This window comes from Corynebacterium tuberculostearicum, assembly GCF_046097255.1.
In the GTDB taxonomy this organism is placed as follows: Bacteria; Actinomycetota; Actinomycetes; order Mycobacteriales; family Mycobacteriaceae; genus Corynebacterium; species Corynebacterium tuberculostearicum_J.
Window position 1 is genome coordinate 618,291 of sequence record NZ_CP175770.1, and the last position, 56,867, is coordinate 675,157.

At 58.6% G+C, this 56,867-nt stretch carries 48 protein-coding genes and 3 rRNA genes (2 of these 51 cut by a window edge); 30 read left to right on the top strand and 21 right to left on the bottom strand.

Annotation, left to right across the window (positions count from 1 at the left end; translation table 11 throughout):
* The 4 genes from ACKFRY_RS03140 to rrf all read left to right on the top strand — a co-directional run.
* A protein-coding gene (locus ACKFRY_RS03140; RefSeq protein ID WP_408923167.1) for a beta-carotene 15,15'-monooxygenase crosses the window boundary here: on the top strand, positions 1–872 show its 3' portion. 100 nt of this gene lie to the left of the window's left edge; 872 of the gene's 972 nt are visible here — the last part of the coding sequence; its start codon lies off the left edge, out of view; its stop codon occupies positions 870–872.
* Between the two features lie 579 nt (positions 873–1,451).
* Positions 1,452–2,969: ribosomal RNA gene (locus tag ACKFRY_RS03145) — 16S ribosomal RNA — on the top strand.
* Between the two features lie 453 nt (positions 2,970–3,422).
* Positions 3,423–6,491: ribosomal RNA gene (locus ACKFRY_RS03150) — 23S ribosomal RNA — on the top strand.
* A 126-nt stretch (positions 6,492–6,617) separates the two neighbouring features.
* Positions 6,618–6,735: ribosomal RNA gene (gene rrf, locus ACKFRY_RS03155) — 5S ribosomal RNA — on the top strand.
* Together the 16S, 23S and 5S rRNA genes form the textbook arrangement of a ribosomal RNA operon.
* A gap of 349 nt (positions 6,736–7,084) precedes the next feature.
* Here rrf and ACKFRY_RS03160 read toward each other — a convergent pair.
* The gene (locus ACKFRY_RS03160; RefSeq protein ID WP_408923168.1) at positions 7,085–8,095 is read right to left on the bottom strand and encodes a pseudouridine synthase; all 1,011 of its coding nucleotides are present in this window, start codon (positions 8,093–8,095) and stop codon (positions 7,085–7,087) included.
* Between ACKFRY_RS03160 and ACKFRY_RS03165 the strand changes: the two genes are divergently transcribed.
* From ACKFRY_RS03165 to ACKFRY_RS03180, 4 genes are all read left to right on the top strand, one after another.
* The gene (locus tag ACKFRY_RS03165; protein WP_005325337.1) at positions 8,076–8,219 is read left to right on the top strand and encodes a hypothetical protein; all 144 of its coding nucleotides are present in this window, start codon (positions 8,076–8,078) and stop codon (positions 8,217–8,219) included. The two genes, ACKFRY_RS03160 and ACKFRY_RS03165, sit on opposite strands and share 20 nt — an antisense overlap.
* A gap of 41 nt (positions 8,220–8,260) precedes the next feature.
* The gene (locus ACKFRY_RS03170; protein ID WP_005325338.1) at positions 8,261–9,160 is read left to right on the top strand and encodes a universal stress protein; all 900 of its coding nucleotides are present in this window, start codon (positions 8,261–8,263) and stop codon (positions 9,158–9,160) included.
* A gap of 119 nt (positions 9,161–9,279) precedes the next feature.
* Entirely contained in the window at positions 9,280–9,528 is a 249-nt protein-coding gene (locus tag ACKFRY_RS03175; RefSeq protein WP_005327014.1) for a GlsB/YeaQ/YmgE family stress response membrane protein, read from the top strand.
* 78 nt (positions 9,529–9,606) lie between these two features.
* On the top strand, positions 9,607–10,215 hold the full coding sequence (locus tag ACKFRY_RS03180; protein WP_408923169.1) for a TetR/AcrR family transcriptional regulator: 609 nt from the start codon (positions 9,607–9,609) through the stop codon (positions 10,213–10,215).
* On the opposite strand, the gene yidC is transcribed toward ACKFRY_RS03180, so the two are convergent.
* Positions 10,172–11,116 carry a membrane protein insertase YidC gene (yidC, locus tag ACKFRY_RS03185; protein ID WP_408923170.1) on the bottom strand — a complete coding sequence of 315 codons (945 nt, stop codon included), beginning with the start codon at positions 11,114–11,116 and terminating at the stop codon, positions 10,172–10,174. The genes ACKFRY_RS03180 and yidC overlap by 44 nt on opposite strands.
* A 33-nt stretch (positions 11,117–11,149) precedes the next feature.
* Between yidC and ACKFRY_RS03190 the strand changes: the two genes are divergently transcribed.
* Both ACKFRY_RS03190 and ACKFRY_RS03195 read left to right on the top strand, forming a co-directional pair.
* Positions 11,150–11,812, top strand: coding sequence for a class E sortase (locus ACKFRY_RS03190; protein ID WP_239278640.1), 663 nt, complete (start codon positions 11,150–11,152; stop codon positions 11,810–11,812).
* On the top strand, positions 11,812–11,964 hold the full coding sequence (locus ACKFRY_RS03195; protein ID WP_005325347.1) for a hypothetical protein: 153 nt from the start codon (positions 11,812–11,814) through the stop codon (positions 11,962–11,964). Before ACKFRY_RS03190 ends, ACKFRY_RS03195 begins: the two co-directional genes overlap by 1 nt.
* Here ACKFRY_RS03195 and ACKFRY_RS03200 read toward each other — a convergent pair.
* Positions 11,961–12,497: a DUF2020 domain-containing protein gene (locus tag ACKFRY_RS03200; protein ID WP_040425365.1), complete on the bottom strand. Its 537-nt coding sequence runs from the start codon at positions 12,495–12,497 to the stop codon at positions 11,961–11,963. The two genes, ACKFRY_RS03195 and ACKFRY_RS03200, sit on opposite strands and share 4 nt — an antisense overlap.
* Between ACKFRY_RS03200 and ACKFRY_RS03205 the strand changes: the two genes are divergently transcribed.
* The gene (locus ACKFRY_RS03205; protein ID WP_239282353.1) at positions 12,496–13,659 is read left to right on the top strand and encodes a sensor histidine kinase; all 1,164 of its coding nucleotides are present in this window, start codon (positions 12,496–12,498) and stop codon (positions 13,657–13,659) included. The two genes, ACKFRY_RS03200 and ACKFRY_RS03205, sit on opposite strands and share 2 nt — an antisense overlap.
* Before the next feature lie 37 nt (positions 13,660–13,696).
* Entirely contained in the window at positions 13,697–14,335 is a 639-nt protein-coding gene (locus tag ACKFRY_RS03210) for a response regulator transcription factor (RefSeq protein WP_040425341.1), read from the top strand.
* On the opposite strand, the gene ACKFRY_RS03215 is transcribed toward ACKFRY_RS03210, so the two are convergent.
* Positions 14,332–14,643 carry an Lsr2 family protein gene (locus ACKFRY_RS03215; protein ID WP_408923171.1) on the bottom strand — a complete coding sequence of 104 codons (312 nt, stop codon included), beginning with the start codon at positions 14,641–14,643 and terminating at the stop codon, positions 14,332–14,334. The genes ACKFRY_RS03210 and ACKFRY_RS03215 overlap by 4 nt on opposite strands.
* A 189-nt stretch (positions 14,644–14,832) precedes the next feature.
* A complete protein-coding gene (locus ACKFRY_RS03220) occupies positions 14,833–15,465 on the bottom strand; it encodes a DUF6474 family protein (protein ID WP_005325356.1) in 633 nt (210 codons plus the stop codon).
* A gap of 69 nt (positions 15,466–15,534) precedes the next feature.
* On the opposite strand from ACKFRY_RS03220, the gene ACKFRY_RS03225 reads away from it, so the two are divergent.
* Positions 15,535–16,968 carry a TM0106 family RecB-like putative nuclease gene (locus ACKFRY_RS03225; protein WP_408923172.1) on the top strand — a complete coding sequence of 478 codons (1,434 nt, stop codon included), beginning with the start codon at positions 15,535–15,537 and terminating at the stop codon, positions 16,966–16,968.
* Here the strand turns inward: ACKFRY_RS03225 and ACKFRY_RS03230 are convergent.
* Both ACKFRY_RS03230 and ACKFRY_RS03235 read right to left on the bottom strand, forming a co-directional pair.
* Positions 16,955–18,253 carry a copper oxidase gene (locus ACKFRY_RS03230; RefSeq protein ID WP_408923173.1) on the bottom strand — a complete coding sequence of 433 codons (1,299 nt, stop codon included), beginning with the start codon at positions 18,251–18,253 and terminating at the stop codon, positions 16,955–16,957. The genes ACKFRY_RS03225 and ACKFRY_RS03230 overlap by 14 nt on opposite strands.
* Before the next feature lie 10 nt (positions 18,254–18,263).
* A complete protein-coding gene (locus tag ACKFRY_RS03235) occupies positions 18,264–19,415 on the bottom strand; it encodes an MFS transporter (RefSeq protein ID WP_408923174.1) in 1,152 nt (383 codons plus the stop codon).
* A gap of 71 nt (positions 19,416–19,486) precedes the next feature.
* Between ACKFRY_RS03235 and ACKFRY_RS03240 the strand changes: the two genes are divergently transcribed.
* A complete protein-coding gene (locus ACKFRY_RS03240; protein ID WP_408923175.1) occupies positions 19,487–20,341 on the top strand; it encodes a LysR family transcriptional regulator in 855 nt (284 codons plus the stop codon).
* Positions 20,342–20,382: 41 nt separating this feature from the next.
* Here the strand turns inward: ACKFRY_RS03240 and ACKFRY_RS03245 are convergent, their stop codons facing one another.
* Positions 20,383–20,985: a superoxide dismutase gene (locus tag ACKFRY_RS03245; protein ID WP_049359864.1), complete on the bottom strand. Its 603-nt coding sequence runs from the start codon at positions 20,983–20,985 to the stop codon at positions 20,383–20,385.
* A 164-nt stretch (positions 20,986–21,149) separates the two neighbouring features.
* Between ACKFRY_RS03245 and msrA the strand changes: the two genes are divergently transcribed.
* Positions 21,150–21,797, top strand: coding sequence for a peptide-methionine (S)-S-oxide reductase MsrA (gene msrA, locus ACKFRY_RS03250; RefSeq protein ID WP_408923176.1), 648 nt, complete (start codon positions 21,150–21,152; stop codon positions 21,795–21,797).
* On the opposite strand, the gene ACKFRY_RS03255 is transcribed toward msrA, so the two are convergent.
* Positions 21,794–23,536 carry an alpha/beta-hydrolase family protein gene (locus ACKFRY_RS03255; protein ID WP_200436301.1) on the bottom strand — a complete coding sequence of 581 codons (1,743 nt, stop codon included), beginning with the start codon at positions 23,534–23,536 and terminating at the stop codon, positions 21,794–21,796. The genes msrA and ACKFRY_RS03255 overlap by 4 nt on opposite strands.
* An 87-nt stretch (positions 23,537–23,623) precedes the next feature.
* On the opposite strand from ACKFRY_RS03255, the gene ACKFRY_RS03260 reads away from it, so the two are divergent.
* The 3 genes from ACKFRY_RS03260 to ACKFRY_RS03270 are packed head-to-tail and all read left to right on the top strand — an operon-like array spanning position 23,624 to position 26,216.
* Positions 23,624–24,571 (top strand): L-lactate dehydrogenase, encoded by a 948-nt coding sequence (locus ACKFRY_RS03260; protein WP_408923177.1) that lies wholly within the window; start codon positions 23,624–23,626, stop codon positions 24,569–24,571.
* A complete protein-coding gene (locus ACKFRY_RS03265) occupies positions 24,571–25,275 on the top strand; it encodes a glycerophosphodiester phosphodiesterase family protein (protein ID WP_200436303.1) in 705 nt (234 codons plus the stop codon). The genes ACKFRY_RS03260 and ACKFRY_RS03265 overlap by 1 nt, the downstream gene beginning before the upstream one ends.
* Before the next feature lie 20 nt (positions 25,276–25,295).
* A complete protein-coding gene (locus tag ACKFRY_RS03270; protein WP_302258757.1) occupies positions 25,296–26,216 on the top strand; it encodes a DUF5926 family protein in 921 nt (306 codons plus the stop codon).
* A gap of 50 nt (positions 26,217–26,266) precedes the next feature.
* Here ACKFRY_RS03270 and ACKFRY_RS03275 read toward each other — a convergent pair whose 3' ends face one another.
* The 3 genes from ACKFRY_RS03275 to ACKFRY_RS03285 all read right to left on the bottom strand — a co-directional run bounded on the left by ACKFRY_RS03275 (position 26,267) and on the right by ACKFRY_RS03285 (position 29,399).
* Complete coding sequence (locus ACKFRY_RS03275; RefSeq protein ID WP_408923178.1) at positions 26,267–27,505, bottom strand: LCP family protein; 1,239 nt, start codon at positions 27,503–27,505, stop codon at positions 26,267–26,269.
* A gap of 62 nt (positions 27,506–27,567) precedes the next feature.
* A complete protein-coding gene (locus ACKFRY_RS03280; RefSeq protein WP_005327036.1) occupies positions 27,568–28,266 on the bottom strand; it encodes a CPBP family intramembrane glutamic endopeptidase in 699 nt (232 codons plus the stop codon).
* On the bottom strand, positions 28,263–29,399 hold the full coding sequence (locus ACKFRY_RS03285) for an amidase (RefSeq protein ID WP_005327037.1): 1,137 nt from the start codon (positions 29,397–29,399) through the stop codon (positions 28,263–28,265). Before ACKFRY_RS03285 ends, ACKFRY_RS03280 begins: the two co-directional genes overlap by 4 nt.
* A gap of 33 nt (positions 29,400–29,432) precedes the next feature.
* On the opposite strand from ACKFRY_RS03285, the gene pheA reads away from it, so the two are divergent.
* Positions 29,433–30,329 (top strand): prephenate dehydratase, encoded by an 897-nt coding sequence (pheA, locus tag ACKFRY_RS03290; RefSeq protein ID WP_005327039.1) that lies wholly within the window; start codon positions 29,433–29,435, stop codon positions 30,327–30,329.
* Between the two features lie 9 nt (positions 30,330–30,338).
* Positions 30,339–30,992, top strand: coding sequence for a histidine phosphatase family protein (locus tag ACKFRY_RS03295; protein WP_408923179.1), 654 nt, complete (start codon positions 30,339–30,341; stop codon positions 30,990–30,992).
* Here the strand turns inward: ACKFRY_RS03295 and ACKFRY_RS03300 are convergent.
* Genes ACKFRY_RS03300 through ACKFRY_RS03310 form a run of 3 tightly spaced genes read right to left on the bottom strand, consistent with a single transcriptional unit; the run spans position 30,989 to position 33,195 of the window.
* Positions 30,989–31,336 carry a metallopeptidase family protein gene (locus tag ACKFRY_RS03300; protein WP_005325385.1) on the bottom strand — a complete coding sequence of 116 codons (348 nt, stop codon included), beginning with the start codon at positions 31,334–31,336 and terminating at the stop codon, positions 30,989–30,991. The genes ACKFRY_RS03295 and ACKFRY_RS03300 overlap by 4 nt on opposite strands.
* Positions 31,336–32,409, bottom strand: a complete 1,074-nt coding sequence (locus ACKFRY_RS03305; protein ID WP_408923180.1) for a septum formation family protein — start codon at positions 32,407–32,409, stop codon at positions 31,336–31,338. The genes ACKFRY_RS03300 and ACKFRY_RS03305 overlap by 1 nt, the downstream gene beginning before the upstream one ends.
* A 36-nt stretch (positions 32,410–32,445) precedes the next feature.
* Positions 32,446–33,195 (bottom strand): GntR family transcriptional regulator, encoded by a 750-nt coding sequence (locus ACKFRY_RS03310; protein ID WP_005325388.1) that lies wholly within the window; start codon positions 33,193–33,195, stop codon positions 32,446–32,448.
* A 65-nt stretch (positions 33,196–33,260) separates the two neighbouring features.
* On the opposite strand from ACKFRY_RS03310, the gene serS reads away from it, so the two are divergent.
* The 6 genes from serS (at position 33,261) to ACKFRY_RS03340 (ending at position 41,346) form a co-directional block, all read left to right on the top strand.
* Entirely contained in the window at positions 33,261–34,517 is a 1,257-nt protein-coding gene (serS, locus tag ACKFRY_RS03315) for a serine--tRNA ligase (protein ID WP_408923181.1), read from the top strand.
* Positions 34,518–34,618: 101 nt separating this feature from the next.
* Entirely contained in the window at positions 34,619–36,154 is a 1,536-nt protein-coding gene (locus ACKFRY_RS03320; RefSeq protein ID WP_408923182.1) for a lysophospholipid acyltransferase family protein, read from the top strand.
* 297 nt (positions 36,155–36,451) lie between these two features.
* On the top strand, positions 36,452–38,176 hold the full coding sequence (locus tag ACKFRY_RS03325; protein ID WP_408923183.1) for a glycerol-3-phosphate dehydrogenase/oxidase: 1,725 nt from the start codon (positions 36,452–36,454) through the stop codon (positions 38,174–38,176).
* A gap of 3 nt (positions 38,177–38,179) precedes the next feature.
* A complete protein-coding gene (locus ACKFRY_RS03330) occupies positions 38,180–38,917 on the top strand; it encodes an MIP/aquaporin family protein (protein WP_005325393.1) in 738 nt (245 codons plus the stop codon).
* 28 nt (positions 38,918–38,945) lie between these two features.
* Positions 38,946–40,493, top strand: coding sequence for a glycerol kinase GlpK (gene glpK / locus ACKFRY_RS03335; RefSeq protein WP_005325394.1), 1,548 nt, complete (start codon positions 38,946–38,948; stop codon positions 40,491–40,493).
* A gap of 22 nt (positions 40,494–40,515) precedes the next feature.
* Positions 40,516–41,346 (top strand): HAD family hydrolase, encoded by an 831-nt coding sequence (locus ACKFRY_RS03340; protein ID WP_408923184.1) that lies wholly within the window; start codon positions 40,516–40,518, stop codon positions 41,344–41,346.
* Here ACKFRY_RS03340 and ACKFRY_RS03345 read toward each other — a convergent pair.
* Complete coding sequence (locus tag ACKFRY_RS03345; protein ID WP_408923185.1) at positions 41,343–43,265, bottom strand: N-acetylmuramoyl-L-alanine amidase; 1,923 nt, start codon at positions 43,263–43,265, stop codon at positions 41,343–41,345. The two genes, ACKFRY_RS03340 and ACKFRY_RS03345, sit on opposite strands and share 4 nt — an antisense overlap.
* A 146-nt stretch (positions 43,266–43,411) precedes the next feature.
* Here ACKFRY_RS03345 and glf point away from each other — a divergent pair, with 146 nt between their 5' ends.
* Entirely contained in the window at positions 43,412–44,608 is a 1,197-nt protein-coding gene (glf, locus tag ACKFRY_RS03350) for a UDP-galactopyranose mutase (protein WP_200288536.1), read from the top strand.
* Between the two features lie 268 nt (positions 44,609–44,876).
* Entirely contained in the window at positions 44,877–46,367 is a 1,491-nt protein-coding gene (locus ACKFRY_RS03355; RefSeq protein WP_408923186.1) for an ATP-binding protein, read from the top strand.
* On the opposite strand, the gene ACKFRY_RS03360 is transcribed toward ACKFRY_RS03355, so the two are convergent.
* The 4 genes from ACKFRY_RS03360 to ACKFRY_RS03375 are packed head-to-tail and all read right to left on the bottom strand — an operon-like array spanning position 46,364 to position 54,511.
* Positions 46,364–49,582 carry a type I restriction endonuclease subunit R gene (locus tag ACKFRY_RS03360; protein ID WP_408923187.1) on the bottom strand — a complete coding sequence of 1,073 codons (3,219 nt, stop codon included), beginning with the start codon at positions 49,580–49,582 and terminating at the stop codon, positions 46,364–46,366. The genes ACKFRY_RS03355 and ACKFRY_RS03360 overlap by 4 nt on opposite strands.
* A 35-nt stretch (positions 49,583–49,617) precedes the next feature.
* A complete protein-coding gene (locus tag ACKFRY_RS03365) occupies positions 49,618–50,832 on the bottom strand; it encodes a restriction endonuclease subunit S (RefSeq protein ID WP_225746295.1) in 1,215 nt (404 codons plus the stop codon).
* Positions 50,832–52,463: a type I restriction-modification system subunit M gene (locus ACKFRY_RS03370; RefSeq protein ID WP_408923188.1), complete on the bottom strand. Its 1,632-nt coding sequence runs from the start codon at positions 52,461–52,463 to the stop codon at positions 50,832–50,834. Before ACKFRY_RS03370 ends, ACKFRY_RS03365 begins: the two co-directional genes overlap by 1 nt.
* Positions 52,464–52,516: 53 nt before the next feature.
* A complete protein-coding gene (locus ACKFRY_RS03375; RefSeq protein WP_408923189.1) occupies positions 52,517–54,511 on the bottom strand; it encodes a helix-turn-helix transcriptional regulator in 1,995 nt (664 codons plus the stop codon).
* A gap of 464 nt (positions 54,512–54,975) precedes the next feature.
* On the opposite strand from ACKFRY_RS03375, the gene ACKFRY_RS03380 reads away from it, so the two are divergent.
* Together ACKFRY_RS03380 and ACKFRY_RS03385 are read left to right on the top strand one after the other, a co-directional pair.
* The gene (locus ACKFRY_RS03380; protein ID WP_005325400.1) at positions 54,976–55,164 is read left to right on the top strand and encodes a hypothetical protein; all 189 of its coding nucleotides are present in this window, start codon (positions 54,976–54,978) and stop codon (positions 55,162–55,164) included.
* A 76-nt stretch (positions 55,165–55,240) separates the two neighbouring features.
* The gene (locus tag ACKFRY_RS03385; protein ID WP_408923190.1) at positions 55,241–55,828 is read left to right on the top strand and encodes a three-helix bundle dimerization domain-containing protein; all 588 of its coding nucleotides are present in this window, start codon (positions 55,241–55,243) and stop codon (positions 55,826–55,828) included.
* Here the strand turns inward: ACKFRY_RS03385 and ACKFRY_RS03390 are convergent.
* Positions 55,825–56,867: the 3' portion of a hypothetical protein gene (locus ACKFRY_RS03390; protein ID WP_408923191.1), read on the bottom strand. Its footprint extends 220 nt past the window's final position; only the last 1,043 of its 1,263 coding nucleotides appear in the window; its start codon lies beyond the right edge, outside the window; the stop codon is at positions 55,825–55,827. The two genes, ACKFRY_RS03385 and ACKFRY_RS03390, sit on opposite strands and share 4 nt — an antisense overlap.

Below are 56,867 nucleotides of genomic sequence, written 5' to 3' on the forward strand. Positions count from 1 at the left end.
TCCCCGTGATCTTTTCCTTGTCGCTAATACTTTCCCTGACACCAGACTTTAAGAAGTATCAGTTGGTGGGGCTTGGCTCGAAAATCTGGAATGAACATCGCCGCTGTCTCGTTGCCCTGTGCGCACTAGCGGCAGCTATCGGTGCCCTCACCGTGCAGTTGTGGTGGGCATTGCCCATTTATGCCGTCGCAGCGGCGTGGGCCATGTACCGCAGGGCTACTCCTAAACGGGTCGGGTACACCACGACCGGTTCCCAACCCTCAAACGGATTTGGATGGTTCCCTCGCACCTTGGCCGGGCAAACCATTTACCGCCGGCAGGTCAAGGCATGGAGTGCTGCGTGTCTGGCGCTAGCAATCGGGTTTGTGCTTAGCCGGTATAAGGAGGATATCCCGTTGCTTGGTTTCCTTGGCATCTTCATCTGGACACTTTCAATTGCGATGCTCGCCGCAGCTTTCCACAGCTTGCGAGTATCTCTGCGCGAATACACGGTACTTGGTGGAAGTCGTGCCGTTTGGTCCCGGCATACTGCCGTGCTCGGCCTGGTACCTGTCCTAGTCGCGACCACCTCTAGCGCAGTGCTGGCAAACGACGGTGAACTTGTAGCGGACATCGTGCTGCTTAGTGTCACCTGCGCCCCAGTAGTGGCCAGTCTGGAATTTCTGGGAAAGAAGAATTGGCACCTATTCGCCTTCTATGCGGTCCTCATCGCCGGGACGGCCCTTCTGTGCACTCAGGTGGCGGTTCCCGCGGTTGTCCAGCTTTTCTTGGCGGTGGCCTTCTATGCGGCCTGGGCATTGACGTTCCCCGCCTACATTCGCCGAGCGAACGCGCACCGAGGGGGAATGAGCGCTTGGATGGGCATAAACTAAACCGCTTAAAAGAAGGGTTGGCCTGGGGATTTGTGTTTGTTTAAGTCGCTGTGTAACTTAATACGAGTCAGCGCGACCGACAGCGCCCCACAGGAACAGAAAAGTTCCTGGCTGAAGCGGCGATAGGAAAACAGGCCCTGACAAAACAAAATTTTTTTGCTCACAACGAGCTACATGCCAAAGTGTGTGTGGTTGTTGTGTGGTGATGATGTTTGAGAACTCAATAGTGTGCCAATGTACTTTTTATTTTTTGTGTGCATGGTTGTGTGTTGATTGGTTTGTCTGCCAGCGGACTTAGTGGTTTGTTGGTTGGTGTGTGCCGGTTGGGTATGTGGAACACGTACCTTTTTTGAATGCTGTTTGGTGTTTCGGCTGCATTGAGATGGATTGGTTGGCATGTGATTGTGTTCAACTTTTTTGGTTTCCTTATTTTTGACCCCGTCGGGTTGAGGGAACTGTATTTTTTCTTTGTAGTAATTTTTTGGACGCCAGCACAGGCTTTTGTGGTTTGTGGTGGTTTGTTCTTTTGTTGGGTTTCGGGCTTTTCACGGCCTGTTTCGGATGTTGTTCTGAAATTTTTTTGTGGAGAGTTTGATCCTGGCTCAGGACGAACGCTGGCGGCGTGCTTAACACATGCAAGTCGAACGGAAAGGCCCTGCTTGCAGGGTACTCGAGTGGCGAACGGGTGAGTAACACGTGGGTGATCTGCCCTGCACTTCGGGATAAGCCTGGGAAACTGGGTCTAATACCGGATAGGAGCCATTTTTAGTGTGATGGTTGGAAAGTTTTTTCGGTGTAGGATGAGCTCGCGGCCTATCAGCTTGTTGGTGGGGTAATGGCCTACCAAGGCGGCGACGGGTAGCCGGCCTGAGAGGGTGGACGGCCACATTGGGACTGAGATACGGCCCAGACTCCTACGGGAGGCAGCAGTGGGGAATATTGCACAATGGGCGCAAGCCTGATGCAGCGACGCCGCGTGGGGGATGACGGCCTTCGGGTTGTAAACTCCTTTCGCTAGGGACGAAGCTTTTTGTGACGGTACCTAGATAAGAAGCACCGGCTAACTACGTGCCAGCAGCCGCGGTAATACGTAGGGTGCGAGCGTTGTCCGGAATTACTGGGCGTAAAGGGCTCGTAGGTGGTTTGTCGCGTCGTCTGTGAAATTCCGGGGCTTAACTCCGGGCGTGCAGGCGATACGGGCATAACTTGAGTACTGTAGGGGTAACTGGAATTCCTGGTGTAGCGGTGAAATGCGCAGATATCAGGAGGAACACCGATGGCGAAGGCAGGTTACTGGGCAGTTACTGACGCTGAGGAGCGAAAGCATGGGTAGCGAACAGGATTAGATACCCTGGTAGTCCATGCCGTAAACGGTGGGCGCTAGGTGTGAGGGTCTTTTCACGACTTTCGTGCCGTAGCTAACGCATTAAGCGCCCCGCCTGGGGAGTACGGCCGCAAGGCTAAAACTCAAAGGAATTGACGGGGGCCCGCACAAGCGGCGGAGCATGTGGATTAATTCGATGCAACGCGAAGAACCTTACCTGGGCTTGACATACACCGGATCGGGCTAGAGATAGTCTTTCCCTTTGTGGCTGGTGTACAGGTGGTGCATGGTTGTCGTCAGCTCGTGTCGTGAGATGTTGGGTTAAGTCCCGCAACGAGCGCAACCCTTGTCTTATGTTGCCAGCATTTGGTTGGGGACTCATGAGAGACTGCCGGGGTCAACTCGGAGGAAGGTGGGGATGACGTCAAATCATCATGCCCCTTATGTCCAGGGCTTCACACATGCTACAATGGTCGGTACAACGCGCAGCGACACTGTGAGGTGGAGCGAATCGCTGAAAGCCGGCCTTAGTTCGGATTGGGGTCTGCAACTCGACCCCATGAAGTCGGAGTCGCTAGTAATCGCAGATCAGCAATGCTGCGGTGAATACGTTCCCGGGCCTTGTACACACCGCCCGTCACGTCATGAAAGTTGGTAACACCCGAAGCCGGTGGCCCAAACTTGTTAGGGAGCCGTCGAAGGTGGGATCGGCGATTGGGACGAAGTCGTAACAAGGTACCCGTACCGGAAGGTGCGGGTGGATCACCTCCTTTCTAAGGAGCTTTTATTTTTCGGGTGCAGTTGCACCCTTGGTTGGTTGAGTATGCGAGTGTCATACTGCCGGCCTTTTTGAATTGAAAATTGTCCGGGTGAAACACACGCTCAAGAGACGAACTAAGTGTTTGAATGGCGCTTTGTGACACACGTTGTCCATGCACAGTTGAACAAGAAATAATGTTGTTTGTATGTTGGTGCATTGTTGGGTGTCTGGGGCATTATCCCCCTTTTTTGTGCCTGACCATGAGTCTTGTTGACACGGTTGGTGTTGGCAAGGTGTGGTTGGGGTGTTGTGTGAGAACTGTATAGTGGACGCGAGCATTAAACACACTAGATAGGCTGCTTTTGTGGTTTGTTTGTGTGTGTTTGTGTGATTTCTTTTTTCTTTAATCAATTTTTTGTCAAGTTCACTTGTGTGGCCACCCGCATGTTTGTGTGTGGTGGTTTGTGTGTTCGTTATTAAGGGCGCATGGTGGATGCCTTGGCATGCTGAGCCGATGAAGGACGTGAAAGGCTGCGTTAAGCCTCGGGGAGTTGTCAATTAAGCGTTGATCCGAGGATGTCCGAATGGGGAAACCTGGCCCTGGTTATGTGGGGTTACCCTTCAGTGAATTCATAGCTGTTGTGGGGGTTTACGCGGGGAAGTGAAACATCTCAGTACCCGTAGGAGGAGAAAATAATAATGATTCTGCTAGTAGTGGCGAACGAACGTGGATGAGGCTAAACCGTGTGCATGTGATACCTGGTAGGGGTTGTGTGTGCGGTGTTGTGGGCCCCAATGTGGACTAGCTACTGATGGTCCGCTCGTGTGTTGTTGTTAGGTGAAGTGGTTTGGAATGGCCTGCCGGAGAAGGTGAGAGTCCTGTAGTTGAAGACAATGGCATGTGGGTTGTTGGGTTGCCCGAGTAGCAGCGGGCTCGTGGAATCTGCTGTGAATCTGCCGGGACCACCCGGTAAGCCTAAATACTCAGTGTGACCGATAGTGTATGAGTACCGTGAGGGAATGGTGAAAAGTACCCCGGGAGGGGAGTGAAATAGTTCCTGAAACCATGTGCTTACAATCCGTCAGAGCACCGTTTGTGTGTGATGGCGTGCCTTTTGAAGAATGAGCCTGCGAGTCAGCGGCATGTCGCGAGGTTAACCCGTGTGGGGTAGCCGTAGGGAAACCGAATCCTAATGGGGTGTATAGTGGCATGTCCTGGACCCGAAGCGGGGTGATCTACCCATGGCCAGTGTGAAGCAGCTGTAAGAGGTTGTGGAGGCGCGAACCCACGTAGGTTGAAAACTGCGGGGATGAGCTGTGGGTAGGGGTGAAAGGCCAATCAAACTCCGTGATAGCTGGTTCTCCCCGAAATGCATTTAGGTGCAGCGTCGTATTATAGCTTGGTGGAGGTAGAGCGACTGGTTGGTTGAGCGGGACTACAATCTTAGCAATGTCAGCCAAACTCCGAATGCCACTAATTGTGTTGTACGGCAGTGAGACTGTGGGGGATAAGCTTCATAGTCGAGAGGGAAACAGCCCAGATCGCCGGTTAAGGCCCCTAAGGGTGTACTAAGTGGAAAAGGATGTGGGATCGCGAAGACAGCCAGGAGGTTGGCTTAGAAGCAGCCATCCTTGAAAGAGTGCGTAATAGCTCACTGGTCGAGTGGTTCTGCGCCGACAATGTAGTGGGGCTCAAGTACACCGCCGAAGCCGCGGCAAACAATTTTTGTTTGGGTAGGGGAGCGTCGTGCATGGGTTGAAGCGTTACCGTAAGGAGGCGTGGACTGTGTGCGAGTGAGAATGCAGGCATGAGTAACGAATTGATAGGTGAGAATCCTATCCGCCGGATGACTAAGGGTTCCTGGGTCAAGTTCGTCTTCCCAGGGTGAGTCGGGACCTAAGGCGAGGCCGACAGGCGTAGTCGATGGATAACCAGTTGATATTCTGGTACCCGTACATGCGCGCCCATGATAAAGCACTGATACTAACCACCGCGGATGCACTACTAAGACTCTTTGAGTGTTGGTGGTGTTGATGTCGTGGGGCCTGATGTGTGGTTCAAGTGATGGGGTGACGCAGTGAGGTAGCCACGCCACTTATTGGATTGGTGGTGTAAGCGTGTAGATCGTGTGGTAGGTAAATCCGCCGCACATTGTGGTTGAGACGTGATGCGTAGACCCATTGGGGTTGATGGTGGTGATCCTGTACTGTCGAGAAAAGCCTCTAGCGATGTGTGTGTATGGCCCGTACCCTAAACCGACACAGGTAGTCAGGTTGAAAATACTAAGGCGTTCGGGTGAACTGTGGTTAAGGAATTCGGCAAAATGCCCCCGTAACTTCGGGAGAAGGGGGGCCTTACGACGTGAAGGTCTTTACGGCTGGAAGCGTTGTGGGGTCGCAGAGAATAGAGGGAAGCGACTGTTTATCAAAAACACAGGTCCATGCGAAGACGTTAAGTTGATGTATATGGACTGACGCCTGCCCGGTGCTGGAAGGTTAAGAGGACCGGTTAGTAGTCTTTGACTGCGAAGCTGAGAATTTAAGCCCCAGTAAACGGCGGTGGTAACTATAACCATCCTAAGGTAGCGAAATTCCTTGTCGGGTAAGTTCCGACCTGCACGAATGGCGTAACGACTTCTCTGCTGTCTCAACCACAGGCCCGGTGAAATTGCACTACGAGTAAAGATGCTCGTTACGCGCGGCAGGACGAAAAGACCCCGGGACCTTCACTATAGCTTGGTATTGGTGTTTGGTTCGGTTTGTGTAGGATAGGTGGGAGACTTGGAAGCTATCACGCTAGTGGTGGTGGAGTCGTTGTTGAAATACCACTCTGATCGGATTGAGCATCTAACCTTGGCCCATGATCTGGGTTGGGGACAGTGCCTGGTGGGTAGTTTAACTGGGGCGGTTGCCTCCCAAAATGTAACGGAGGCGCCCAAAGGTTCCCTCAGCCTGGTTGGCAATCAGGTGGTGAGTGTAAGTGCACAAGGGAGCTTGACTGTGAGACAGACATGTCGAGCAGGGACGAAAGTCGGGACTAGTGATCCGGCACCTACTTGTGGATGTGGTGTCGCTCAACGGATAAAAGGTACCCCGGGGATAACAGGCTGATCTTCCCCAAGAGTCCATATCGACGGGATGGTTTGGCACCTCGATGTCGGCTCGTCGCATCCTGGGGCTGGAGTAGGTCCCAAGGGTTGGGCTGTTCGCCCATTAAAGCGGCACGCGAGCTGGGTTCAGAACGTCGTGAGACAGTTCGGTCTCTATCCGCCGCGCGCGTTGAAACTTGAAGAAAGCTGTCCCTAGTACGAGAGGACCGGGACGGACGTACCTCTAGTGTGCCAGTTATCCCGCCAGGGGTATCGCTGGTTGGCTACGTACGGAAGGGATAACCGCTGAAAGCATCTAAGCGGGAAGCCTGTTTTAAGATGAGGTTTCGTTAAGGTCCCCTAAAGACGATAGGGTAGATAGGCCAGACCTGGAAGCACTGTAAGGTGTGAAGGCTACTGGTACTAATTGACCACAACAAACACCAACACACTCGGTGTAACTCAACAAAAAGTAAGAAGAAGAAACAGTCACTGTCGTGACCGCGTCCACTATGCAGTATCTGACACAACACCCGAAAGCACACCTAAGGGTTGGAATGCTTCGTATGTTTGTCGGTGGTCAATAGCTGCAGGGAAACGCCCGGTCCCATTCCGAACCCGGAAGCTAAGCCTGCACACGCTGATGGTACTGCAACCGGGAGGTTGTGGGAGAGTAAGTCACCGCCGACACCAAACAACAAAAACAACTCAATAACCCAAGAAAGGGAAGAGGACGGAACACCCACCGTCCTCTTCCCTTCTTTCACGTTTTACGGGAGCAAGCATCACATGACGGAACACGTAGCGAGCTGCACACCGCCACCATTCGTCGTAGCTGAAGTTTATCGGCATTAGGCGCCCCAGGAGAACACTTCAGGACGAGCGATTGAGAGTCTTTCCGCACCCCACTGTGTTTGTTGCTGGGGATCTACGGACTAGGAATGGCTCGGTGATTTTCCCTTATCTACTCGTAAAGGGCGCCGGCTTTGGCTATACTTTTTCGCCACGTGACAGTTTCATGGACTACACAATGTGTCGGCTATGCCTGATCGATTAGGCGGTGCGTGTAGAGAGGAAGGGCGGACTCGAACTCCCGGTACTTCCCGCTGAGGGGGTCAGTAAATTCGATGTGGGCTGCGGTGAGATGCATTGGGATCCGCATATCCTCCGCGTCCTCGGGATAAATCTCTGGATAGACAGGATCACCCAGGATGGGTATTCCAGCTTGCCACATGTGGAGGCGCAATTGATGGGTCTTGCCCGTGGTGGGTGTAAGCGTGTATTTGCCTAATTGGGGCAGTTCACCGTGGATTTTTTCATATGGGGCCTTATCTATTAGTTCTACTGCGGCCAGAGTGGTAAATGCGTTGGGGCTTCCATCGCCTACGCGGCCTTGGATTTCGCCGGGGGTCTTGGTGAGGTGGGAGGCCCACTGGAGGGGCGTCGGCAAGCAGCGGTATTCGGCGATCGCCTGATAGGTCTTCTGTACCTTCTTTTCTGCAAATAAGGTTTGGTAGGCTCCCCGAACATCGCGATGTTTGGTGAATAACAAGATTCCAGACGTAAGTCTGTCGAGGCGGTGCGCCGGGGCAAGCTCGTTGTTACCTGTCATTCGTCGCAGCTGGACTGTAGCGGTCTGTACGATGTGGCGTGCACGTGGCATGGTTGCCATAAACGGTGGCTTATCGGCGACGAGTATATGTTCATCCTCGAAGAGAATGGGGACGTCGTAAGGCACCGGTGTTTCGGGTGCCGGAATGCGGTAGAAAAAGACGTCCTCGTCGTTGCCTAATATTGAGTCCGGCCGAAGCTTGGTCTGATTGCGTAGGACAACCTCGCCAGAGTCGAAGCGCGCCTGGAGCGCCGAGGCGTCGTCGTCGGGGTGTCGATGGCGTTGTGCCGAAATTACTGCACTAAGAAAATCCCAGGCCGTTATGCCTGCCTCGGGAGTGCGCACGCGGGTTGGATTCAGACCGTCTTTAATCGGCAAAGGCGTGAAACCTTTTCGGCGATGTATTAATGTTTTGTCCATGGATTTTAACTCTCTCATTGAACCGGTTGTTGCCTTTTTCTCTGAAGGTATTGGTGCCGTAATTCGCACCGTCCTGGAGTTTGTGTACACCGTTATGTTCCCGTCGAATTCCGAGGCTGCAACCGTCAACCCTCAAGCCTAATCCGTACTACAATTAAGGTATAACCACCGAAAGGACACATCATGGCTAAGGAAGACATTGTAGTCGTTGCCGTTGACGGTTCGGATGCATCGAAGAATGCAGTACGTTGGGCCGCAAATACGGCTATGAAGCGCGAGATTCCACTGCGGATCGCATCTAGCTACACCATGCCACAGTTCCTGTACGCAGAGGGCATGGTTCCGCCAAAGGAGCTTTTCGACGACTTGCAGGCCGAGACCCTCGAGAAGATCGAGGAAGCTCGCGCCATCGCTCATGAGGTAGCCCCAGAGCTGAAGATTGGTCACACTGTGGCCGAGGGCTCCCCGATCGACATGCTTCTAGAAATGTCGCATGATGTCACCATGATTGTCATGGGCTCCCGCGGCATGGGTGGCCTGTCCGGCATGGTGATGGGTTCCGTTTCTGCTTCGGTTGTATCCCACGCCTCTTGCCCAGTGGTCGTCGTTCGCGAAGATAATCATGTTACGGATTCCACCAAGTACGGCCCTGTCGTCGTTGGTGTGGATGGTTCCGAGGTATCGCAGAAGGCCACGGCTTACGCCTTCCGCGAGGCACAGGCCCGCGGTGCTGCTTTGATTGCCGTGCATACTTGGATGGATATGCAGGTGCAGGCTTCCTTGGCGGGTCTGTCGGCCGCCCAGTCCGAGTGGGCTGATATTGAAAAGGAGCAGAGCGAGCTTCTGACCGAGAATCTGAAGGAGCCGCGCGAGGAGTACCCAGAGGTTGAGGTAAAGAAGCTCATTACCCGTGACCGTCCGGTGAGTGCTTTGACCGAGGCTGCAGAAGGCGCGCAGCTATTGGTTGTTGGTTCGCACGGCCGCGGCGGCTTTAAAGGCATGCTCTTGGGCTCGACCTCTCGCGCACTGTTGCAGTCCGCACCGTGCCCGATGATGGTTGTCCGTCCGGATGAGGAAAGCTAGAGACTGCTATTCATAGAGCGCTTCGCCCACAAGGGCGGAGCGCTCTTGTTGTGCGGAGCTTCCTTAGGTAGTGTGCGCTCGTGTACGCTAAGGTATACCCGCTAATTTAGGAGGAATTTATGAACTTGGGTCTGGGGCTTATCAGCTCGATTGTCATTGGTATCATTGCCGGCTGGCTGGCAGAGAAGATTATGAAGCGCGACCACGGCCTGCTGACCAACCTTATTGTTGGTGTGCTGGGTGGCATCATCGGTGGCATGATTATCCACTTCCTGAACATTGAGGAAGGTGGATGGATCTTCTCCTTGATTGCCGCTACGGGTGGCGCTTGTATCCTGTTGTGGATCGTGGGGCTCATCAAGAAGTAGCCCAAATTTAATTCGCGTACAAACCGGTTTGTCTATAAAGTATAGATGAACCGGCTTTGTCGTTTTAGAGAGGAACCCATGGCAGAGAAGAAGTCGCGCCGTAATCGGCCCAGCCCGCGCAGCCGGCTGCTGGAATCAGCGACCAAGCTATTTACTACCGAAGGCATTCGTGTCATCGGAATCGACCGCATCCTGCGCGAGGCGGATGTGGCTAAAGCTTCTTTGTACTCTTTATTTGGTTCCAAAGACGCGCTCGTTATCGCTTATGTAGAAGCTTTGGACGAGAAGTTCCGCCAAGATTGGGAACAGCGTACCGCGGAGATGACGGATCCGGATCAGAAGATCCTGGCCTTTTTTGATAAGGCGATCGAGGAAGAACCCAAACAGGAATTCCGCGGGTCTCATTTCTTGAATGCGGCCGGAGAGTATCCGCGCCCCGAAACCGAGGCGGAACACGGTATCGTGGCTGCCTGCGTTGAACACCGCAAATGGGTGCATTCCACCCTGACGGCCTTGCTGACAGAGCGCAATGGTTACCCATCGTCCTCGCAGGCGAGCCAGCTGTTGATTTTCTTGGACGGCGGCCGTGCGGGTGCTCGCCTCACCAAGGAGATTGGGCCGCTGCAGACGGCCCGCGACCTGGCTACTCAGATGCTTTCTGCTCCCCCTGCTGATTATTCGATTTAAGGTACTTTCGGGCCTCCATACGTAGCTGGCTAACCCGCTTCTTCTCCTCCTTGGAGAGGGCGGGTTCTTTTTCGCGCTTGCGCCAGCGGCGAATGCTTTCGCGGCGCATAGCGTGGACATCCTCAGTAAGCGGGTAGTCGCGGTGCAAAATGATCTCAAAGATAGCGGTTTGGATCAGCATGAAGAGATAGGCGCAGCCCCAGTAAAGAATGATGGCCACCGGGATAGGTCCGGTTTGGGCCAGGTGCCATAGGAAGAAGGGGATCACCAGGAGCAAGAAGCCCATGAGAATGAAGACGCGGCGGTTGACCTTCTGATCAAATTGAGTGGTGCGGAAACTGCGCACCAAGGAGATGACGGAATTAGCCATGGTAAAGGCAATAGCGGCAATGAGGATGGGATTGATGAGGTCGCCGTGTTCGCGGGCGAAATCCGTCAGCGGAGCGCCGTAGAAGGTGGTTTCGCGGAAGGCCGAGACATCGGAGGCATTCAGCATGCCCACGGTGGTGGAGCCGCGCTCAATATTCGACATGCGCAGGAGCACTTGATAGAGGCCGATGAAGGCCGGAATCATGACGAGCGGGGGAACACAACCAGCTGCGGGGTTGTAGTTATAACTCTTCATGAGGTTCTTTTCCTCTTGCATGAGCTCCGCCATCTCCTCGGTGGTGGTGGCGTTATTCATCTGCTTTTTGATGCGGTTATTCTCCGGGCGGATGAGTGCGCCGATGCGGGCGGAGCGTACGGAAATCCAGTTCAGGGGAACAATGACGCCGCGCACGGTGATAACCAGCAGAATGATGGAAATCAGCCAGGCGGTAGATTCACCGACGAAGCTGCTGATGAGCCAGTGCCAGAATTTCATGATTCCAGAAACCGGGTACATGAAGACTTCGTACATGCTCAACCTTTCATGGGCAGTATGGTTTAAGGCATGACTAAAGTTCTTGGGGAACTCATGCTAACCATTGGCGTGGTTCTTTTACTCTTTGCATTCTATGAAGCCTATTGGACAAATGTAGAATCCGGTCAGCTGCAGGAGGAAGCGAGCGCCCACCTCGACGAGCAATGGCGCAATCCGCGGCAGAAGCTGGAGCCGGAGTTGGGTGAGGCTTTCGCGCAGCTCTACATACCCACGTTCGGTTCCGACTACCGCTTCGCCATTATTGAGGGCACCAATGAAGATGACCTGCTGCGCGGCCCAGGCCGCTACGTAGATTCCCAGATGCCGGGGGAGATGGGCAATTTTGCGGTTGCGGGCCACCGCGTGGGCAAGGGCGCTCCCTTTAATGACTTGGGCAAGCTAGAGACCTGCGATGACATCGTGGTGGAAACGCAGAAGGAGCGAATTACCTATCGTGTATTGCCCATCGATGGCGAGCAGGCGGACTGTTTCAATGGAATTCCGCCGGAGTATTCGCACGTAGCTGGCCGGCATATTACGACGCCTGGCGACGTCTCGGTGACCAACCCCGTGCCAGAGTCGGACGCCGAACCGAGCCGCGAGATCTTGACCTTGACCACGTGTCACCCGCAGTTTTCCAACGCGGAGCGCATGATTGTGCACGCTATGGAAGTAGAAAAAGAGGAGAAATAATGTATCGCGCTTTGTGGAATCTCTTGCCGGGGCCGACGCCGGTGAAGGCCATCTTGGCCATTGCTATTGCGGTGGGAGTCTTCTTCCTCCTAATGGAGGTTGTATTCCCGTGGCTGTCGCCGATGATGCCGTATAACGACGTCGCGGTTTAAAGGCCCAAGTTGGCGATCGCTTCGTGGGCGATTTGCTCTGACTTCACGGTTTGTTGCTGGTTGCTCCACACCAGCACCGCGTGCGTGTCCTTTTGCACCGCGTACACGGCGTGCTCATTGACTACGCCCCGGCCACCTTCCCAGCCGTCGAAGGAGGCGGGTTCGGTGGCGTCGATAGGCGCGGCCCAATCCACTGCGGCGCGGGCGTCCTCGACCGTGGGCATATCGCGCACGATGACGGTGGCCTGTGGCTCGTCCTGGTAGGACCAAAAGACGCAGGCAGGGGTGGGAAAGCGCGTGTCGATGCCCTGCTTGGTCAGGCGCTGGCCGTTGGTTTCTTCGAGCCAGCCGGGGCCGATGTAGGGGCAATCGCTCCAGTCATTGACTTCCGCGGTTTGGGCGACGTTAACCTCTGGTGCCTCCGAAGCCTCCGGAGTCACCGTGGTGGTGGGTGCAGGGGTGGGCGCGGATGAATCGCAGCCGGCGATCCCAAAGGTGGCTAGGGCGAGTAGGGGAAGTAGGCTTTTGCGCATGAGCTCCACAATAGACCGGGATACCGACGCGCTGCGCACCGGCATCCATATCCTGACCGCTGGCCTGCTGGTGGTGGGCATTTTTACCTCCGCGCGGATGCCGCTTTCGCAAGCGATCATCAACCTGTTGCTTTTGGTGGGCTTTGCGGCCGTGTATTTCGCTGGCTCGGTATACGGGGAATATTGGGCAAGGCCGGTGCGCTACCTGTGGCTGTGCATCCTCTCGGTGCTGTGGGTGGCGGATCTGTTCGTGGCCCCAGCGGCAATCTATTTGGTTTTCGCGATGTTCTTTTTGTACCTCACGGTGCTGGACATGGCGGCGGGCATCGCGTGCGTCATCGTTGCCTCGATCATCACCGTGGTGGTGCAGATTCCGCAGGGTCTGACCTTCGGCGGTGTCATGGGGCCGGCGGTCTCAGCGCTGGTGACGATAGCGATCACCTACGCCTTCCGGACGCTGTCGCGGATGAATAAAGAGTTGATTGAAACTCGCTCGCAGCTGGCAGCCACGGAGCGCGATGCCGGCATGGTGGCCGAGCGTCAGCGCATTGCGCACGAGATTCATGACACCCTTGCCCAGGGACTATCTTCCATTCAAATGCTCCTGCATTCGGCGGACCGTGATCTGGATAAGCAGGACGCGGACAAGGCGCGAGAGCGCATCGAGCTGGCCCGCAGGACGGCCGCGGATAATTTGCACGAGGCGCGGGCAATGATTGCCGCTTTGCAGCCGCCGACGCTCAATGAGGCATCTCTCGAGGCCGCGTTGACCCGTATGGCGGAAAATTTCGGCGCTACCGGAGATATTCACGTCGAGGTGGAATCCGAAGGAGAGGTACAGCAGCTGCCCATGAAGGTAGAGGCGGCGCTGCTGCGGATTGCGCAGGGCGCTGTGGGGAACGTCGTCAAGCATGCAGAGGCAAGCCGTGCCCGGATCACGGTGACCTATGAGGGTGACGAGGTGCGCCTGGATGTGGTGGATAACGGCAAGGGCTTTGATCCGGCCGCGGTGGAAAGCACCCCGGCTGGGCTCGGGCATATTGGGCTGGCCGCAATTAGGCGCCGCGCCCAGGAGCTAGGTGGGGAGGTCATTATTGAATCCGCGCCGGGGGAGGGCACTGCCGTGTCAGTTAGTATGCCCTTAGGCAACCGGGTAGATTAAACTTTTGGTTGACAATGACATCGATAGGAGGAATGTCGTGATTCGGGTCCTATTGGCAGATGACCACGAAATCGTCCGCCTGGGTCTGCGCTCCGTGCTTGAGGGCGCAGAGGATATCGACGTCGTAGGGGAGGTCGCTACGGCCGAAGCTGCGGTGTCGGCAGCGCAGGCGGGCGGCATCGATGTCATTTTGATGGACCTGCGCTTCGGCGCGGGTGTGGAAGGGACCCGTGTTATGGGCGGAGCGGAGGCAACCGCGCAGATTCGCTCCGCGATGGCCACCCCGCCCAAGGTCCTCGTGGTGACCAACTATGACACTGATGCGGATATCCTCGGCGCTATCGAAGCCGGTGCCGTGGGCTATTTGCTCAAGGATGCACCACCGCACGAGCTGCTGTCCGCAGTGCGCTCGACTGCGGAGGGTGATTCGGCGCTATCTCCCATCGTGGCCGACAGGCTGATGACCCGCGTGCGCACGCCGCGCACCTCGCTCACGCCGCGTGAGCTCGAGGTCTTGCAGCTGGTAGCAGCGGGGGCGTCGAACCGGCAGATTGGCCAAGACCTCATGCTGTCTGAGGCCACGGTGAAGTCCCACCTTGTGCACATTTATGACAAATTGGGCGTGCGCTCGCGCACCTCCGCTGTGGCGGCAGCACGCGAGCAGGGCGTGCTTTAATTAGCGGCGTTATACGCCTCGATAACGTCCTGCGGGATCTTTCCGCGGTGCGCCACTGGCAGGCCTTGGGTGCGGGCCCATTCGCGGATTTGGCTGGGGTTGGCCCGCTGGGCATCGAGGGCGGGGGCAATGCGGGCGGCGTCCACGTAGGGGGCGAGCAGATTATGGAAATGCCGCGCGTTATCCGTGGAGAGATCGATAAGGTAATTTTGACCGTTTACGCTGAAGCGGACGACTTCTAGCTGGTCTTCAGGGATTAGGGAGTGGTCCAAGTCGTCGTAAAAATGGGTTACTTCACGGCGGGACATATTTCCTCCAATTTTAAAAATTGCACACCAAGCACAGAGAGCATAAACGGTGTTAAAGGGGTAGGGCGGTTAGAAGATTATCAGCAACTTTTTCTGGCCGAAAATACTTTTCCCGAAAAATCCCGGATCTTTATAGAAAATAAATAAACGCCACCACCAAATAGGGGGCGGTGGCGGCGTGTAGCTCTTTTACTGGGCCAGGCGCTGCTGGATTTCCGCAGTAATGGAGTCAATTTCCGAGCTAATGGTCTTGTGAGCGCGGCGGCGCTGCTGCTCGGTCATGAACTCGGCATTATCGATGGCGGAGTCTACTTCTTGTAGGCGGTCACGCACATCGCGCTTGAAGCCGGCTGGAACGTCCGTGTTATCGAGGGAGTTGCGGATGCCGGCGGTGCGGGCCTTGAGCGGCGCACCGTAGCCGGAGAAGGAAGCCATCTGATCCGAGCTCACGCCCGCCTTAGCGGCCTTGCGCTTTTCGCCTTCGGTCTTCAGGCCCACGTAGCCGCGGTAGAGGAGCGGCAGCAGCAGGGGCGCGGCGGTGCGCAGCGCACCGGCATAGCGCTTGACGTTATCGGAGTTAAAGCGGCCGGCCTTGAGCTTGGCTAGCTCATTCTTGGCCATCTTCTCCTCGTGCTTGCGGCGCTTCTTGAGGCCCTTTTCCTCCGACTTAATGAGGTGCTTTTCCTGCTTGGCCAGGAGCTTTTGCTGGCGGCGGCGGTCCTTAGACTGGGCCTTTACCTCTGCCTTGGCGCGGGTCTTGGCGGCCTTTGCCTGTGCGCGTGCTTCTTGGCGGGCCTTTTTAACTTTCTTCAGAATGCTCATTAAATTTCCCTCACGTTTGATCGAGTCTGGATTCAACTTTACCTTGCCGTTCTATTAAGCTCACCCGGTGTGGAGGATGTGGTTGTTGCTTCGGACCTTGTGGGGTGCCGCTACCGCTTAGTACAGCGGCGCGCGCACCCCGAGATGCCGCGTACCCATGCCTCGATTGCCCGGGCGGAGCGCCACGCGGCTGCAGTGGAGGCCGTCATGGAGATGTTTCCCCGCAAGGGCTCTGGCAGGTTTCGCCGCATCGATCTGGAAGGCGATGAGTGGGAGCGCTCCATGCGCACCCTTGAGGCCTTAGCTTCTGGGTATACGCACATCACCAACGCGGTCTTCGCCACCGAGGAGTGGATGGTGCGCGTAGATTTGCTGCTGCGCGAGGGTGATAAGTACACCCCAATTATCGTGTCCAATCACCGTGTGGCCCGCAAGAACGACACTAAGACGACGCCGGCGGTGCCCACCCACCGCTTGGGCCTGAGTGAGCCGCTCGAGGCGCCGTATAAGCTGCGCCATCATGCGGTAGATGGTTACCGCTTAGCGTTTGCCGCCCGTGCTTTGCAGGATCTCGGACTCGATTCCGGCCGGGGCGGGGCCATCGGCCAGGACCGCACGCGGGCATTTTTTACGGAAACAGCCAAGTTTGATCTGGAACGCGCCTGGAATCAGCCGCTTCCTACCGCCCCGGTGCGGGTCAAGGAGTGTGCGAGCTGCCGCTTTTGGTCTTTGTGCGAGCAAGAGCTGGTGGCGGCGGATGATATTTCGCTTTTCCTATCCGGCGACCGCGCTAAGCCTTACCGCGAGCGCGGGATTACTACCGTGCAGGCGCTTATCGACGCCGATCTGGGCGAGCCCTCCCGCCTTGCTGCTGCTTGGCGCGCCGGGGAAGTGTTGCTGCGCCGCGGCGACGTGCGCGTTCCGCGCGCGGACGTCGAGGTAGACGTGGATATGGAAGCCTACCTGGACCAAGGCGCGTACCTATGGGGAGCCTGGCACGACGGCAACTACGTCCCGTTCGTTACGTGGGAGCCGTTGGGCGGGCGTGCCGAGGCGGAAAACTTTGCGGCTTTCTGGCGCTGGTTGATGGATGTGCGTGCTAAGGCCCATGCGGAGGGCAAAACCTTTGCTGCATATTGCTACTCGGCCCACGGCGAGAACCACTGGATGCGGATGTCCGCGCAGCGCTTCCGCGAGGTGGATGAGCAGGAAGTAGAAGAGTTTATCTCTTCACCGGAGTGGGTGGATATGTTCGTCCACGTCAAACGATCCTTCGCCGGCCCCTTTGGCCTAGGTTTGAAGGTAGTCGCCCCGGAAGCGGGGTTTACGTGGCCAGAAGAAGACTTCGACGGCGAGGAATCCGTGAACGCGCGCCGCGAGGCGCTAGCCGGTGACCTCGTGGCGCGGCAGCGCTTGCTGGACTATAACTCCGGCGACGTCCAGGCCACCCGCGCGGTCCGCGAGTGGATGGATGCCGGCGCGCCGGGTACTACAGCGCTGTAAATAGGGTGTAGATTACCGCGAGAATCGCTATGCCCGCGTAGACCTGGTTCCATTCTGGCCCCGGCTTTGGATCTGGGCCCTCGGCCTTCTTCATCAGGACCTGCTTTTGGGCCTTGACCGCCCGGGCGATGAGTACGGGGTAGGCCGCCAGGGGCAGGATGCACAAGAGGGAGGCGACCACCTTAAGTAGGGAAATATCGGTGCCGATCCAGATGAGCAGCCCACCGTTGACGAGGGTGGCGCGCAGGAGGCCGAGTTTGTCCAGTTGCTGCAAGCCCGCCCGGACGGCAGCGGGGCCGCCACCCATGGTGCTGGGCAAGAGGTAGCTCATCACGCCGATGAGCAGTTGACCGGCAAACCCCACCAGCAAGGCGAGGGTGGGCAGCGCCGGCTCGGGTATAAAGAAATGCTGCACCGTGTAGTACACCAAAGACAGCACCAGCCATAACGAGGCCATGAGCACGGAGACCGAGGCAAAGGTGATGCGATCGCGCGGGTCCTTAGCCACCGTCAGTACATTGGCGAGCCACTGCTGCAAGCTCAGCGCCCAACCGCAGCAGTAGGCGATAAGGCCCAACTCAGGGAAGCCGAGAAAAGCGCCCACGATGGTGGCAACCACACCGACTGCGAGCAGCGCAAAGGAGGATTGCATGTGGCGATTAATACCTTGGGTGCGCCAGATGGAGGGGAAAAGGATGGTGAGAGAACCGGCCGCGGCCAAGCCGATGAATCCGCCGATATTGGCGGCGATATGGGCGAGCAGCAGCGTGGGACGGCCGGGGTAGACGGCCAGCAGCCCGCCAAAGATGGCACCCACCGGCAGGCACAGAGCGGAAAGAACATAAGCGCCCACCACGGGGCGGAAGCGCTTATCTTTGGCACCGCGCCATTGCCGGAAGAGCGATGCCGCATGCCAGAGCATCATCAATCCAATGAGCGTGGCGCCCACCTGGGTGACGATCCAGTGTTGGGACCAGAACTCCATGAGGATTTGGCCGATTAACGCGAGGATGATTCCGGCATTGAGGCCATAGATGCGGGCCAATTGGGTAGGTCGAGTGGATTCGGGGAGGCGCTGTTGGGTGAATTTCTCCGTGAGGTGCTGGGACCACACGATGATGCTATTGCTCACCAGTCCGAGGGTGAATAGGTGGATGAGCACCCACCGGTAGTTCGGAACCAAGGTATGCGTTGCACCCACGAGGATGAAGACCATCATCCACAGGGATACGGGACGGGAGGCCTTGCGGTGCCATGTCCGCGCCGACCACTTATTCTCAGGCATAAAACCGATTTTAGTCGGTTTTAATCTTGGTCCAAGTCAGCGCAGTAAGCGTGAGGGCTACGGCAGTGAAGAAGGCGATGAAGAAGGGCCACGACAGGGCGTCGAAAAGCAGGCCGGCACACGCGCCCACCACAGAAGAGCCAAAGTAATAGCAGAACACGTACATCGAGGAAGCCTCTGCACGGTCGTGGGTGGCAATCTGGCCCACCCACCCGGAGGCGGTGGAGTGCACGGCGAAAAAGCCCACGGTGAAGGCGATCATGCCGAGAAGCGTCAGCGGAAGGTTACCGGCACACAACGCGATGCCCGCAGTAAAAAGTGCAGCCGAGCCGCACAGGGTTTTTCCGTGGCCGATTCGGGCCACCAGCGCTCCAGCCCGAGCCGAGGACCAAGTGCCAGAAAGGTAGAACAAGAAAGCCAAGCCGGCGAGCGAAGGCGCCAAGCCAAAATCATCGATGAGCCGGAAGGTTAGGAAGTTATACATGGAGACAAACGTGCCCATGGACAGGAATGCGGTGAGAAAGAGCAAGGCCAAATCCCGGTTGCCCCAATGGCCCAAGAGCGCCCGGCTTTCGGTCTTGAGATGGATGGATTTAGGCCGGAAATTGCGCTGGGCGGGAAGCAGCAGCCAAGCCGTAATCGCAAAGGCGAGTGAGACCAGCGCCGAGCCAAAGAGCGCCCAGCGCCACGTGGAAATCTCCACTAGTCCGGTGGGGATGAGGCGGCCGGTAAGGCCACCGACGGAGGTGCCTGCAATGTATAGGCCCATGGCTCGCGGCAGGGCTTTGTCATCGAGCTCTTCAGAAAGCCATGCCATTGCCGTGGCGGGGGCGCCGGACAGCAGCGCACCCTGCAGGCCGCGTACCACGATGAGCTGCCATCCCTCCTGGGCGAGGGGAACAATGAGTCCCACGCCGGTCGCGGCAACGGCCGAAATGAGCAGGATGCGTCCGCGGCCGAAACGTTCGGAGAGGATCGATGCGGGCACCACGCATAGTGCCAGCGCGCCCGTGGCGGCCGATACGGTCATGGCCGCCTCGGTGGAAGAAAGGCCCATGTTGTCTACCAGCGTGGGAAGGATGGCTTGGGTGGAATACAGGCTGGAGAATATAGCCAAGCCCACAAGGAGCATGGCCACCGTAGCGCGCCGCGTTCGAGTCATATCATTTAGCCTGCCCGGACACGCAGCATGTGTAAAATGTGGAAAATTACACTAATCGATGCGGAGTATGCATGAATGTGGAGGATGTCCGCGGCTTCCTCGCCGTGGTGGATCATGGCCGCGTGGGCGCTGCGGCCGATGAACTGGGGATCTCTCAATCCGCGCTGACCCGCCGCGTACAGCGCGTAGAAGCTAGTCTTGGCGCCCGCCTTTTCGAGCGCACTGGGCGCACCCTGCACGTGAACTCGCGCGGGAGGGCCTTCGCTGCGGCGGGGCGGGACATGCTCCGCGCCTACCAAGTAGGGCGGGATGATGTTGCCCGGCTCATGGATCCAGAACGCGGCACCGTGCGCCTAGATTTCATGCACTCGCTGGGCACCTGGCTGGTTCCGGACTTGCTCAAGAGCTATCGCGCGCAGCACCCGCACGTGGATATTCGCCTCCATCAAGGCGCGGCGCAGGAGCTGGTGAGCAGGGTGGAAAACGGCGAATCCGACCTTGCCCTCGTGGGCCCTCGGCCTGATGCAGCCCTGGGCTGGCACCGGATTAAGGTGCAGCGACTAGGCCTAGCGGTGCCGGAAGGCCACTGGGCAGCGAACCGGCGGGAGGTGAAACTAGCGGAATTCGCTGCAGAACCGTTTATCGGCATGCTCCCAGGCTATGGCACGCGCATGCTTCTCGATGCCCTCGCGGACGACGCTGGCTTTAGCCCCCACCTCGTCTTCGAATCGATGGAGCTTACTACCGTTGCGGGGCTGGTAGCGGCAGGACTCGGGGTGGCGCTTTTGCCGTTGGATGATCCCTATCTGCAGGTGGGGAGCCTGATCCCCCTTACGCCGCCGGCGTACCGCGAGCTCGGTTTGGTGTGGCGCGCCGGGGATGATGCTCCCCCAGTGCGGCAATTCCGGGAATTTATCCGGGCATAGAAAAAGCCGCCCCGGAGGGCGGCCGAAGTAACTACAAGGAGTTACTTGGTGGCTGCAGCGAAACGCTCAGCAACGTCATCCCAGTTGAAGACGTTCCATACGGCCTTAACGTAGTCAGCCTTAACGTTCTTGTACTGCAGGTAGAAAGCGTGCTCCCACATATCCAGCATCAGCAGCGGGGTGAAGTTGATGGAGGTATTACCCTGCTGGTCGGTCAGCTGCTCGATGATGAGGCGGCCAGCAATGTGGTCGTAGCCCAGAACTGCCCAGCCGGAGCCCTGCAGGGAGGTAGCAGCGGCGGAGAAGTGAGCCTTGAATTTCTCAAAGGAGCCGAAGTCGCGGTTGATAGCCTCTGCCAGCTCACCGGTTGGCTCGCCGCCACCGTTCGGGGACAGGTTCTTCCAGAAGATGGAGTGGTTGGTGTGGCCACCCAGGTTAAATGCCAAGTTCTTGGAGAGGGCGCGGATGCGATCCGGGTTAGCCTCACCGTTGCGCTCTTCCTCGAGTGCCTCGAGTGCAGCGTTAGCGCCAGCAACGTAGTTTGCGTGGTGCTTATCGTGGTGGAGTTCCATGATCTCTGCGGAGATGTGTGGCTCCAGTGCGTCGAATGCGTATGGGAGGTCAGGAAGTTCGTAAACAGCCATTTGTTAAATCCTTTCTTCGGGTACGTGTCCCGATGATAGGCACGGTGGAAAGATTTCGCCATGATTAATTCGAATTGTGGAACTAGCGCGAATATTAACTGGCCGCGGAATAGCTTTTCGCAGTACAACGTTGGGAAGAAGGAATAAGGAAGGAGCTATGCCTCATGTGGATGTTTAAGCCGGAGCCCAAACTTGTTGCTGCAGACGAGGCTCTGCCGGGTCGATCCGAGCCAATCCTAGACCCCGCCCCGCACGCCGTTTTAGGGACACCGATTACCGGACCGTGGAAGGACGGGCAGCGCTCCATTCTTATTGCGTTGGGATGTTTCTGGGGTGCGGAGAAGATGTTTTGGGAGACCGAAGGCGTGGAATCCACCTCGGTGGGCTATGCGGGCGGTACCACCCCGAATCCCACGTACTACGAGGTGTGCCGTGGGCTAACCAACCACGCCGAGGCGGTGGAGGTGGTCTATGACCCGCAGCGCGTCAGCCTGCGCGATCTTGTCGTACAAGCCCTAGAAGCGCACGATCCCACGCAGGGTTTCCGCCAGGGCAACGATGTAGGAACGCAATACCGCTCTGCTTTCTACCCACGCACGGAGGAAGAGCGCGCAGAAATCCAGGGCATCGTGGACTCCTATGCAGAGAAACTCAAGGAATTTGGATTTGGGGATACCACCACGGAGGTCAAACTCCTCTCTGAAACCGATTCTGGGGAGTACTACCTGGCTGAGGATGAGCATCAGCAGTACTTGCATAAGGTGCCCAATGGGTACTGCCCGCACCACAGTACTGGGGTGAAATGCGACTAAGCGTCGCGCCGGATAAAGCGAGCGATCTTTTTGGCCAACTTCGGCGTGAGCGATTGGCGGGATTGGGATCCTAAGACCTCATCCCAATACCAGAGCATTTCCTCAAAATAGTTGTGTCCGTGCCCGCCAGGGACGTTGAGGGAATTGATCTGGTCCAAGCCAATTTGCCACCAGGTAATAAAAGGCACCCAATGCAGCTGCCGGAAGGTATCCGCGTGCAAAGCTTCCGGCTGTGGTTCATGGATCCAGGTGGGCCTGCGCACGAGAAGGTTGAGATCCCACCACACGATGGCGTCGGAAGCATGCTGGGCAATGAGCATGCGGGGTCGGCGCCAGGTATGGGCGTAGTCATTGCCAAAGGCGTCGTGCAGCGTATGGTCAGGGGCCGCGGCGTAGCGCACATGCTTGCCGCCATCGATAACGGGCAGGCGTTCTAGTGAACCAATATCCCGGCGCAGGCGCTGGGTAAAGTGCGTCATGCGCGGAGGCCCAGAAAAGACCGCGCCATTGCAGGCGGAAAGTAGGTCCTCCACATTATGGTAGTTATCCATAATGGCGTAGGCGCCAAGCGATTCACCTGCGAAATATAGCCGTGGGCGGTTTTCTTCCGGCAGCCTATCTATCTCTTCGTGTATCACCCGAATCAATTCGCGGGCCGCCTGCTTTGGCGCATTCTTATCCACGAGGTAGGAAAAAACCGAAGGCAGGTAGGAGTACTGCATGGTGACGGTGACGCAATCACCACCGGTCAAAAACTCATAGGAGCACGCACCCCAGTTATTGATCCATCCCGAGCCGGCGGGCATCTGGATAACAATAGTCTCTCGCCGCAAGGCACCGGTGCGTTCGAGTTCGGCGCGGATCTTTTCCGCGGATTGTTGGAAGGAGCGCCCTGGAATGTATCCGGCGTAGATGCGGATCGGTTCCTTTGCATCGGTTCCCGTCACTGTGCGGATATCGCGGGCGCGGGGGCCATTGGAGACAAAGCGGCGTCCCTGTTGTCCCAATGCCGACCACGGCTCGAGCGACCACGGACTGCCGGAGCGCTCCGGCTCCCACGGCATGGAGGTGCCGGGGAAAATCTGCTTATTTAACCGCTGCGCTTGGTGCGATAGCGAGCGCAGCCAGCGTCGAAAGACCACGCGGTCAGAAAGTGCAAACGCCGTGAGGCTCAGTCCCGCGGTAACCACCGGCCACGCAATGAGCGCCGGCACCCAGCGGCCCAGCTGGCGTGACAGTTTGGTGACGGCAAGCTGCGTGGCCTCCCCGATGAGTAGGAGCGTGCCGTAGCCTGCGGTGCCCGCAGCCAGGCCGATGGCCGCCGTGACGGGCCCGCGCACGAGCTGCTTATTGACCAACTCCGCCTGTTTTTTCTGATTGCGCAGCGAAAGCACGGCATTAAATGCAGTCCCAGCGCCAATAGCAAGGTGCACAATTTGTCGATGTTGAGGTCCGAGGCGGTCCTGCGGGCGCTTGCCAATGCGATTGAGCACGAAGCTTGTTGACGCCGCCCCTAGATGCCCGACGCCCTGCCCGATTGCCACGTTGGCGGCGGTCACCCACCACGGACGGGGCAGTAAGGAAGGCGAAACAGCAGCCCACGTAGCTAATTCCGCACCCAAAATTCCAGCCGACATATTGGGCGGTAAGGTTTGCCGGCTGGTCATACGGACGATGGGCGTGAGATCCGCGGCTACGCCAAGAGCGGTTAGTGCAGCGCGGCGGAGTGCGCGTTTCATAATGCCCGATTCTCCCAGATTTCGGTGGGAATTTCAGTGTGAGACTTAGCCCGTGCAAAAATCTCCACAAAGTTGCACAATAGGGTCATGGCAAATCATGTAGGAAACAAAGTAGTTCTCATTGGCGCCGGCGATGTGGGAGTCGCTTACGCCTTCGCTCTCATCAACCAAAGCATCGTTGACCACCTGGCAATCATCGACATCGATGAAAAGAAGCTAGAGGGCAACGTCATGGACCTCAACCACGGTGTTGTGTGGGCCCCGACCCGTACCCGCGTCACCAAGGGCACCTACGCCGATTGCGCAGACGCCGATATGGTCGTCATCTGCGCCGGTGCCGCACAGAAGCCGGGCGAGACCCGCCTGGACCTGGTGGGCAAGAACGTCAAGATCATGAACAGCATCGTCTCCGATGTCATGGCGAATGACTTTGATGGCATCTTCTTGGTTGCCTCCAACCCAGTGGACATCCTGACCTACGCCGTATGGAAGGCTTCCGGCCTGGATCACAAGCGCGTCATCGGCTCCGGCACCGTGCTGGACTCCGCTCGTTTCCGCTACATGCTGGGCGAGCTGGAGGACATTGCACCGAAGTCCGTACACGCCTACATCGTGGGCGAGCACGGCGATTCCGAGCTGCCGGCCGTCTCCACCGCCAATATCGCCGGTGTCCCGATGTCCAAGAAGCTGGACTCGGATCCGGAGTATGCAGAGCGCATTGAGAAGATCTTCGAAGAGACTCGCGATGCCGCCTACTCCATCATTGACGCTAAGGGCTCTACTTCCTTTGGCATCGGCATGGGCCTGGCCCGCATCACCGCCGCCGTCATCCAGAACCAGGACGTGGCGCTGCCAGTATCTGCTTACCTGCAGGGTGAATACGGCGTAGAGGATCTCTACATCGGCACCGCTGCCATCATCAACCGTTCCGGCATCGTGCGCGCGATTGAGCTGCAGCTCAATGAGCACGAAAAGGAGCGTTTCGATGCTTCTGCCAAGACCCTGAATGACATCAAGGAAGAGTTTTTCGGCTAGTGAAGATTGTCGCCCATAGGGGATACTCCGGAAAATATCCGGAGCTATCCCCTCTAGCTTTTGAAAAAGCCCTAGATTTGCCAATTCACGGCGTCGAGTGCGATGTGCGCTTGACGCGCGATGGAAAAGTAGTGGTCCAGCACGATCCCACGTTGGACCGCACCGCGGGGCGGCCCGGCCGCATTTCCAAGATGGACTGGGAAGAGTTGCGCGGCGTTGACATCGGTTCGGGCCAGCGCATGATGCTTCTCGACGAACTCTTGGAACTGCTCGAGGGCACACCGCACCACCTTTATATCGAGACTAAGCACCCCTCCGGGCAGGGCGACATCCTGGAGGAGCAAACGGTGCTGCGCCTGCGTTATGCGGGGCTTTTCGACGACCCCCGGATCCACGTCATTTCCTTTTCCCACCATGCCATTCGCCGCATGCAGAATTTGGCGCCGCACATGGACCGGATTTATCTTCGTCGCGATTGGGAGCGCCACGTCAACCGCCCCGATGTCATGCTGTCCAGGCCCACCGCGCTTGGCGTATCGTTGCTGCGCGCGAAGCTGCGTCCGGCGATTATCGGCGCGCAGGGATTGCCTACCTACCTGTGGACCGTAGACAAGCCGGAGGATATGAAGTGGGCGTGGGCTAACGGGGTAGATATGCTCGCCACCAATCAACCCGAAGTGGCCCTACATGCCATTGAGCTCTAGTAAGCAGGTATCTTGGAGGCATGGCCAAGAAGAAAAAGAACAAGGAACAGCTGCCTGAGGGCATGTCCCGCCGCCAGGCAAAGCTCGCTGCCCGCGCCAAGGAGCGCGCCGCCCTGGAAAAGGATCCCCGCCCCTACGGCGGACTTGCTGCGGAGGCCTCCCTGGTCGCCATGCAGGAGTTCGTCCCCTCCGCTTTTGCCAAGCTTGACGTTAAAGGCTGCGATAAGAACGTGTATGTAGCCACCGTCTTGCCGGGTGCGTCTGCCGCGCTCATTCGTGACACCGAATTTGGCGGCGATGCCTTCGTGGGCCTGCAGGTACAGTCCCACACCCACAACCCGGGCCGCGACCTCGCCTTTGCCCTTAACTGGGTGAAGAATAACGAGCCCGGCGCCACCCTGGAATCCACCGCGGCTGACGGCTCGGAGCCGAAGCTGGAGGAGCTTATCGACGCCTCCGCTACCCTCGACGTGCAGGTTCACCAGGACTTCGAATGGTGGATCCCGGAGGGCGCACAGGTCACCCCGCAGATTGCGCAGTCGCTACGCGCCGCTAATGATTCCGTCATCGAGTCCCACGAGGTGGGCGAGAACATCACCGGTGCGGCTTTCTGGGCAAATGCCGGCGGCGGCAAGGCCCACATCCGTTGGGTCCGCCCGAATGACGATGAATCCGCATTCCTCAACGCTTTGGCGCGCGTCGCCGCCCGCGGCGAGCTGAACTTGGGCGAGGGCACCAAGTTCGCCGGTGTTTTCCGCACCCACGGTCTCATCGCTCCGGTCTTCGACTTGGATCCAGAGGTTGACCACGCTTCCTATGAGGACCACCTCACCCGCGTGGACAAGGCCTTGGAGGAAGAAATTTCTAATGATGCCCAGCTGAGCGCCGATGAGCGCAAGCAGCTAGAAAACATCAAGTCCCGCCAGGTGACTCTGCGCTAAAGACAGGAAAATGGCCCTTCCCCGGTAGAGGAAGGGCCATTTTTTGATCGCTATTTGAGGGAATCCCACAACCCGGCGGCTGCTTCATCGTCCCAGAGGACGACGTTGCCTACCTCGGTATCTTGGAAACCGCCGATGGGGACGGTCTCGGTGTCTACGCCGGAGCCCATGGCTAGTGCCACGCGGGCGAGGTGCCAGACGTGGTCGCCCTCACCGACGATGAACGAGGAGGCGGTGTGGTTGACCAAGGAGAAGGCGCGGAATGGGTTGATCAGGGTGGCTGGGGAAGCAACCTTGTCCAATAGGGCAGAGAAGAATTCGCGCTGGCGCTGCACGCGGTCGAGGTCACCCATAGCGGTGGCGCGGGTGCGCACGTAACCGAGGGCGTCGCGCCCCTTGAGCTTTTGGCAGCCGTCTTGGAGATCAATGCCGGCCAGCGGGTCATTGATGGGTTCCTTTACGCACACGTCTACGCCGCCGACGGAGTCGACCACATTGGCTAGGCCACCCATGCCGATCTCGGCATAGTGGTCGATGTGCAAACCGGTCGTGCCCTCGACGGTTTGGGCAAGCAGCTGCGGTCCACCGTAGGTAAAGGCGGCATTGATCTTGTCCATGCCGAAACCGGGGACTTCCACGTAGCTATCGCGTGGGATGGAAACGAGCTTGGCCTTGCCGGTGCGAGGGATGTGCAGCAGCATGATGGTATCGGTGCGGCCTTCGCCCACATCACCACCGGTGCCTAGCTCCGCCTGCTGTTCCTCGCTGAGTCCTTGGCGGGAATCGGAACCGACGAGCAACCAATTGGTGCCGGCGGTATTTGAGACCTGGTCTTCTGGCAGCGCCTCCACGCGGGTGAGGCGGGCATCGGCCCAGAACATGAAGACGAGGTTGAATACCAGTAGGACAACGAGCGCCAAGCCAACGCAGCCGAGGGCGCGCTTGGCCGGATTGACCTTCTTGCGCCGGCTGTGCGGGCGTTGCCGGGGTGCGGGGCGCGGTTCGGTACGACGAGGCGGGCGCTGCTGCGCGCGGTACTGGCTGGGGTAGCGGCTGGGTGTTGGTGGCGGAGTGCGGCGCGGGGGCTGTTGCTGTGGCTGCGGAGCGCGAAAGGATTGTTGCTCGGGTTCCACGCGCCGCGGCGCCGGGCGGGCGGAGGAACGGCGTCGAATGGGGCGGCCGTATCGATCCTTGAGGGGACGTCCATCGGCCCCAAGGACGAATTCAGTGGAGGAGTCATCGCCGGCGCGGCGGGCCTCCCTATGCGGATCTCGTCCTGATTCAGTCATGCGCTATACCTTACAAGGAGCAGGGAGCAACGCCTGGTTCGCGACGTCCCCTACAGGCATTTTCACAGGAAGGAATAACCCACGAATGCGACGGCGTCGATAAGAAAATGCGCTATGACCAGCGGCCATACCCGCCCCGTGCGGTGGTAGTAATAGCCGTAGATTAACCCCATGATGATATTGCCAAAGCCAGCGGAAACTCCCTGGTAGAGGTGGTAGGAACCGCGGAGAATGGAGCTTGCGGCCAGCGTGGCTGGCAGCGACCAGCGCGCCTGGCGCAAACGCGTCATCAGCCACATCACCACCACGGTTTCCTCCGCGAAGGCGTTGGCAGCGGCCTTGAGGAGGGAAACGGGAATTTCCACCCAAGCATTGGCGAAGTCGCCGGGGATGACCTCCTTGCTCCACCCCAATTGCACCGCCGCGAAATACAGGGCGAGCCCCGGGATGCCAATGAGGGCGGCAAGCCCTGCTCCTTCTAGCCAGTCGCGGGCGCGGTGGGCACGGGGCACAAAGCGGTCCTTGGCCAGCAGGAAAAGCGCTAAGGCTCCATAGGAAAAGAGCACGGCGGACGAGCACAACTGCAGTCCCATATCCACCCAGGCAAGGGAGGATTGGCTGGAATTGAGCGTGACCGATTGCTCGTCGAGCCGCTGCGGCGCGGCCAGGGAATTGATGAGGTTTAACACCGCCCGCACCCCGGAAATGCCAAAGGTGAGGGTAAGGACGATGAGCAGTTCGGCGCGTAGGGACTTGGTCATGGGTGGAGGATGTGGGCGAGGCCGAGCAGGGCGGCGTCGGAAAGCGTAATGCCTCCCAGGTGCACGCCCACCGGCGGGTGATTGGGAACGGCCCATGGCACGGAAATGGCTGGCAGGCGGGCCATGTTGAAGAGGGAACCCCACGGAGACCACCGGGTCTGGGCCGCGAAATTCTCCGCATGGGGCAGGGACAGGAACGAACCAATACGCGGCGGGTCCGTGGTGAGCATTGGGGTGAGGATGGCATCGACGCCCCATTCCTGGGCCAGCAAGTCGGGCAGCCGCCGGACATGCGCCCGCGCCGCGGCCAGCTCAGCGGCGCTCACGCGCCGGCCCTGCTGAGCGATCCACTCGGCGTAGCCTGCCGCCGGGTTGAGCCCCGCCAAACGGGAGGTAAAGGTCGTGCGGAAATGCGCAAAGGTGGCCCGGGCCTGCGGATACGGGGAAATGGGCACCACGGTGAAGCCGGCAGCTTGTAGGCGTTGGGCGGCCTCGCGGGCGGCGCGCAGGTGGTGGGCATCGACGTTGGCGTCGCAAAACAGCGGCTCTACGAGCAGGCCAATGCGGGCGCGCGGGGTGATCATGCGGTGGCCATGCAGAAAGGCATTATCGGCCACGGTCCGGGTGATAAAGCCCTGCACACCCAGTTCATCACCTGCCGGTTTAAAGCCCACCACGCCGCAGGCCGCGGCCGGCACTCGGATGGAACCGCCGCCATCGCTGGCGTGCGCCGCGCGCAGCAACCCCCGCGCGACCTGTACCGCCGCACCGCCAGAGGAACCACCCGGAGTGCAGCCGGGATAGAGGGGATTATAGGGATGGGGCAGGCCTACTGGTTCCGTATCTACGCGCAGACCCAACTCCGGGGTGGAGGATTTACCGATGATGCGCGCACCCTGCTTCTCCAAGGCTTCAATAAAGGCATCGCTGCGCTCGGGGTAGTAGGTGCGATCGACATTTCCCAAGGTAGTAGGCATGCCGCGGACATCGCAGAGATCCTTAGCGGAGAGGACCCAGCCGGTCAGCCGGCCTCGGCCGGAGGGCTCGCGGTCTACATCCAGGTAGGTGAAACCGTGTTCCTCGGGGGCAAGACCGTGCAGATCCGCGCGGAGTTGTTCTACGGAAAAGTCCATGGGGCACCAGTCTAGTGGGCTAAGGTGACGTGCATGACTACCACCATCGCCTTCCTGGGGCCAGCCGGAACCTTCACGGAAGCGGCCGTGCATAAGTTTGCCGCGCACCTGCCGCAGGTAGAGACCATGCCCGTTGGCTCGCCTTCGGAAGCCGTGGCCGCCGTGCGCGCCGGGCAAGCGGAATACGCCTGCGTAGCCATTGAAAATTCCGTCGATGGCGCGGTCACCACCACCTTTGATGCGCTGGTTGAAGCCGAACCGGTGCAGATTTACCGCGAGGTGGATATCCCCGTGGCCTTTAGCATCATGACCCGGCAAGGCGCGGGCGACATTGCGCGGCTGAGCACCCACCCGGTGGCGTTCCAGCAAATCCGCGGCTGGGTAGAAGACAATCTGCCGGAGGCAGAGTTCGTGCCGGCCAGTTCCAATGCTGCGGCGGCCGAGGCTGTAGCCCGTGGGGAAGCGGATGCGGCCGCAGCGCCGGCGCGGGCCGCCGAGATCTTCGGCCTGGAGACCATCGCCCAGAGCGTGGCGGATGTTGAGGGTGCCGCAACGCGCTTTGTCCTGGTGGGGCGTCCGGGAAAACCCACTGCAAGGACTGGCCAGGACCGCACCAGTGTCATCTTCACCCTGCCAAATGAACCGGGCAGCCTGGTGGGGGCGTTGCAGGACTTTGCGCACCGCGGGGTGGACTTGTCCCGGATTGAGTCGCGGCCGACGCGGGAGGCCTTTGGTACGTACCGCTTCTACGTGGACCTTATCGGGCACATTGACGATCAACCGGTGGCGGAGGCGCTGCGTGCGCTGTGGTTGCGGGCAGAGGACTTGCTTTTCCTTGGCTCCTGGCCGGCGGCAACGCCCGCGGGCAAGCCACCGCGCGATCTGGCAGCGGCGGATGATTGGGTAGCGCGGGCACGCAGGGGCCAATAATCTAGAAGCATGCCCGGAAGAATTATCCTGCTGCGCCACGGCCAGACCTATTCCAATATTTCCCGCTTCCTCGATACCCGCCCGCCCGGGGCAGAGCTTACCGAGCGCGGGCGCGACCAAGCTACGGAGGTAGGCCGTGAGCTAGCGCAGTTGGTGGGCGAGCGCGAGGTGGAATTTAAATGCTCCATTGCCCTGCGCGCTCAGCAGACCGCGATGCTGGCGGCGCGTGCCTTTGAGCAGGAGCGCGGAATGCCGGAATTTTCCCAGCGCGTTGACGTAATCTCTGGCGTGCACGAAATTTTCGCCGGGGACTGGGAGATGGACGGCAGCGAGGATGCCCATAGGTCGCACATGGTGGCCATGCGTGGCTGGTGCGATGGCGAGCGCGGCGCCGGGATGGAAGGAGGCGAGACCTTGGATGATGTGCTGGCGCGCTACCAGCCGGTGCTGGAGGGCATTGCGGAGCAGCTTGCCGACGACCACGATGTCATCCTTGTCAGCCACGGCGCCGCTATCCGCGTGGTCACCAAACACGCCACGGGTGTTGACGCCGACTTTGCCTATACCGGCTACCTGGCCAATTGCCGCTTTATGGTGATGGAACCGCGCGGCAAGGACTTTGGTGAATGGACGTTAACCCGGTGGGCGGATACGGAGCTCTAGCCCCAGCCCAAGCGGTGCAGTTCCTCTTCCTCGAGGCCAAAGTAATGGCCGAGTTCGTGGAATACGGTGACTTTGACCTGCTCTGCTAATTCTTCCTCGCTGCCGGACCAGCGCTGCAGTGTGTTGCGGTAAATGAAGATCGCATCGGGCAGGAAACCGGTGTGATCGAAGGTGCGGCGGGGCAGTGCTACGCCCTCGTAGAGCCCTAGCAACATAGGGTTATCGGGATTTTCATCTTCGACCAAAATGACGAGGTTGCGCATGCGGCGCACGAATTCCTCGGGGACTTGATCCAGCGCCTCGTTGACCATCTCATCGAAGCGCTCTTCTGATACCTCGACCATTAGGGCGCTGGGGCCGGGGCGGGGGCGGCAGACTCGGGTGCCGGGCTCTTGTCCTTGTCCTCACGCAGTGGATTGCGCTCGGGGCGTTCCTCCGGCGGTTGGCCGTCGATAGTCAGCGCCTGGCGTCCACCGGTAGCGGAACCGGTGATGGCAGAGAAACCGCCGCCTTTGCGGGCATGCACAAGGGAGCAATTGACGGACTTGGTGCCGCCGTTCCACGAGGCCTCGGTGATAGAGCCCCAGAATGGTTGCAGCGTGGACTGGTAGAGCTGCTCCTCGCCGCCAAGGTAGTCCTCGGTGGCGGCGGTACACGTATCGGATAGGAACTTGTCCATATCCTTGCCGTCTGGGTAGCCGTTAGGGAACTGCTTGCCCACATCGATGACGGAAACGGTCTCCATTTGGTGGGGCTTAGCGCAGTCGACGACGTGCGGAACCTGCTTGTCATCGATGGCCAAGCATTCGCCCGGCTTGGCGAGGTTTGCCTGCTCGGAGGCCTCGACGTTGCCGGTAGTAAGCTGCGGTACGCCGTGGTCATCGGTGGTTTGCAGGCCGCACAGCAGGGTGCGGTCGCCGCGATCCCAGGCGGACTGCGGCGGCAGAATGGACGCCACATCGTACTTACCATTCGGATCCCACTTACCGTGCAGGTAGCCCACAGTGGCGGATTCGCACAGCTCATCGCGCAATTGGTGTTGGCGGGTAAGCGCTGGGCGGTTGGCATCAGGGCCGAATTCGCTGGTGGGGTAGACGCTCAGGTCTTCGGTCTTGGAAACCTCGAAGCGGTGCTGTTCAGAGCACGGTACTTCCTTGAACCCAGTGGCGGAGCCATCCTGGGCGATGTCCCACGTCAAGCAAGCGCCGGCGGCCGCAGCGGTGAAGGGCTCCGGTTTAGGAGCGGCGGTTTCTGAAGTATCCCCGCTATTGTGCTGCTGGGCAGCGGTAGTGTCTTCGCCGCCCGATTTGTGGGAGCTGATAACGCCATAGATGCCCATGAAAACGGCCGCCGCGATTGCCGCAATCAAGACAATCTGGACGGCCACAGCGGAACGCCACGCAGGTGATTTCTTCATAAGGCCTTTAATCTTACCTTTTAAGCAGGGTGCTGGCTAGATACTGTTCTCCCTAGCCACCCGGGTAGTCAGCCGGTAGCGGTCGGTGCGGTAGACGGAGGAACACCACTCCACCGGCCTATCGCCCGAGCGGGAGTAGCGCACGATGTGTAGCAGTGGGGTGCCCACGGGGACGTCGAGAAGCGGAGCAGTGTCCGCATCGGCTGAAATCGCCGAGACCGTTTGATCCGCATCGGTGATGGGGACGTTAAAGACGGAGTCGAGGATGGCGTAGACCGAATTGTAGGTGTCATTTTCTAGCAGGCTGGGCGCATACGTGGAGTTATACCAGCCGTCATCAATGGAGTAGGGCTCGCCATCGCCCAAGCGCAGGCGGCGCAGGTGAATATGTTCGGTTTGGGCAGGAGTATCAAAAAAGAGGGCGGCATCCTCCGGGGCGCTGCTGCGTCCGCTGGTAAGGATTTTGGAGGAGGCGGTGACGTCTTGTGCGCCCATCTCATCCGAGAATGAGGCCAGGTGGAGCCGGGAGACAAGGGGATTGGGCGCTACGAAGGTGCCCTTACCGCGGACGCGGCGCAATTTTCCGGCCGCGACAAGATCCCCGATGGCGCGGCGGACCGTGATTCGTGACACGCCATACGTTTCTTCAAGAAGCCTCTCGCCGGGCAGGATATCGCCGGGTTTGAGGGTCGTGCGGCACAATTCTTCGAGGATATCGTGCAATTGGGTGTGTTTTGGAACGGGACCGTCCGTAATTGTGCGGGCGGGGAGCTGAACGGCGGACATAAAGCCATCATAATTCGCTGGTTATTACCACCGCAAGATGTTGTCAATACGCTAAACTTACATTCGTGATTGATCTCAAGCTACTCCGCGAAAACCCTGACGTTGTCCGTGCTTCCCAGGTGAACCGAGGTGAGGATCCCTCCCTCGTAGACCAGCTCTTGGAAGCTGATGAGCAGCGCCGCGCTGCTATCCAAAAGGCCGACGAACTGCGCTCTGAACAGAAGGCTTTTGGTAAGAAGATCGGCCAAGCCTCCCCAGAGGAGCGTCCGGCACTGCTGGAGGGCTCCAATGAGCTGAAGTCTAAGGTCAAGGAGGCGGAAGAGGCACAGTCTGCCGCTGAAGCCAAGGTGGAGGAGCTGCAGTACAAGCTCGATAACGTGGTCGAAGGTGCCCCGGCCGGCGGCGAAGATGACTTCGTAGTGGTAGAAGAAGTAGGCCAGATTCCTGAGTTCGACTTCGAGCCAAAGGATCACCTTGAGTTGGGCGAGTCCCTCGGCCTTATCGACGTCAAGCGCGGCGCCAAGGTAGGCGGCGCTCGTTTCTACTACCTCACTGGCGATGGCGCCTTCCTGCAGCTGGGAATGCTGATGCTCGCGGCGCAGAAGGCGCGCGAAGCTGGCTTCAAGCTGATGATCCCGCCAGTTCTGGTTCGCCCAGACATTATGTCCGGCACCGGTTTCTTGGGCCAGCACTCCGATGAGATTTACTACCTGCCGGCCGATGATATGTACCTGGTCGGTACCTCTGAGGTGGCCCTTGCTGGTTACCACAAGGATGAGATCATCGACCTCTCCAATGGCCCGCTGCAGTACGCCGGCTGGTCCTCCTGCTTCCGCCGTGAGGCTGGCTCCCACGGTAAGGACACTCGCGGCATCCTGCGCGTCCACCAATTCGACAAGCTGGAGATGTTTGTCTACTGCAAGCCTGAGGACGCGGAAGAAATGCACCAGCGCCTTCTGTCCATGGAAAAGGACATGCTTGCAGCCATGGAACTGCCTTACCGCACCATCGATATTGCCGGTGGCGACCTCGGTTCTTCGGCGGCCCGCAAGTTCGACAATGAGGCTTGGGTTCCTACCCAAGGCACCTACCGTGAGCTGACCTCCACCTCGAACTGCACTACCTTCCAGGCTCGCCGCCTGTCCACCCGCTACCGCGACGAGAGCGGCAAGACCCAGACCGCAGCTACCCTGAACGGCACGCTGGCGACTACCCGCTGGCTCGTTGCCATTCTGGAAAACCACCAGCAGGCCGACGGCTCCGTCGTTGTCCCTGAGGCCCTGCGCCCGTTCGTGGGCAAGGATGTCCTGACCCCGCAGTAAGTCCGCCGTCGTCCTGGAGAGTTATGAACGCTGCGACGAATTTCCTGTACCGCCAGATCACCCATATCGGCAGGGGGGTGACTCTGGCACAGGGATTAAAAATGCGCCTTTCGGGGGAAGAAAATATCCCCGATAAGGGCGGCGCGGTGTTGGTCTGCAACCACACCGGCTACATGGATTTCCTTTTCGGCGCCTTTTTGGCCTATCGCAAGAAGCGTCTGGTGCGCTTCTTGGCTAAGGCTGGAATCTTCAAAGCACCGGTGGCGGGTCCGTTGTTGAAGGCCATGCATCACGTGCCAGTTGACCGTATCGATGGCAGCGCCTCCTTCCGCCAAGCGGTACAGCTGGCCAAGGACGGCGAACTCGTGGGCGTGTTTTCTGAAGGCACAATTTCCCGCAGCTTTGAAATCCGCAGCATGAAAAGTGGCGCCTCCCGCATCGCCTATGAGGCGGGGGTGCCGGTAGTCCCACAGGTCATTTTTGGTTCGCAGCGCCTGTGGACCAAGGGACACAAAAAGAACCTGGGACGGACCAAGACCCCTGTCTTTATTACCGCCCTCGAACCGTACTATCCCTCCGGCGATGCGGAGGCTGATACCGCGGAGATTCGACGCCGCATGCAAGAGGCATTGGAAGGGCTATGGGAGCAGTACGAAGCCGAATTTGGGCCCATGCCTGCCGGTGAATACTGGGTGCCCGCCCGTAAAGGTGGAGGGGCTCCTACCCTTGAAGAAGCAGAAGCTCGAGATGCTGAAGTAGAAACCGAGCGCCACCGCGTGCGCCGACTTCGCGACGATCTAGTTGGCCTCAAGGAACGCGTCTCCGTTACTACGGTGGACTTGGTGCGCAACCACATGGCCGCCGCCAAGGGGGCGGACGGGGAGGAGCCAAAGAATAAGGCGCGGACCGCCCCGGAGACCCTGGAGTGGATCAAGAACAACCTCAACGCCGTGGTAGATGAGGCAACCCGCGGCTTGGATGAAGGTCGCGATAAGGTCGCGGATATCATGGCGCAGCTGAAGTCGGATGTGGCGCAAACCCAAGCGTCCATCACGGCCAGCAGTAAGGAGATATGGGCTGGTTCCGTAGCGGAGCAGGGCCTGTTGGCGGCAGCCACCCAATCCCGGCTTATCGTCTCGCGCTTGCCGCACCGCATGAAGGCGCAATTCTCTTCCATCCCCCGCGTGGTAGTGGCGCAGAGCAGCGCGCTGAATTGGGAAGATGGCGCGCTAACTCCGCGATTGCACAAGGCTTTGGCAGATATCTACCCGGCGGCCGAAGTCCTGATCGTGATATCACCCGCCGGTGAAGTGGAAGTTCCGCAAGCCGTGTGGAGCGTTGTCGTTGATGAGGACGCTGTGCAGCCGCGACTCGATACCGATGCACTGTCCGTCACTGCCGCGACTGCGGTACAAGGCGTGGAGCGCATCCTCGAGGATCTGAAAGCTAAGCCGGAGGAGGCCCTGGTTTTTGCTAACGAGCCAGGAGATGAGGATTTCCTAGACCGGATGCCGGTGGTGGCGTTGGAAACTGCCCCTATTGAGGTGGTCAAAGGCGCTCAGGCGGTCACTTATTCTGCCGAGAAAGCAGGAATGTCCGAAGTGCTTGAAGCAATGGCGCGGTTAGCGCAGAAATAGCGAAGGATTTTCGTCCGCTTTGCACCCCCGCGAGGGGGTGGGTTTTCTTTTTGAATGGCTAAGTATTTTAAGAAAACTGACTGCTTACGGGCCTGAAACTTACGTGTGAGTAACCACATGTGTAACTCGCGTCCGTGACTCCTAACATAGATTTCAGGAGATAAAGTCTCTGCAGCCGCGGTGTGATACTTTCCACCGAAACCACAATTCACTGCTTTTGGCTGTGCTTTTGCCATCTCATTCATGGATTTATGGCGCAGGCACATGCAAGCACCAAGGAAGGAGATGCGGTCAGTAATGACCCAGCAAAGCAACCAATCCTTTAACCCCGAATACTTTGAAAATCTATGGAATGGATACGCGGATGAGGACTACGACGTAGTCATCATCGGTGGGGGTTCCGTAGGCGCCGGTGCGGCAGCGGACGCCGCTACCCGTGGTCTCAAGACCGCCGTCATTGAGGCGCGCGACTTCGCCGCAGGTACCTCTTCTCGCTCCTCCAAGATGTTCCACGGTGGCCTGCGCTACCTGGCCATGTTTGACTTCCGCCTAGTGGCGGAGTCCCTCAAGGAGCGCGAGCTGAACATGTCTACCCTGGCACCCCACCTAGTGAAGCCGCTGAAGTTCATCTTCCCGCTGACCCACCACGTATGGGAGCGCGTGATGATGTTCGGCGGCTTTACTCTTTATGACCTCATGGGTGGCGCCAAGAGCGTCCCTATGCAAAAGCACCTGACCCGAAAGGGCGTGCTTAAGGTAACTCCGGGCCTGAAAGAAGATGCCATTGTGGGCGGCGTGCGTTACTACGACACCCTGGTTGATGACGCCCGCCACACCATGACCGTGCTGCGTACCGCCGCCGAGTACGGTGCCGACGTGCGTACCAATACCGAGGTCATTGGCTTTGACAAGGACCGCGGCGGCCGCATCGTAGGCGCCAAGGTGCGAGACACCGCCACCGGCCGCGAGACCACCGTGCGCGGCAAGGTCTTTATCAACGCCACCGGCGTATGGAATGACAAGATCCAAGAGATGGCCGGCGTGGAAGGCAAGTTCACCGTTCACGCCTCGAAGGGCGTGCACATCGTCGTGCCGAAGGATGCGCTCGATGCAGAGGCGGCCCTGTGCTTCGTCACCGAAAAGTCCGTCCTCTTCGTTATCCCGTGGGGCGAGTACTGGATTATTGGTACCACCGATACCGATTGGGAAAAGGGTCTTTCCTTGCCAGATCCAGCACCAACCAAGTCCGATATTGACTACATCTTGGATCAGGTTAACCAGCGCGTTCGCCGCAAGATCACCCGCGATGACATCGTGGGCGTCTACTCCGGCCTGCGCCCGCTGCTGTCCGGCAAGTCCGATTCCACCACCAACCTTTCCCGCAACCACGCCGTCGCACGCGTGGCCCCAGGTATGGTCTCTGTCGCCGGCGGTAAGTACACCACGTACCGCGTCATCGGTAAGGATGCCGTGGACCTGGCGGTGAAGGAACTGGGTACCAAGGTCCCAGAGTCCATCACCGAGCAAACCCCGATCCTGGGCGCCGCCGGCTACCATGCCTTGGCCAACCAGGTCCCATCCTTGGCTCGTCGCTATAACCTGAGCGAGAAGTTCATTGAGCACCTGCTCGGCCGCTATGGCTCCCTGCTAGGTGAGGTTTTGGCACCAGCAGCAGAGGATGCCTCCCTGCTCGAGCCAGTTCCTGGTGCCGAGTCCTACCTGTGGGCCGAGGTCCGCTACGCCGTCACCCACGAGGGTGCATTGCACTTGGAAGACATCTTGTCCCGCCGCCTGCGCATCGCCATCGAGTACGGCGACCGCGGTGTGAATGCCGCCCCGGCCGTTGCTGATTTTGTAGCACCGCTGCTGGGCTGGAGCGACGCCGACAAGGAGCGCGAGGTATCCCAATTCAAGGCCCACACGCAGGCCGAACTTGAAGCAGAAGCTGCGGTAACTGACCGTGAGGCCAATGACATTTTGGTACGCGCAGGATCCGCCCGACCCACCCAAAACGAGGTATAAGTTATGACCGGATTTGATGCATTCCTGTGGGAGTTTATCGGCACTGCGTTGCTGCTCCTTCTAGGTAACGGCGTATGTGCGCTGGTTAACCTGCGCACCTCTGGCGCACGCGGCTCCGATTGGATCGTTATCGCCCTGGGCTGGGGCATGGCGGTCTTTGTCGGCGCGAGCGTGGCCGATCCCACGGGCGGGCACCTCAACCCCGCCGTCACCGTAATGTTGGCCGTCAATGGCTCGCTTGAGTGGTCCCTGGTCCCGTACTACTTCCTGGGCCAGATCCTCGGCGCTATCCTCGGTGCCATCCTGGCATGGGCTGCCTTCAAGCAGCTTTTCGACGCCAATAATTACGACGACGCCGGAAACGTCACCGGCGCCAATAAGGACACCAACGGTATCTTCTTTACCAAGCCGGCACATCCTAAGAACGGCTGGAATGCGGTGACGGAGTTCATCGCCACCTGCGTGCTGTTGATGTTCATCGCCTTCGGCCCCACCGGCGGCGAGCTTGGCCCAATGAGCTACTTCGCTGTTGCTTTCGTTGTGGTGGCGGTCGGCCTGTCCCTTGGTACCCCTACGGGTTATGCCATCAATCCGGTCCGCGACCTGGGCCCGCGAATTGCTTATGCATTCATCTTGCCCATCCAGGACAAAGGCAGCGCGAACTGGGGCTATGCTTGGGTCCCCATCGTGGCCCCATTGGTCGCAGCCGTAGCCGTTGGACTGTTGTCCGTTGCGCTCTAATTTCATCTTCGTATAGGAGACTAGACACATGACTAACAAGAAATACGTCGCCGCTATCGACCAGGGAACCACGTCGACGCGCTGCATCATCTTTGACCACAACGGCGAGCAGGCTGCCGTTGGCCAGCTCGAGCACGAGCAGATCTTCCCGGAAAAGGGCTGGGTAGAACACGACCCAGAAGAAATCTGGAGCAATACCCGTCGCGCCGTCGGTGAAGCGCTTGCCAATGGCGACATCACCGTGGAAGACATTGACTCGGTGGGTATCACCAACCAGCGTGAGACGACCGTGGTGTGGGATAAGCACACCGGTAAGCCGGTCTACAACGCCATTGTCTGGCAAGATACCCGTACCACCGCCATCTGTAAGGAACTCTCGGGTGAGGAAGGACCGGAAAAGTGGCGCCGCCGCACCGGCCTGATTATCAACTCCTACCCGGCTGGTCCAAAGGTGAAGTGGATCCTCGATAACGTCGAAGGTGCTCGCGAGCGTGCCGAGGCAGGCGACCTGCTCTTCGGCACCATTGATAGCTGGCTGCTGTGGAACCTCACCGGCGGCGCCGAGGGCGATGCCGGCCACGAAGCGTTGCACGCCACCGACGTCACCAACGCCTCCCGCACCTTGCTGATGGACATCGAAAAGCTGGAGTGGGATGAGGAATTGTGTAAGGAAATGGGCATCCCGATGTCCATGCTGCCGGAGATTCGCCCGTCCCTGGGTGATTTCCGTACCGTGCGTGAGCGCGGCTCGCTTTCCGGCGTTCCTATCCGCGCCATCCTGGGTGACCAGCAGTCCGCGATGTTCGGCCAGGGTTGCTTCCGTGCAGGTTCCGCAAAGAATACCTACGGAACCGGCCTGTTCCTCCTGCTGAATACGGGTACCACCCCGAAGTTCTCCGAGAACGGCCTGCTGACCACCGTCTGCTTCCAGCGCGAGGGCGAGCGCCCCGTGTACGCCCTCGAGGGCTCTGTATCCATGGGTGGTTCCCTGGTGCAGTGGCTGCGCGATAACCTGCAGATCATCCCCAACGCTGCGTCCATCGAAAACCTCGCGCGCGAAGTTAAGGACAACGGCGGCGTTTATATCGTGCCGGCCTTCTCCGGACTCTTCGCTCCGTACTGGCGCCCGGATGCTCGCGGCGTCATCGTGGGCCTGACCCGCTTTGCTAACCGCAAGCACTTGGCTCGCGCCGTGCTCGAATCCACCGCGTACCAGACACGCGATGTTGCAGACGCTATGGTGGCGGACTCCGGCGTGGAGATTACCGAGCTGCGCGTGGATGGTGGCATGACCATGAATGAACTGCTGATGCAGTTCCAGTCCGATATCCTCGGCGTGGAAGTACACCGCCCGAAGAATATCGAGACCACCGCTACCGGTGCTGCCTTCGCGGCAGGCTTGGACCATGGCTTCTGGGATGATCTCAGCGTCCTGGGCAGCCAGACCGGAGACATGAAGGTATTCAAGCCGAAGCGCGATAAGGAAGAGGTAGAGGGGCTCTACCGCGACTGGAAGCGCGCAATTAAGCGTTCCCTGGAGTGGGAGGATAATGAGGACGAGGACCTGAACATCTAAGTCCTGATGTAAACTCGCGGGTATGGAGAATTTCCCAGCCCACGCGCCTCGCCTCATCGCGAGCGATATTGACGGCACCCTGCTGGACCGCAACCATCGCGTCCCGCGTCGCAATCGTGACGCCGTGGCGCGGGCAGTCCAACAGGGTGCCTATTTTGCGCTTTCTACCGGTCGTCCGTTCCGCTGGATTGCCCCGGTGCTGGAGCAGCTGCCCGTGCGGCCGGTATGCGTAACCTCGAACGGTGCTGTGTTGTATGACTCCGCGGAGGATCGGGTGATGTCCGCCCACGAGCTTTCGCCCGCCGCGTTGGCGGAGGTGGTGGACGTGGCCCAGACCGTACTGGGCACCGTGGGCTTTGGCGCGGAGCGGGCAGGGGGCTCGCTTGCCGACGCCGTCGAGGACCTCTTCGTAGTCGAGCGCCACTACTCCGAAAACGCCCTGTTTGAGGGCTTCGGCGTGGTCAGCATGGGCGAGCTAGTGGGGCAGCCGGCGGTGAAGTTCCTCATCCGCAACACGGACTTCTCCGCCCCAGAGCTCTATGAGCTCATTGCGCCGCACATCGATCCGGAGCTCGCGCACCTGACCTATTCCATGCAGGAGGGAATATTGGAGGTTGCCGCACCCAATGTGACTAAGCGCCGCGGGGTGGAATGGCTGGCGGAGCACACCGGCGTCGCCCAGCAAGAGACTATTGCCTTTGGGGATATGCCCAACGATATCGAGATGCTGACGTGGGCCGGCTGCGGCGTTGCCATGGAAAACGCCCACCCGGAGGTTAAGGCGGCCGCGGATGCGGTCACCGTGGCTAACCACCAGGCGGGCGTCGCTAAGGTGCTAGAGCGCTGGTTCTAGTCGGTGAAGATGTCTACCTTTTCCGTTTCGGTGTTGTAGACAATCTCGCCACCCTGGAACTTCACGCGGATTTCCTTGCCATTCTTTTCCTCGTTGGAGGTCGGCAGGCCGAGCTTGGAGGCATTATCGCCCTCGGACCACTTCTTGGCAATCTCACCCGTCAGCGCCTTGGTGCCGGACTCCTTGGAGGAGAGCACCACGCCATTTTGGAAGAGCTGGTAAAGGATCTTGCCGCCGTCGGTAGTATCCGGGCCGCCGACTGCCAAGCCTAGGACTGGGCCGAAAGCGTTGAGGACGGAGGTCCACGATTCCTTCAGGCCTTCGTTGCTGGAGACCTGGACAACCTTATTGACAATCTCCGGGATATCGCCGGTGGTCAGGTTGCCCGCCACCTTCTGATCGGTATCAGGCTTCTGCAGGCGCTCATTGGCGATGAGCACGCCGAAGACTGCGGCAGCGATGCCGGCAAGGGCGGAGATAGTGGAGACCGGTACCTCGACCTCGCCAAGCGAGGACATGATTTCTCCGCCCACCTGTTGCGGGGTCTTGGGGGTATTTGGTTGCGGGGTCTTGGGGGTATTTGGCTGTGGAGACTCTTGCCAGTTCAGGTCCGTGCTGTTCTTGCCGGACTTGATGGCATCCGCCTTGCGCTTGGTATTCTTTCGAATCTCGTCCCAGTGGCGCGTGGTGTACTGGCCCGGGCAAGCCGTGTAGTGGAAATCGTTGTGGCCCGCGAAGGCCGGCACGGTGGCCGTGGTTCCTGCAGGGAACTTGGAGCCGTTGAATCCGCCGGAGTACAAGCTGGCCTTGCCCATTGGATCGATGCCAGAAATAGCGGCCTTCCAGCCGGCAATCTCCGCCACGGAGTTGAGCATCTCGCGGGAAGGCTCGGTTTCCTCGTAGTTGCCAATCATGGAAATGCCCCAGTTATTAGAGTTGAAGCCACCCACGTGGGCACCCTGTACGGCCTTGTCCAAGCCGCCGTAGCGGCCTTCGTAGATGGTGCCGAATTTATCCACCAGCACGTTATAGCCGATATCGCACCAACCCAGGGTCTGCGCATGGTACTCGTATGCGCCGCGTACCTGTGCCGCTGCCTGTGCGCGGGTGTAGTTATTGGTACCCGCGGTGTGGTGCAGGGTCATGGCCTTGAGGCCATCGTCGTAGGTTGGCTCCTGGCAGCGCTTAGATTCGTCTGCTCCCCAGCCGGCGCGGGTGACTACCTTAGGCATGCCCGCGGTCTCCGCGGTGGGCTCGATGGCTTCGCCTTCTTGAGCGTTGCCGTCGATAAACACGGCGTCGAGATCCGCAACCTGGGTGTGCTCATCGGCCACGGGGGAGATATCGCCGACGTTGTACGCAAGTGGCGCGGGGCGGTTGGCATCAGCGCCCTTGGCGGCCTTGTCTAGGAGGGAGTCTTCCTTCTTGTCGAGGTTGGAACCGGTCACGAGGTCAACGTTGGCCATGGAAACCTGCACATCGTTGGTATCGCCCACGAAGATGAGTTCGGTGCCGTTCTTGCCCTCGGTGTAATTCATTGCATCCATGGGCAGCCACTCGCTCCAGGAACCGTCCTGCTGCTTGGAGCGGACGAAGGAGTTGATATCTCGCTTGCCCTCCCAGGTGACGGCGAACATGTTGAAGGTTTCGTCGCGGTGGAACTGCTTGACCGCGCGGCGGCTTTCGCCGTCGCCCTGAGCGGCTACGGCTGGGTCATCGACGACGATGGATTCGCCGTCACTGAAGCTAGAGGAGGAATTTTTGACCTCAATGGGACCGCCGTTGGCGGAGTCTTGGGTCTTGAGAACTTGCTGTCCGCCGAATGCGGCCGTCACGGCGAGTGCGATGGAGGTGACCGCCGCGATGACGGGGGTGGACCATTTTGACCTGGTGGGTACTAGTCGACGTCGTTGTTGCACTGTTATCTCCCTAGGGTTGTGCAGCTGTAAAAACGGTTGCCAAGAGTTAAGAGTTGATAGTGATGGTACGTTTGTGACTTCTGTGAAATCTGTTGCGACACGCCGATGCGCCGTGTCAGCTGCCGTAGTGCAATAAAGTGGAGGCCATGACTTCTTATGACCTCATCGTTGTTGGCTCTGGATTTTTTGGTCTAACGGTTGCCGAGCGCGCCGCTAGCCAGCTGGATAAGAAGGTGCTCATTGTGGAGCGCCGCAATCACCTCGGCGGCAATGCCTACTCCGAGGCCGAACCCACCACCGGAATCGAGGTGCACAAGTACGGCGCGCACCTCTTCCACACCTCTAATAAGCGCGTGTGGGATTACTGCAATAAGTTCACCGATTTCACCGACTACCAGCACCGCGTCTTTGCCATGCACGATGGCACCGCCTACCAATTCCCGATGGGCCTGGGTCTTATCAACCAGTTCTTCGGCCGCTACTACTCCCCAGATGAGGCCCGCCAGCTCATCAAAGATCAGGCCGGCGAGTTCTCCCCGGAAGAAGCGCAAAATTTGGAGGAAAAGGCCATCTCGCTCATCGGCCGCCCGCTATATGAGGCCTTTATCCGCGATTACACCGCGAAGCAGTGGCAGACCGACCCGAAGGAGCTGCCGGCCGCGAATATCACTCGCTTGCCGGTGCGCTATACCTTCAATAATCGCTACTTCAACGACACCTATGAGGGTCTGCCGGTCGACGGCTACGCGGCATGGCTAGAAAACATGGCTGACCACGACAATATTGAGGTCCGCTTGGATACCGATTGGTTCGAGGTTCGCGAGGAGCTGCGCGCCGAGTCTCCGGATGCGCCCGTGGTCTACACGGGCCCACTTGACCGCTACTTTGATTTTGCCGAGGGCGAGCTGGGCTGGCGCACCCTCGACTTTGACTTGGAGGTGCTGGATACCGGCGATTTCCAGGGCACGCCGGTGATGAACTACAACGATGCGGACGTGGACTACACCCGTATCCATGAATTCCGCCATTTCCACCCGGAGCGCAAGGATAAGTACCCGAAGGACAAGACGGTCATTATGAAGGAATACTCGCGATTCGCCGACAAAGGCGATGAGCCGTATTACCCGATTAATACCCCGGAAGATCGCACCAAGCTGGAGGCCTACCGCAAGCTCGCTGCCCAGGAGTCGAAGGAGAACAGGGTTCTCTTCGGTGGCCGCTTGGGTACCTACCAGTACCTGGATATGCACATGGCTATCGGTTCCGCGCTGTCCATGTTTGATAATAAGCTCGTACCATTTTGGAACGAGGGCAAGGCTATCGAACAGGAGCGTGGCCACTAAGCCGAACTTCGTCAACAGAACACTTAACACTCAACACACCACCCAACACACCACACTATGGAGTGTTGGGTGGTGTGTTGTATGTAGTGTTGTGTAGTGTCGCGCAGACCGGGAAAATATGATTGACCTGCGAAATCATCCCGTACTGTGAGAATTTCGGACAAGGAACGCGCATGAACACTACACAACACCCCACAGTGTGTGTAGTGTTGTGTGTAGTGTTTGAGGGTGTTCAGGAGCGTTGAGCGCTGATAGGGGGTGAGTGATTGTGGTCTGGGACGATGACCAGGCGGAAATCGCCGAGATCATTGGAAGCCTGCGATCTCAGGACACCGATACGCGCGCCGTTGAGGTCAAGGCAGCTGTGGGAGGTTTTCCCAAGAAGCTCGTTCGCTCTATCTCTGCATTTGCTAACGGGACCGGTGGAATCATCATCTTAGGGCTGGATGAAGACAACGGGTTCGTTACGGTACCAGGCTTTGATGCTACTGCCATGGCGGATGCCCTGGCTGGCGCATGCGCAGACCTCGTAACCCCGTCGGTTCGCGCCCAGATCGACATTGTTGAGTGGGAGGGCGCGAGCATTGTCGTTGGCACCATTCCCGAATGTGCTCCTTTTGAGAAGCCTTGCTGGGTCGTTTCCCAGTCGAAGTATCACGGCAGCTATATCCGGGTCCATGATGGGGACCGCGTACTAAAGCCATACGAGATTGACCGGCTGGAGGAAAACAAGACCCAGCCGGAATGGGATCTGGAGCCGGTTCCGGCTGCTGACATCGACGATCTGGATCCTGACATTGTGGCCGAGATCTTGGCCCGCGAGCGCTCCATCCATGAACGCATTTTTGGACGGTTGAGCGATGAAGAGGCGATGTTAGCGCTCCACCTGATTACCCGGAACGACAACGGAAAACTAGTGCCAACTCTGGGCGGGCTTATGGCAGCGGGCACTTATCCGCAACAGTTTTTCCCGCGGCTCAACGTGACCTTTGCAGCATATCCCGGCACCGATAAAGCGGCCGGGATGGGCAAGCAGCGCTTCCTCGACAACGAAAGTCTGGTGGGGCCCATTCCGATGCTGGTCGCGGATGCCGTGCGGGCAGTCCGACGCAATATGCGCGTCGGAGGCGTAATCGAGGGAGTCTTCCGTAAGGACTTGCCGGACTATCCTCCGGGGGCTGTGCGCGAGGCAGTCGCTAATGCGCTTATGCACCGTGACTATTCGCCGCAGGCGCGGGGCACGCAAATACAAGTGAACCTGTATGTCGACCGGCTGGAGATCCTCAACCCCGGTGGTCTTTATGGAACGGTCACCGTTGATCGATTGGGCACTGCGGGTATGTCTAGCGCGCGCAATCAACATTTGTCTGCGTTGCTGGAGGTGACTCCTGCCGGTGACGGAGATGGGTACGTTGCGGAAAATCGTGGTACCGGATATATCGAGATTCTCGACCAACTGGAACAGCAGCTGCTGCCGCCGCCGGTACCACGGGATTCATTGACCGAATTTGAACTCACCTTTGCGCGGCGAAATCCGACTACCCCGGAGCGCACCGCGGCGTTGGGCGGCGGAACCCGCGGGCGCGTGCTCGACTATCTTCGCGAACACAGGACAGCGTCCAGCCGCGAATTGGCAGGGGCTGCAGGGCTGTCCCTCAACGGAGTGCGCAGGATCATCAACGAACTTGTTGAGGAAGGCGTCATCGTGCGCACTGAGCCGCTGAAGAGCCCGAAGCAGCGCTATCGGCTGCAGGGCTAACCACGGTGTTCAACGTCACCTTGTTCGCGCGCCGCCGCTGAATACCTTGGCGCGAATTTCTCCATCTGTTCAAGCACGAGCTTGATGGCCTCCGGCGCCTTGTCCGGTGGATACTTGTAGTCGCGTAGCAACCTACGGACCGAGCGGCGTAGTTTCGCACGTACGTCATCGCGTACTGTCCAGTCGGTCTTTGCATCGCGACGCAGCATGGAAACGAGCCGGCGTGCGATTTCTGCAAGAACTTCGTCGTCCATGAGCTCGGTTGCGGATTCGTTTGTCGACACCGCGTCGAAGAAGGTGAGCTCGTCATTGCCTAGTGGCGGGGTGAATTGTTCACCGCGTTTGCTTTCCTTGACAATCTCCTTGGACAGGCGGATGAGTTCGGCGATGATTTCAGCGGCCGTGAGCTGCTGATTGGTGTACCGATTCATCAGCTCGGTGATCCGCTCGGAGAACTGCTTAGAGCGCAGCTCGTTGTTACCGGTCGCGGTGCGGGCTTCCTGCTGGAGCTGGCGGCGCAAGCCATCGATGAGCAACGAGACCTCAGAGGGGGATTGTTTGTCCTTGAACAGGTCGACTGTGAGATCCTGCAAGTTCGGAATCTCAATCCCGGCCTGGCGGTAGATGTCGATGACACCGGTGGCCTCAGCCGAATCAACGACCAGCTTGCCTAGGGCGTTGCGGATGGAGTCGCTAATCGGCTCTCCGTTGGCGACGCGGTCGCCTGCATCGAGCTTGATGAGCCAGTTCTTGACCTCGGAATAGAACCGCACGCTGTTGCGGTACTCCTCGGCGGCAGGGCTGTTGGACGCAAGCGCCCAGGCACGCGCGAGCCTTCCAGCCTGACGCTTGAACTCATCAGCGACGGGACGCGCGTTTGGCTTCTCGGGGTCGTAGTTGCCTTCGGTTCTTGGATTGCGCAGGAAACCAGTGACATCGAGCAAGGCACGGCGAAGGTTGGCGTCATCGATGAAAGCGGTGTTCTTCCATTCGATTCCTACGATGGCGTCGAGACGAGCCAGGAATCCCTTCGCCAGATTGAGCGCTTCTTCGACGTCCTGGCCTGTGACCTTGGTTCCGTCGTCGGAGGGGTTGAGCGTGAACTCAGCCAGCGCCTTCTCCAGGTTCTCAACCAGCGGAGCATAGGCCACGAGGAGGCCATCCTGCTTGTCGCGGAACGTGCGGTTCACACGGGCCAACGTCTGCATCAGCAGCGCGCTCTTGAGCGAGCGGTCAATGTAGAGCGTGTGTAGCGGCGGTGCGTCGAAGCCGGTGAGCATCATGGATTGGACGATGGCGATCTCGAGCTCATCATCAACATCCTTGATGCGGTTCTTCACTGCCTTGAGCGCACTCGGTCGGCGCATATGGACCTTGAGCTCTTCAGGATCCGAAGGCGCTGCAGAGTAGATCACCTTGATCTTGCCCTTGTCATCGGCATCGTTATGCCAGTCCGGGCGCTTTTCCACGATCTTGGAGTAGAGGCGTGCCGCAATGGAACGTGTGGCGGTCACGATCATGGCTTTGCCCGGTGCACCGATGAATTCCTGCATGTTCTCGCGGCGGTCTTCCCAATGACGGACGAAGTCCGCAGCCAGTTCATCCAAGCGGTCGTCGGAACCATAGATGATCTCCAACGCGGCGACGGAGCGCTGAATCCGGTCGCGCTCCACCTCGTCGAGACCCGTGAGCACTTCCTCAGCGGTGTCATCAATCTCGTCATCGGTAATCCCAGCAATGCGCTTGAGTGGGATGAGGCGCGGCTCGAAGTAGACAGGCACCACGGCACCATCTTCGACGGCGCGGTTCATGTCGTAGATGTCGACGTCATCGCCGAAGACCTTGCGCGTGTTGCGGTCCCATTCCTTGAGCGGGGTGCCGGTAAACGCCAACATGGTGGCATTCGGCAGCGCATTACGCAGGTGCTGTGCGTAACCATCGGCGGCGGTATCGCCAAAGCCATAGTGGGAGCGGTGTGCCTCATCAACGATGACCACAATGTTGCTGCGGTCAGAGAGCAAAGGGTGCTCCTTTTCGCGGAGCTCGCCCTTTCCATTCAAGCCAAACTTCTGGAGCGTGGAGAAGTAGATGCCGCCGGAGGTCTTCTGTGAGAGCAGCTCACGCAACTCAGCACGCGACTCGATATTGCGCGGTGCCTCCGGCAGGATGGTGGACCGGTTGAAGGTCTCGAAGAGCTGCTCATCGAGCTCCGTGCGGTCATTGAGCACAATGACGGTCGGGCTGTGCATCTCGGGCCGACGCATAATCTTGGCGGTGTAGAGCTCCATCTCCATGGACTTGCCCGCACCCGTCGTGTGCCAGATGACGCCAGCGCGCTTGTCGCCGCGCGCCGCCGTGATCGTGGAACCCACAGCCTTGGTCACCGCGAAGTACTGGTGCGGCTTCGCTATGCGCATGACTAGCCCCTCGGCCGTGTCATCGAACGCCGTGAAGTCGCTGTAGAGCTGTCCAAAACGCTCCACATTAAACAGACCATCAAGCAACAGGTCCAGCTGTGTGACCGGCTCGCCGGCCACAACCATGTTGTTGGGGTCTACCGGGCTGCCGTCCTCATTCACATTCCACGGCGCAAAGTGGTTCCACGGAGTAAACGGCGTACCGTACTTCGCGCTGAGGTCATCCGAAGGAATCACAATATTGGCAAAGCGGAAGGCCATGCCGAATTCCTTGACGTACGTCTGCAGCTGGTTGTATGCGCCCTCGACGGAGGTATTCGCGCCCGTCTTCTTCAGCTCAATGAACGCCAGCGGCATGCCGTTGACGTAACAGACCACATCGAATCGACGCTCTCCATCAAGGTTCGCAACGGTGACCTGGTTGAGTGACAAGTAGTCGTTCTTGTGCGGCTGGGAGGACAGGAAATAGATGGTCGGGTTCTGCACGTTGCCCTCGTGGTCGATGTACTCGATACCGCGGTAGCCCTCCACTAGAATCTGGTGAATGCGCCGGTTCTCCGCAATCGCGGACTGTGACTTCGGCGTGATGACCTCACCAATCGCCTGGTCGAGGTACTCCTCCGGTACGCCCGGGTTGAGGTTGCGCACGGCATTGCGCAGACGCCCGCGCAGCACGATGTCATTCCACGTGTCGCGCTCGCCGGAGCCCGGCGCAAAGTCTGGGCCATGCCCAGACACCCACTCCAGGTCAGCCAGGTTGTCCTGGACGATGAGTTCGAGGGATTCTTCGCTCAGCATGAGCTTCTCCTTAGGGGTTGTAGAGGTAGGGGTGCTTAGCTTTCCCACGCCGCCGTGCCCGCAACGTTCGCAACCTCCTCCGCCTCACCGACCGTAATGCGGCCGCTCATGAGGAGAGGAAGGAGCTCGTCGCGGGTGCGGGCGAGTTGTAAATTCTGGATCTCAAGGCTTGTGGCAAGTCTCCAAAGTGAATTTCCGAGTTGATTCGTTTCTTCCGACATCTGGGCGGGGACTTCGACTTCCTGGTCTAAATCGCCACGCTTAATATGCCCCATCGTTGTGGCCTTACCAGCGGCAATCATTTGGAAATATTCGAGCTGAGCATCGATTGCTTGACGGAGAGCCCATAAATCCAGTTGTCCATTGGGAACCACTTTGAAGATGTGTTGATTGACAATTGCCTGGTCAAAGGGCCAACGCTTGGTCATGAGGGTTCCCGACCAAGAAAATAGAAGTTCGCCGGGATCGACGACGTTGTCTGGTGCCGCATCGATGTCGTTGTAGACGGTTCGACTTCCAATTCCGGAATTCATTTCTGCAATGCGGACGACAACTCGGCCTGTTCCAGAGGCTCCCTTCGTAAAAGCGCGACCATTGATAAATGACGCTAATGAGCTTAAGGAAGCAGAGACGTTGCTAAGAGAAAGTTCTTTTTGCCAAAGGGCTCTTAGGATTTCATCGATTTTTGAAATTGACGTTTGGTTTGCGGCAAGCTTATCGTCAAGAGCTCCAAGCAAATGAGCGATTTTTAGCTGTTCTTGCCGGTTTGGCAAACGGACGGTCTCGCGGTCGAGAAACTGTTCGAATTGAAAGTTTGCAATGCCGGTGGATCGGTTTTGGTAATTCCACGTTTGTCCTTTGGCATACATATTCTGGAGCCAGTAATAAACAAAGTGGGGTACCGCTTTTTCTGTGTCAATTACGAGACGTCGGCAGAAGCTAGCAGGAATTAGGGGACTATCTGCATCGTTAACCATCTTTTGCGTAATAAAGATCGTTCTACCGGTTGGGCGAGCCTTTGTACCGCCTGAAACCTCAAGGACAATATCGCCTGGATTCAGAACTCGGTTTGGGATTCTAGAGGATTTTTCGAATCTGATTGGAGCCGAAGAAATATCTTGGAAAGCCGCAGCCGGGAAATCTGCGCCCCGAATGACCGTAACTTCGTTTGTGTCGTCCTGAAGTTCTTCTGCTCCCCAGCCACCGCCGATTGCGAACTTGGTCAGCTCGCGCATGGTCAAGATATTCATTACTTCAACCTCCCCAGCTGTTCGCGCACAGCCTTGTCCAAGCGGGCGGCGTCGTCAAGCGCGGCGGTGAGTTCGCCGGTGAGTCGGGCAATCTTCTCGTCGATGGGCTCGTCGTCTTCTTCGGCCTCGGCGAAGCCGACGTAGCGGCCAGGAGTCATCGCGAAGTCGGCGTCGCGGATGTCATCGAGGGAGGCGGACTTGCAGAAGCCGGCGATGTCTTCGTAGGCCTCGTCCTTCGGAGCAGAGGTGCGGCCGCGCCACAGGCGGAAGGTGTCGGCGATCTTCTGGATATCCTCGTCGCTGAAGGTACGCTCCGTGCGGTCAATCATGTGGCCGAGCTCGCGGGCATCGATGAAGAGCACCTGATTGGTGCGGTCGATGGAGCCTTTGGAACCCGCCTTCTTGTCCTTGGCGAAGAACCAGACACAGACCGGAATCTGCGTGCCGCGGAAGAGCTGTGCAGGAAGAGCGATGACGCAGGAGACGATGTCGTCTTCCACCATGGCCTGGCGGATATCGCCTTCACCGGAGGAGTTCGACGTCATCGTGCCGTTAGCCATGACGACGCCAGCCTCACCCTGAGAGGTGAGCTTGGAAATGATGTGCTGCATCCACGCGAAGTTTGCATTGCGCTTGGGCGGGACGCCGTACTTCCAGCGGGAGTCCTCCTCGTTTCGCGACCAATCCTTGATGTTGAAAGGCGGGTTGGCCATGACATAGTCCATCTTTTTATCCGGATGAATGTCGCGGGCGAAGGTGTCGGCCCAGCGCTCGCCGAGGCCGGCAGAGCTAATGGCGTGGATGGCCAGGTTCATCTTGGCCATGCGCCAGGTGCGCTCGTTGAGCTCCTGACCGTAGATGGCCAAAGCAGTGCGGTCCTTTTCCGTGGTTTCGAGGAACTTCTCAGCCTGCACGAACATGCCGCCTGAGCCGCAGCACGGGTCATAGACGCGGCCCTGGGTCGGCTCCAGGATTTCCACGAGAGTGCGGACGACGGGGCGGGGAGTGTAGAACTCGCCGCCACGCTTGCCCTCAGCACGGGCGAACTTCTCCAGGAAGTATTCGTAGACCTCACCCAGCAAATCGCGAGCGCGCTCGGGACCCTCCGCGGTGAAGCGCGTGGTGCTGAACAAGTCGATGAGTTCGCCCAAACGACGCTGGTCAACGCTATCTGAGGCGAAGTTCGTGGGCAGGGTACCTAATAGCGACTCATTGTCCAGCATGAGCTGCTTCATCGCGTTATCGATGAGCTTGCCAATGGACTGGTACTCCTGGCCGGCGTCGGCCGTCTTGCCCTTCGAGTTGTCGCGCAGGAAGGTCCAACGAGCGATGCGGTCCACCCAGAAAACGTTCTTCTCACGGTAAGCGTCGATATCCTCCAGGTCTTCCTGGATGTACTCTTCGCTATCGCCGCGCTCCTCGCCTTCAGCACGCAGCTCCGCGCGCCGGGCGTCGAAAGCATCAGTGACGTATTTGAGGAATACCAGTCCTAGGACGATGTCCTTGTACTGGGATGCGTCCATGGAACCGCGCAGCTTGTCTGCTGCCCTCCATAAAGTGTCCTTGAGCTCTTTGAGGGTGGTGGCGGAGGCAGACTCTACGTTCTGCTCATCCTTGACTGAGTTAGTCATTTTTCTCCTTACATATAACGGGGTTTTGTTCGTTTGAATGTTGAACTCTGTTATTAGCCTGGCGGGGATTGTCCACGAGATTCAGCGATGGTGACAGCACCGGTACCTATCGACATGACGAGGCCGTGCTCAAGTTCATCGAGGCTATGTAACTGTTCTAAGAGCTGCTGGCGTCGTGCGCGGAGCTGGTGTTCCACCGAGCCGAGGTGCTTCGCATTCCCACGTGGAAAGACGGGGAAGTACAGCGAGCTCAGCTCGGAGGAGACAGCTTCGTTAATAGCCTTCTCTACGAGGTAGGGAAGGCAGACCTGTTCCAAGGGAGTGTGGCTGCGTCCACGGAAGGTGCGGCATCGTAGTGCTTGAGCCGGTGCAGTGACTAGCTTGCCGCCTTCCTCATCGATGAGCGCGCGTGGTCTTGGGTTCTTGATGAAGACCACGTCCCCTGGTTCTGTGAGGGTGCCGCGCGGTGCAATGTCTTCCAGCCGGAGACGATCGATGCAACGTGCGCCCTGTGGAATGCTCCCCAGAATTTCGGGTTCACCGATGAGTTCCAGTTTTGCTACTGCTTCAGGGGCGAGATCATGTTCGGCAATGCGGGATCCGCTGAGTTTCTGCAGTACCCCAGTGCGAGCGTTGGTCGCGGCCTTCCACGGTAGGTACTCAAGGCGCGTTGCCCCCGATTCAGCGCGCATACCAATCTTTGGCTGCGCGTCCTCCAGCCCTGCTGAACTGATGTCTAATCCTGCTTGATGCGCGGTATGCATGAGATCGGCGGCGGAGGACGTCGACGTAGAAGAAAAGACCGAGTCATCGAGAGAATGAGTACGACTGCGCCAGGCATCAGCGGCGCGAAGAATACGACCGCGGACAAAGGCGTGCTTGCGTGCTTCATCCGGTGTGGTGAGCATGGTTGCCCAGTCTGAGACGAGACCGGGTCTCTTAAGGTCCGGCACGTCAGCGATAACCACAGCAGCATCGGCAGGGTTGCCTATGGCCTCGCGATTAGGGCGCTTGAGAATCCATAGTGCGCCCTGCTGCTGTCCGCGGTCCGGAAAAATACCTCGGGGCAGCCGTGCGCTGTAACGCAGCGGTGCAATTGCGCCGGTTTCGGTCGGTGCGAGGAACCGCCGTCGGACGACCTGCGCTAAAGAGTCCTCGATAAGCATGTCTGCGGTGGAAATGCAGAACATTGCGCCGCGCTCGTCTAAGTTGTCGAGCAAGTCCTGGAGGTGCTCGAAGTATTCGGGCGCAGTCTTTGGAGGGGAAGGAACAGCGTGGACGAGGAGAGAATTCGCTGGGATCTCCTCGCTAGCGTCGATGAATTCCACGTTTCGGCACGCTAGTTCGGCCCAATAGAGAGAGTCTGGTGCGCAGTCTTTTCGATATCCGATGCTGAGCACCAGTGTCTCTTCGAGTTCCCGGGTGAGTCCAGTGACGAAACCTAGGCTGTATTCATCAGTAGGGATGATAGGTGGAGTTGGGTTCTCTAGCGTGAGGGCTTCCGATACTGCTTGCATAGCGCGGGAAGTAAATCGGGAAGAGAGTGTGACCTGGCGCTGAGCACTGAGGTCATCTGCAAGACGGGCGAGCGCGGCCGCGGGCCCGAAAGCTGCCTCGGCTACCTGCTCTGCTGCTTTTGCGATATCAGCTTCAGGGGCATCAGAAGGAATGTTGTCTGCTGCGCGCTGGTACGCCGCGGTAAGAGAGTCGATTACTGCAGCAGAGGGCGAAAAATCCTGAGGGGAGAGAGCCGTGTTGCAGTTCAAAAGGCCCAAGGCCGCGCGTGCCGGATTGCGGAGCAGCATTCGGTAGAGCGAAGAATAGAAGAGGGCATCTTCAACGGCTGTGTCGCGGCGGCCGAGCTTGGTTGCTCGCAGCCAGTCTTGAATTTCGGTGATGGCGTAGTAGGGGTGGCCATCATGTTCTCCGTAAGGGGAGGGGAAGGGCACGTTGGATTCTGAGTTAAAGCGCTGAATCCACTCGTTGACCGCGGGGCGCGTAACGCCGGTCAGCCGGGCGACATCGGCGAGTGTCAGTGTTGCGGTCACTTGAGGCCTCCTTTCATGGGGTAGTGATGGGGAATAAGGGCGAGCGGTCATTGCTGATTGCTCTGTCCACTACGTTAAAGGAACTCGAGTGAAGTAAACAGCTTTTAGTATGGTAATCGTCCTGAAGGGGGCTTAAGGCTGGTTAATTAATACTAAAAAGTGTTGCCCGAGAGTGGTTTGGGTTTCGTGGGGATCGGGCTTCAAAAGCGCATGACTTGCTGACGTGTTCGGTCAGATCCGGTGCTAAAGCGGGGGATTGATGTGCACTTTGTGGCCGATTTCCTGCTTGTAAACGTGTTGGCTCGGGCTGTCTGTCGATGTCGACATGTGCATGGCTATCGTTTCCGCGCTGAGCATGTTCGACATCAAGCTGGCTCCGTTCTGGAACGAGGGCAAGGCCATTGAGCAGGAGCGTGGCCACTAAGCGCTATACTTAATCACCTCTGAGGAAAGGAGGTGACGGCATGGCTGACCGCCGCATGTGGAAAATGTCGCCGGAGCGGCTGCAAGAGCATCTGAAATTACGTAGCCGCGCATCGCGCATTCCCGATAAAAAGAAGGAACAGTCCAAGAAGGCCTGCCGGAACTCCCGGCGGGCCTTTCCGCTTTTTGGTGCAGAAAACTATTGGGTTATTCCCAACCGTTTGACTTAACCCAACGTTAACCATTAAAGTTAACGACAGGTTAACAATTAGCAAACGGGACAATAATCCGAGAAAGGGGATAACAATGAACCAGTTTGAAACCCTGCGCCAGGATCTGCACGAGAACTACGGCCACGAGTACACGGCCGCGGAAATCGATGCCAAGCTCGATGAGGTTATTGCCAAGCACACCAAGAAGGCGGAGCTCGAGGAATTCGTGCCGCTTTTGGTGGAGCGTGAGGTGCGCGACTACTTCGGTGCTCACCGCCTGCACGTACGTTTTGCCGCCGGTGCCAATAATGCGCTGGCCCAGGCCGCAGCGGAACTGACCCGCAAGCACGCCGGCGAAGCCCTCTTTGTAGATACCGCCGTTGCTCACCCAGAAAACGAAGCGGAAGGCCACCTTGCCCACGTCATGAACGAGCGCGGCATGGGTGAGGCCCCGAATAAGTACCTCGATGAGGTGCGCACGGTAGCGATGCCGGATTACATCGTGTTCTTGGGCCGCGAGGTAGAACGCGATGAGGCGGGCAAGGACATCAAGATTTGGGATATCCCTGCCGCGGATACCGTGGAGGAGGCGCGCGAATTGGCTGATGACCTCGAAGCTCGCGTGCTCTACATGCTCAATAAGCTGGGCATCGATCCGGTAACCGAGCCGGTCAACGCCTAGAAGCGATAGGGGTCGGGCAGCTGGGAGGAGACGTTATTATTAGCCACCCAGAAGCCCGCAAACCTATAGGGCATGTAGTGCGTGCCCATACCGGGGCGCCATTCCGGCGTGCCCAACAGTGGGGGAGTTTTGCGGTCGCGCTGCGGATATAGCCGTTCTGGCAGCGCGCCCACCATGGGGTGATAGTCCTCGAGGACGCGAGCGAAGGCGGAATCGAAGTCTTCCCGCGACAAATCCTGGGACAGGTCGCTAATGCGCTGCGTTATCTGGCGCAAGCTGGCGTTGTCGGGCTGGCGGGAGAGGGCCGCTTGGGCGTCGCCAAGCAGCCATTGCACCTCGCCCGCGCGCACCGCAGTATCGCCGGCGCAGAAATTTTCCAGGGAATCTATCTGCGCTGCGGCCGTATTGATCTGCTTGAGCGCTTTGTACGCCTCCTTGATGGAGGCAGCGTGAAGCGAATAGTCTTGGATGTCCTCCAGCGCCTTGAGCGTCGGCCGCGCATCGGTGTACTGATTGACCAGAGAGCGCCACTGTACCTTCAGGTAGTCGCCCGCTAAGGGGGAATGCAGGGCGTCAATCCGTGCTTCCGTGCGCTTGATGAGTTCCTCAGCCCCGTCGCGAGCGCCCTTAATATAATCGAAGCGCTTGCGCACTCGGGCGCGGCGGATGAACAAGTAGGTAATGAGGCCAACCGCGCCCAGAACCACGAGCACCATAGTGGCCGCGATGAATACGGACCACGTGGGCATATCCTGCGTATTTTGCCGGCGCACCGTGGTATCCGCGGCGGCGCGCGTCGCCAGGATCATGCCGACGGTATAGTCATCGTCCGCCAGCGCCGGCCGCATCTGGTCCAAGATGCCGTCCATGCGGCCCTCGTCATAAATCTTGATGTCCTGGCACACCTCTGTGCCGCAGTGCACAGCCATGCTATTGGGCTCAAAACCTACCGCGATGACGAGCACATTTTTCTGTAGCCCACTTCCGCTGATGAACTGTGGATGCTCGCGGGCCAAGTCATGGAACAGAGTCCGGGAAA

What these genes read in the sequence shown, in the direction of transcription:
- ACKFRY_RS03165 (WP_005325337.1), top strand. Translation starts at nt 8,076, where the DNA reads ATGGATTTTAACTCTCTCATTGAACCGGTTGTTGCCTTTTTCTCTGAA.
- ACKFRY_RS03160 (WP_408923168.1), bottom strand. Translation starts at nt 8,095, where the DNA reads ATGAGAGAGTTAAAATCCATGGACAAAACATTAATACATCGCCGAAAA.
- ACKFRY_RS03170 (WP_005325338.1), top strand. Translation starts at nt 8,261, where the DNA reads ATGGCTAAGGAAGACATTGTAGTCGTTGCCGTTGACGGTTCGGATGCA.
- ACKFRY_RS03175 (WP_005327014.1), top strand. Translation starts at nt 9,280, where the DNA reads ATGAACTTGGGTCTGGGGCTTATCAGCTCGATTGTCATTGGTATCATT.
- ACKFRY_RS03180 (WP_408923169.1), top strand. Translation starts at nt 9,607, where the DNA reads ATGGCAGAGAAGAAGTCGCGCCGTAATCGGCCCAGCCCGCGCAGCCGG.
- yidC (WP_408923170.1), bottom strand. Translation starts at nt 11,116, where the DNA reads ATGTACGAAGTCTTCATGTACCCGGTTTCTGGAATCATGAAATTCTGG.
- ACKFRY_RS03190 (WP_239278640.1), top strand. Translation starts at nt 11,150, where the DNA reads ATGACTAAAGTTCTTGGGGAACTCATGCTAACCATTGGCGTGGTTCTT.
- ACKFRY_RS03195 (WP_005325347.1), top strand. Translation starts at nt 11,812, where the DNA reads ATGTATCGCGCTTTGTGGAATCTCTTGCCGGGGCCGACGCCGGTGAAG.
- ACKFRY_RS03205 (WP_239282353.1), top strand. Translation starts at nt 12,496, where the DNA reads ATGAGCTCCACAATAGACCGGGATACCGACGCGCTGCGCACCGGCATC.
- ACKFRY_RS03200 (WP_040425365.1), bottom strand. Translation starts at nt 12,497, where the DNA reads ATGCGCAAAAGCCTACTTCCCCTACTCGCCCTAGCCACCTTTGGGATC.
- ACKFRY_RS03215 (WP_408923171.1), bottom strand. Translation starts at nt 14,643, where the DNA reads ATGTCCCGCCGTGAAGTAACCCATTTTTACGACGACTTGGACCACTCC.
- ACKFRY_RS03220 (WP_005325356.1), bottom strand. Translation starts at nt 15,465, where the DNA reads ATGAGCATTCTGAAGAAAGTTAAAAAGGCCCGCCAAGAAGCACGCGCA.
- ACKFRY_RS03230 (WP_408923173.1), bottom strand. Translation starts at nt 18,253, where the DNA reads ATGCCTGAGAATAAGTGGTCGGCGCGGACATGGCACCGCAAGGCCTCC.
- ACKFRY_RS03235 (WP_408923174.1), bottom strand. Translation starts at nt 19,415, where the DNA reads ATGACTCGAACGCGGCGCGCTACGGTGGCCATGCTCCTTGTGGGCTTG.
- ACKFRY_RS03240 (WP_408923175.1), top strand. Translation starts at nt 19,487, where the DNA reads ATGAATGTGGAGGATGTCCGCGGCTTCCTCGCCGTGGTGGATCATGGC.
- ACKFRY_RS03245 (WP_049359864.1), bottom strand. Translation starts at nt 20,985, where the DNA reads ATGGCTGTTTACGAACTTCCTGACCTCCCATACGCATTCGACGCACTG.
- msrA (WP_408923176.1), top strand. Translation starts at nt 21,150, where the DNA reads ATGTGGATGTTTAAGCCGGAGCCCAAACTTGTTGCTGCAGACGAGGCT.
- ACKFRY_RS03255 (WP_200436301.1), bottom strand. Translation starts at nt 23,536, where the DNA reads ATGAAACGCGCACTCCGCCGCGCTGCACTAACCGCTCTTGGCGTAGCC.
- ACKFRY_RS03260 (WP_408923177.1), top strand. Translation starts at nt 23,624, where the DNA reads ATGGCAAATCATGTAGGAAACAAAGTAGTTCTCATTGGCGCCGGCGAT.
- ACKFRY_RS03270 (WP_302258757.1), top strand. Translation starts at nt 25,296, where the DNA reads ATGGCCAAGAAGAAAAAGAACAAGGAACAGCTGCCTGAGGGCATGTCC.
- ACKFRY_RS03275 (WP_408923178.1), bottom strand. Translation starts at nt 27,505, where the DNA reads ATGACTGAATCAGGACGAGATCCGCATAGGGAGGCCCGCCGCGCCGGC.
- ACKFRY_RS03280 (WP_005327036.1), bottom strand. Translation starts at nt 28,266, where the DNA reads ATGACCAAGTCCCTACGCGCCGAACTGCTCATCGTCCTTACCCTCACC.
- ACKFRY_RS03285 (WP_005327037.1), bottom strand. Translation starts at nt 29,399, where the DNA reads ATGGACTTTTCCGTAGAACAACTCCGCGCGGATCTGCACGGTCTTGCC.
- pheA (WP_005327039.1), top strand. Translation starts at nt 29,433, where the DNA reads ATGACTACCACCATCGCCTTCCTGGGGCCAGCCGGAACCTTCACGGAA.
- ACKFRY_RS03295 (WP_408923179.1), top strand. Translation starts at nt 30,339, where the DNA reads ATGCCCGGAAGAATTATCCTGCTGCGCCACGGCCAGACCTATTCCAAT.
- ACKFRY_RS03300 (WP_005325385.1), bottom strand. Translation starts at nt 31,336, where the DNA reads ATGGTCGAGGTATCAGAAGAGCGCTTCGATGAGATGGTCAACGAGGCG.
- ACKFRY_RS03305 (WP_408923180.1), bottom strand. Translation starts at nt 32,409, where the DNA reads ATGAAGAAATCACCTGCGTGGCGTTCCGCTGTGGCCGTCCAGATTGTC.
- ACKFRY_RS03310 (WP_005325388.1), bottom strand. Translation starts at nt 33,195, where the DNA reads ATGTCCGCCGTTCAGCTCCCCGCCCGCACAATTACGGACGGTCCCGTT.
- ACKFRY_RS03320 (WP_408923182.1), top strand. Translation starts at nt 34,619, where the DNA reads ATGCGCCTTTCGGGGGAAGAAAATATCCCCGATAAGGGCGGCGCGGTG.
- ACKFRY_RS03325 (WP_408923183.1), top strand. Translation starts at nt 36,452, where the DNA reads ATGACCCAGCAAAGCAACCAATCCTTTAACCCCGAATACTTTGAAAAT.
- ACKFRY_RS03330 (WP_005325393.1), top strand. Translation starts at nt 38,180, where the DNA reads ATGACCGGATTTGATGCATTCCTGTGGGAGTTTATCGGCACTGCGTTG.
- glpK (WP_005325394.1), top strand. Translation starts at nt 38,946, where the DNA reads ATGACTAACAAGAAATACGTCGCCGCTATCGACCAGGGAACCACGTCG.
- ACKFRY_RS03340 (WP_408923184.1), top strand. Translation starts at nt 40,516, where the DNA reads ATGGAGAATTTCCCAGCCCACGCGCCTCGCCTCATCGCGAGCGATATT.
- glf (WP_200288536.1), top strand. Translation starts at nt 43,412, where the DNA reads ATGACTTCTTATGACCTCATCGTTGTTGGCTCTGGATTTTTTGGTCTA.
- ACKFRY_RS03360 (WP_408923187.1), bottom strand. Translation starts at nt 49,582, where the DNA reads ATGCTGAGCGAAGAATCCCTCGAACTCATCGTCCAGGACAACCTGGCT.
- ACKFRY_RS03365 (WP_225746295.1), bottom strand. Translation starts at nt 50,832, where the DNA reads ATGAATATCTTGACCATGCGCGAGCTGACCAAGTTCGCAATCGGCGGT.
- ACKFRY_RS03370 (WP_408923188.1), bottom strand. Translation starts at nt 52,463, where the DNA reads ATGACTAACTCAGTCAAGGATGAGCAGAACGTAGAGTCTGCCTCCGCC.
- ACKFRY_RS03380 (WP_005325400.1), top strand. Translation starts at nt 54,976, where the DNA reads ATGGCTGACCGCCGCATGTGGAAAATGTCGCCGGAGCGGCTGCAAGAG.
- ACKFRY_RS03385 (WP_408923190.1), top strand. Translation starts at nt 55,241, where the DNA reads ATGAACCAGTTTGAAACCCTGCGCCAGGATCTGCACGAGAACTACGGC.